Annotated in this window: 21 protein-coding genes; 6 read left to right on the top strand and 15 right to left on the bottom strand. The window is 71.8% G+C overall.

Annotated elements, in window-relative coordinates; all coding sequences use genetic code 11:
* Positions 1 to 16: 16 nt before the first annotated feature.
* Positions 17 to 1,216 carry an NAD(P)-binding protein gene (locus ACFWXQ_RS36835; RefSeq protein ID WP_383938119.1) on the top strand — a complete coding sequence of 400 codons (1,200 nt, stop codon included), beginning with the start codon at positions 17 to 19 and terminating at the stop codon, positions 1,214 to 1,216.
* A 106-nt stretch (positions 1,217 to 1,322) separates the two neighbouring features.
* The gene (locus tag ACFWXQ_RS36830; protein WP_383938116.1) at positions 1,323 to 2,342 is read left to right on the top strand and encodes a zinc-binding dehydrogenase; all 1,020 of its coding nucleotides are present in this window, start codon (positions 1,323 to 1,325) and stop codon (positions 2,340 to 2,342) included.
* Positions 2,343 to 2,357: 15 nt separating this feature from the next.
* On the opposite strand, the gene ACFWXQ_RS36825 is transcribed toward ACFWXQ_RS36830, so the two are convergent.
* Together ACFWXQ_RS36825 and ACFWXQ_RS36820 are read right to left on the bottom strand one after the other, a co-directional pair.
* A complete protein-coding gene (locus ACFWXQ_RS36825; RefSeq protein ID WP_383938114.1) occupies positions 2,358 to 2,840 on the bottom strand; it encodes a GNAT family N-acetyltransferase in 483 nt (160 codons plus the stop codon).
* A 94-nt stretch (positions 2,841 to 2,934) separates the two neighbouring features.
* Entirely contained in the window at positions 2,935 to 3,768 is an 834-nt protein-coding gene (locus ACFWXQ_RS36820; RefSeq protein ID WP_383938111.1) for an aminoglycoside phosphotransferase family protein, read from the bottom strand.
* Between the two features lie 70 nt (positions 3,769 to 3,838).
* Here ACFWXQ_RS36820 and ACFWXQ_RS36815 point away from each other — a divergent pair, with 70 nt between their 5' ends.
* Positions 3,839 to 5,305, top strand: coding sequence for an NAD(P)/FAD-dependent oxidoreductase (locus ACFWXQ_RS36815; protein WP_383938108.1), 1,467 nt, complete (start codon positions 3,839 to 3,841; stop codon positions 5,303 to 5,305).
* Positions 5,306 to 5,331: 26 nt separating this feature from the next.
* Positions 5,332 to 6,060, top strand: a complete 729-nt coding sequence (locus tag ACFWXQ_RS36810; RefSeq protein WP_383938105.1) for an alpha/beta hydrolase — start codon at positions 5,332 to 5,334, stop codon at positions 6,058 to 6,060.
* Here the strand turns inward: ACFWXQ_RS36810 and ACFWXQ_RS36805 are convergent.
* From ACFWXQ_RS36805 to eccD, 10 genes are all read right to left on the bottom strand, one after another.
* Positions 6,050 to 6,748: a type VII secretion system-associated protein gene (locus ACFWXQ_RS36805; protein ID WP_383938102.1), complete on the bottom strand. Its 699-nt coding sequence runs from the start codon at positions 6,746 to 6,748 to the stop codon at positions 6,050 to 6,052. The two genes, ACFWXQ_RS36810 and ACFWXQ_RS36805, sit on opposite strands and share 11 nt — an antisense overlap.
* 7 nt (positions 6,749 to 6,755) lie before the next feature.
* On the bottom strand, positions 6,756 to 36,716 hold the full coding sequence (locus ACFWXQ_RS36800) for a lonely Cys domain-containing protein (RefSeq protein ID WP_383938099.1): 29,961 nt from the start codon (positions 36,714 to 36,716) through the stop codon (positions 6,756 to 6,758).
* Positions 36,717 to 37,064, bottom strand: coding sequence for a hypothetical protein (locus ACFWXQ_RS36795; protein ID WP_383938097.1), 348 nt, complete (start codon positions 37,062 to 37,064; stop codon positions 36,717 to 36,719). It abuts the gene before it with no gap.
* 2 nt (positions 37,065 to 37,066) lie between these two features.
* Positions 37,067 to 37,573 carry a YbaB/EbfC family nucleoid-associated protein gene (locus ACFWXQ_RS36790; protein ID WP_383938094.1) on the bottom strand — a complete coding sequence of 169 codons (507 nt, stop codon included), beginning with the start codon at positions 37,571 to 37,573 and terminating at the stop codon, positions 37,067 to 37,069.
* Positions 37,574 to 37,661: 88 nt separating this feature from the next.
* On the bottom strand, positions 37,662 to 41,066 hold the full coding sequence (locus ACFWXQ_RS36785) for an AAWKG family protein (RefSeq protein WP_383938093.1): 3,405 nt from the start codon (positions 41,064 to 41,066) through the stop codon (positions 37,662 to 37,664).
* Between the two features lie 57 nt (positions 41,067 to 41,123).
* Positions 41,124 to 41,624 carry a type VII secretion system-associated protein gene (locus ACFWXQ_RS36780; protein WP_383938091.1) on the bottom strand — a complete coding sequence of 167 codons (501 nt, stop codon included), beginning with the start codon at positions 41,622 to 41,624 and terminating at the stop codon, positions 41,124 to 41,126.
* Between the two features lie 285 nt (positions 41,625 to 41,909).
* Positions 41,910 to 42,230 (bottom strand): WXG100 family type VII secretion target, encoded by a 321-nt coding sequence (locus tag ACFWXQ_RS36775; RefSeq protein WP_383938089.1) that lies wholly within the window; start codon positions 42,228 to 42,230, stop codon positions 41,910 to 41,912.
* A gap of 134 nt (positions 42,231 to 42,364) precedes the next feature.
* Positions 42,365 to 42,742, bottom strand: coding sequence for a hypothetical protein (locus ACFWXQ_RS36770; protein WP_383938086.1), 378 nt, complete (start codon positions 42,740 to 42,742; stop codon positions 42,365 to 42,367).
* 383 nt (positions 42,743 to 43,125) lie between these two features.
* On the bottom strand, positions 43,126 to 44,604 hold the full coding sequence (eccB, locus tag ACFWXQ_RS36765; RefSeq protein ID WP_383938083.1) for a type VII secretion protein EccB: 1,479 nt from the start codon (positions 44,602 to 44,604) through the stop codon (positions 43,126 to 43,128).
* An 18-nt stretch (positions 44,605 to 44,622) separates the two neighbouring features.
* A complete protein-coding gene (eccD, locus tag ACFWXQ_RS36760) occupies positions 44,623 to 46,020 on the bottom strand; it encodes a type VII secretion integral membrane protein EccD (RefSeq protein ID WP_383938080.1) in 1,398 nt (465 codons plus the stop codon).
* A gap of 239 nt (positions 46,021 to 46,259) precedes the next feature.
* Between eccD and eccCa the strand changes: the two genes are divergently transcribed.
* The gene (gene eccCa, locus ACFWXQ_RS36755) at positions 46,260 to 50,252 is read left to right on the top strand and encodes a type VII secretion protein EccCa (RefSeq protein ID WP_383938077.1); all 3,993 of its coding nucleotides are present in this window, start codon (positions 46,260 to 46,262) and stop codon (positions 50,250 to 50,252) included.
* Positions 50,253 to 50,437: 185 nt separating this feature from the next.
* On the opposite strand, the gene ACFWXQ_RS36750 is transcribed toward eccCa, so the two are convergent.
* The gene (locus ACFWXQ_RS36750; RefSeq protein ID WP_386270118.1) at positions 50,438 to 51,643 is read right to left on the bottom strand and encodes a S8 family serine peptidase; all 1,206 of its coding nucleotides are present in this window, start codon (positions 51,641 to 51,643) and stop codon (positions 50,438 to 50,440) included.
* Positions 51,644 to 51,768: 125 nt separating this feature from the next.
* On the opposite strand from ACFWXQ_RS36750, the gene ACFWXQ_RS36745 reads away from it, so the two are divergent.
* Positions 51,769 to 55,104 carry a right-handed parallel beta-helix repeat-containing protein gene (locus ACFWXQ_RS36745; protein WP_383938071.1) on the top strand — a complete coding sequence of 1,112 codons (3,336 nt, stop codon included), beginning with the start codon at positions 51,769 to 51,771 and terminating at the stop codon, positions 55,102 to 55,104.
* Positions 55,105 to 55,231: 127 nt separating this feature from the next.
* On the opposite strand, the gene ACFWXQ_RS36740 is transcribed toward ACFWXQ_RS36745, so the two are convergent.
* Both ACFWXQ_RS36740 and ACFWXQ_RS36735 read right to left on the bottom strand, forming a co-directional pair.
* Positions 55,232 to 56,551, bottom strand: coding sequence for a hypothetical protein (locus ACFWXQ_RS36740; RefSeq protein ID WP_383938068.1), 1,320 nt, complete (start codon positions 56,549 to 56,551; stop codon positions 55,232 to 55,234).
* A 173-nt stretch (positions 56,552 to 56,724) separates the two neighbouring features.
* On the bottom strand, positions 56,725 to 57,456 hold the full coding sequence (locus ACFWXQ_RS36735; RefSeq protein ID WP_383938065.1) for a hypothetical protein: 732 nt from the start codon (positions 57,454 to 57,456) through the stop codon (positions 56,725 to 56,727).
* Positions 57,457 to 57,671: the final 215 nt, after the last annotated feature.

Raw genomic sequence — 57,671 nt, 5'->3', positions numbered from 1 at the left:
GAGGAGACCCAAGCCCATGCACCGCACACACCGCACGCACCGCACGCACCGCATCACCGTCGTCGGCGGCGGCCTCGCCGGCCTCACCGCGGCCATCACCGCCGCGGAAACAGGCGCCAAGGTCACCGTGTACGAGGCCCACCACACCCTCGGCGGCCGAGCCCGCACCACCGAGGGCCCGTACAGGACGAACGAGGGCCCCCACGCCCTCTACAAGGGCGGCCCCCACTGGACCTGGCTCAGCCAACGCGACCTGATCGGCGAACTCGCCCCGCTCCCACCCCTGGAGGCCGCCCGACTCCGCCTCCGCCACAAGGGCACCCTCCGCCGCACCCCACCGTTCGCGATGCTCAAGCTCCTCCGCCGCACGGCCGAACGGGCCCCCGTGGACCAGGATTTCAAGACCTGGGCCACGAAAATCGCCGGCGAAGAAGGCGCGACCGCGGCGGCCCACTACTCCGCGGTCGCCCTCTTCCACCACGACCCGGGCGCACTCTCCGCCGCGTTCGTGCAGGAACGCCTGCGCCGGGCGACGAAGCTGCCCCCCGAGGCGCACTACCCGCGCGGCGGCTGGGCGAGCGTGATCGACAGGATGGCGGCCCGCGCCTGGAACCTCGGCGTACGAGTGGAAACCCTGGCCCGCGTGAACGAACTCCCCACCGAGCACGGCCCGGTCATCATCGCCACGTCCCTCGACGCGGCCCGCACCCTCCTCAGGGACAGCTCCCTGACGGGGACGAGCGGCCGCACGGCCCTGATCGACCTGGCGGTCCGTACGCGAAGGGGCGACGCGTTCGCCGTCTCCGACCTCGACGCACCGGGCTGGATCGAGCGGTTCACGGCCCAGGACCGCACGCTCGCCCCGGCGGGCGAACAGCTCCTGCAGGGCCAGATCCCGATCGCACCGCACGAGTCCCGAGGGGACGGCATCGCCCGCGCCGAGGAACTCCTCGACCTGGCCTTCCCGGCCTGGCGCGACCGCGTGACGTACCGCCGCGAGGCGCTCGCGAACGGCCGCACCGGCGCGGTGGACCTGCCCGGTACGAGCTGGCGCGACCGCCCCCGTATCGACCGGGGCGCCGACGTCTACCTGGCGGGCGACCAGGTCGCGGCGCCGGGCGTGCTGTCCGAGGTGTCGTTCAACAGCGCGCTGGAAGCGGTGTCGCTGGCGCTGGGCACGCGAACGAGGTCGAGCCTTGACCTGAAGCGCGCTTGAGGTTGAAAGCTGGTGAGACGACGCGACACCCACCCCCGACCCAGAGCCGAAAACTCCACCTTCACCCCACAACGCGAGCCCCCCGACACCCCACCCAAGGACCCCCATGCAAGCCACCCGCCTCCACACCTTCGGCCCGGCCGAGAACCTCACGTACGAGCGAACGGACGCCCCCCGCCCCGCCCCCGGCCAGGTCCGCATCCAGGTCGCCGCCGCGGGCGTACACCTCCTGGACACGGCGATCCGGGCGGGCATCAAGGGCCCGCTGCCGGAGCTGCCCGCGCTTCCCACGATCCCCGGCCGCGAGGTGGCCGGCACGGTCGAGTCCCTCGGTGAGGGAGTCGCCGCCCTCTGGCTGGGCAAGCGCGTGGTGGCACACCTGGGCTTCAACCCGGGCGGCTACGCCGAACTGGCCGTCACGGACGTGGACCGGCTCCACGAGATCCCCGCGAACCTGGACTTCGCAGGGGCAGTGGCGATGATCGGCACGGGCCGTACGACGATGGGGATCGTCCAGTTCGCCGACCTGACCCCCGTCTCCGTGGCGATCGTCCCCGCCGCGGCGGGCGGCATCGGCACGCTCCTCGTGCAGTACGCGAAGCACGCGGGTGCCACCGTGATCGGCCTGGCGGGAGGGCCCGAGAAGGTGGCACGGGTCGAGAAGAACGGCGCGGACCTGGCCGTCGACTACAAGGACCCGAACTGGCCGGACCGGGTGAGGCACTTCCTCGGCGACCGCCCGGCCACGATCGTCCTGGACGGCGTGGGCGGCGACACGGCCCGCAAGTCGGTGGCGCTGCTCAGAGCCCCCGCCACCGCAGACAAAATCACGCCCCCGTACCACCCCGACGCCAAGCACCTGGTCTTCGGCTGGTCGGGCGCGGGCCTGCACGACGGCACCCCGTACCTCGTCGAGGGAGTGTCCGAATCGGTCCTCGGCCCCGTGATGATGCGGAAGACAGGCGGCCCCAACCCCATCCGCACCCTGGAGCTCCGCGCCCTCGCCGAGGCCGCCGAGGGCCGACTCACCCCGGCCGTCCAGCGCTTCCCGCTCTCGCAGGCGGCAGCCGCACACCGGGCCCTGGAAACCCGGGACACCATCGGCAAGGTCATCCTGGAACCGTGACCCGCCCCCCGGTGCTCAGCGCCCGCCGCCCCGCCCCAACTCCGCGAGCGCCCCGTCCGTGAGCCGGTACACCGTCCACTCGTCCTGCGGCCGGGCCCCCAACGCCTCGTAGAAGTCGATGGACGGCTTGTTCCAGTTGAGGACGGACCACTCCAGCCGCTCGTAGCCCCGCTCCACACAGATCCGGGCCAGTTCCGCGAGCAGCGCCTTCCCGTGCCCACCGCCCCGCGCCTGCGGCCGTACGTACAGGTCCTCCAGGTAGATGCCGTGCACGCCGCGCCACGTCGAGAAGTTGAGGAACCAGAGCGCGAACCCGGCCGGCTCGCCGTCCGCCGACTCCGCGATGTGCGCGAACGCGGCCGGGCGCTCCCCGAAGAGCGCCTCGCGCAACTGCTCCTCGGTGGCTCCGGCCTCCTCCAACGCCTTCTCGTACTCGGCCAGTTCACGGACCATGGAGTGGATCAGGGGCACATCTGCGGGAGTCGCCGTACGAATCATGCGGGCAGGCTACGACAGCGCTGCACTCGGTCAGAGTCAATATTCCGGCGGTCAGCCGGAGCCAACGCCCAAGCCCCCCGCCCGCGCACCCGCCTCAACGCCCGAGCAACCCCCGCGCGATGGCGACCTGCCCGGCGTCCAGCCCCTCCCCCTCCTCCACCTGCCACAACGAGTTCTGCAGCACCCGCCCGAGCGTCCAGGCGCGGGCCCGCTCCCGGTCGAGACCCAGCGTCTCCGTCAGCAAATCGAAGCGGCGCGTCAGCTGCCCCTCCTCGTACCGGTTCCACAGTGCGGGCAGCAGCTCGAACCCCGGGTCTCCCGCCAGCGGTTTCGGATCGATGACGAGCCACGGTTCGCGCTCGGCCGCGAGGACGTTCTCGAAGTGCAGATCCCAGTGCAGCAGCCGGTCCCCGGGCTCGCCCGCGACCTCGCGCACGGCCGCCGCGCAGTCCTTCAGCAGCCGTCGGCCGTCCTCGTCCCCGCCGTCCCCCTCAAGGGACTTCAGGGCGGCGGGCAACCGCTCGAACATGCCCGCGACGACACCGTCCAGCCGCCGCAGCCCCTCCGGCGCCGGCACGACCGTGAGCCGGGCCAGCAGCTCCGCGAGGATCGTGGTGGCCTTCATCACGTCCGGCACGTCGTTCAACGGCCGTCCCTCGTCGAGCCGTTCGAGGAGCAGGGTGCCCGTCTCCGCGTCCTCGTCCAGCAGCCGTACGACGCCGTCGCCGCCCCAGGTCCGCAGGGCGAGGCCCTCGCCCACGGTCTCTTCGTCCACGTCCTGGAGCTTCAGCGCGGCCCGTGTGCCGTCCCCGAGCACCACCGGCAGCACGACCGAGACCCGCCCGCTCATGGGCGTCCCCTCCTGCCGCAGCCCCCACCGCTCCAGGAACTCCTCGCCCCGCTCCAGCAGCCGCGCATACCGAACCATGACCATCACCTCACGTAACCATGGAATCCGAAGGAGACACCCGCCGCCCGGAGAAGCTAACGTCCCGCGCATGAGCAGCACGGAGAACGCGGACCGCGCGACCGACGCGGCACGCGCGGCGCAGGCGCCCCGCACCGCCGACGGGCCCCGCACCGTAGTCAACGGCGGCATATCGTTCTGGTACGCGCAGGACGGACTCCCCTCGCCCCGTGAGCCCCTCCCGGGGGACGCGAGTGCCGATGTGGTGATCGTGGGCGGCGGCTACACGGGTCTGTGGACCGCGTACTACCTGAAGAAGGCCGCGCCCTTTTTGCGGATCACGGTCCTGGAGCAGCGGTTCTGCGGCTACGGGGCCTCCGGCCGCAACGGCGGCTGGCTCTACAACGGCATCGCGGGCCGCGACCGGTACGCGCGCCTGCACGGCCACGAGGCCGCCGTACGCCTCCAGGAGGCCATGAACGCCACGGTCGCCGAGGTCGTGCGGGTCACCGAGGAAGAGCACATCGACGCGGACGTCCACGGGGGCGGCGTACTCGAAGTCGCCCGCACCCCGGCCCAGCTGGCCCGCCTGAAGGCCTTCCACGAGACGGAGCTCTCGTACGGGGAGAAGGACCGCGAGCTGTACGGCGCGCGCGAGACCGCCGAGCGGATCCGGGTCGCGGACGCGGTGGGCTCGACCTGGACCCCGCACGGCGCCCGGCTGCACCCCGTGAAGCTGCTCAAGGGGCTGGCCGCGGCCGTCGAGGCGCTCGGCGTCACGATCCACGAGTCGACGCCCGTCACCGAGATCAGACCCAAGCACGCCGTCACGCCGTACGGCACGGTCCGCGCCCCCTATGTGCTGCGCTGTACGGAGGGCTTCACGGCCTCCCTGAAGGGCCAGCGGCGGACCTGGCTCCCCATGAACTCCTCGATGATCGCCACCGAGCCGCTGACCGCCGAGCAGTGGGAGTCCGTCGGCTGGGAGGGCCGCGAGACCCTCGGTGACATGGCGCACGCGTACATGTACGCCCAGCGCACGGCCGACGGCCGCATCGCGCTGGGTGGCCGCGGAGTCCCGTACCGCTTCGGTTCGCGCACGGACAACGACGGACGTACGCAGGCGTCGACGGTCCGCGCCCTGCGGGAGATCCTCGTCCGGTTCTTCCCCCAGCTCTCGTCCGTGGCCGTGGCGCACGCCTGGTCGGGCGTCCTCGGTGTCCCGCGCGACTGGTGTGCCACGGTCACCCTCGACCGCTCCACGGGCCTCGGCTGGGCCGGCGGCTATGTGGGCTCCGGTGTCGCCACCGCCAACCTCGCCGCCCGCACCCTCCGGGACCTGATTCAGAGGGATTCCGGCCAATCGGGGGCGACCGACCTCATCACCCTCCCCTGGGTCGAACACAAGGTCCGCAAGTGGGAACCGGAGCCTTTCCGCTGGCTCGGGGTACACGGCATGTACGCGACGTATCGAGCCGCCGACCGCCGCGAGCTGACCACCCATGCCGCACAGTCGTCCCGGATCGCGCGTATCGCCGACCGGGTCGCGGGCCGCTGATCCGCCCAGAGACAGGGAGTACCCCCATGAGCACCGCAGTCATGGACACCGTCCGTTACTCCTCCGACGGTCAGCTCCTCGACATCCATCGCGCCGCCGCCACGGACGCCCCGACGGTTCTGCTCTGGCACGGGCGCGGCCCGGCCGAGCGGGATGTGCTGGGCGCCCTGGCCGCGGAGGTGGCCCGCCTCGGCGCCACCGTCATAGTCCCCGACTGGCACCCGGACGCCCCCGACGGCGGACGCCCGCACCTGGCGGCTTCTCTCCGCTTCACCTGGGACTTCGTACGGGATCCGGCCGAGGTCGTCCTCGTCGGGTGGTCGCTCGGGGGCCGGGCCGCGATGGCGACGGCCCTGCGTCCCGACCCGCCGGAGGGCTGGCGTCCGGCCGCCGTGGTCGGCATCTCCGCCCGCTACAACCAGCCCGAGCCGCTGCTCGGTCTGCCCTCCCCGATGGCCGTCTGTGCCTCCGCCCCGCCGCTGCCCATCCATCTGGTGCACGGCACGGCGGACCGGGTCTGCGACTTCGCCAACGCCCACGAGTTCCAGGCCGTCCTGGCCGCCTGCGGCCGCCCGGCGCCCCTCACGGTGCTCACCACGGACCACTCGGGCGCGGTCATGGCCGAATACGCCTCCGAACTCGGCCGCTGCCGCCCCGCGCACTCCGGAAGCGCCCACCGCGAGGGCCTGCGCACGGCCCGCGTCATCGCGGAGGCGGCGGGGCTGCCGGTCCGGAAGGACCGGGTCAGCGGGTGATCTCGGCCATGGCCGATCGCCCCTCGCCACGTGCCTGGGCCACGATCTCCTCGACCAGCGCCTCGGTGTCCATGATCATGCCCGCCGGGCCTGAGGGATTGACGTAGAGCGAGTACCCGGCGGGAAGCTCCTCGAGGAGTTCGGGGACCGGGACGAGCCGGGCCTCGTAGTCTCCGACCGCCCGGGAGTACAGGGGCGAGGTGAAGACGGGGACCACCGGTTCGCCGTCCGCCGACCGCACGGCCGCCCAGCCGCCGTCGGGTGCCGTGAACACGGCGACCTCGGCGGCGGCCAGTGTCCGCAGGACGTCCACGGCGGGCCCGTAGCCCGTCACGGCGAGCTGGATGGCGGACTCGACCGGGTCGGTGGGTACGGGCCAGCCGAGGGCCTCCGGGGAGGGGCGGTACTCCTCGTTGTCCTCCCAGCCCACGATCTCGCCCGTGGGGCCCACGCGCCAGCGGCCGGGAATCGCCCACTCCGGCGGGCCACCCCCGTTCTCGCGCTCGCCCTGGCCCTCCCCTTCGCCCGACCAGGCCGGATCGGGCAAGCTCACCCACTGGTCGGCCAGGTGCCGGGCGGCCTCGACGACCTCCGGGGGTGGCTCGGGCAGGTCCGAGGGACCCGTCAGATCCGCTGGATCCGGCTGGTCCGGCCGGTCCGGGGTGTGCTCGCCGTCGCGCTCAGTCATCGCGTTCTCATGGCCTTCCGGTGTGAGGGTCTAGCAGGTCGGACTCCGGGCCTTCTCCGTCGTCGGAGGCCGGGTCCGGCGCCGAGACAACAGGAGGAGGAGCGCCCGGAGCCGAGGGGGCGGTGGAGGCGGCCGGAAGGGCCGTGGGCTCGAACTCGTCCCAGTACATCCACATCGGCCCCGACGTCCCGGTCATGACGATGACCCACCTGTCCAGGCCGGCGTCGAAGACCAGCCGGGTCGGTTCGGTGGCTTCGAAGGCGGTCCTGGCCGCGCCGTACCGGTCGGCGACGGCATGGGCGATCGCGCGCTGCGCCACACCGTCATGGGACCCGACCAGGCCGACCGGAGCCGCCAGCTCGACCTCGGCCAGCACCGGGTCGAGCCCCAGCAGAACACCGATCTCCTCGGGCGGAACCTCCTTGAAGTCGCCATGCGGCAGGTGCATGTCCGCCAGCCCGTCATGGGTGTCGACCACCAGGAGAATGGGTTCGACGTACGGTTTCGGCTTCTTCGCGCCCGCTGGGGTGGCCGGGTCGGCCGGGCCAGCCGGGGTCGCAGGGGCAGCGAGGGCGGCCGGGGTCGCGGGGGCAGCCAGGGTGGCCGGGGTCGCCAGGGCAGCCGGGGTGACCGGGATCGCAGGGGCAGCCGGGGTAGTCGGGGTGGCAGGGTCGGCCGGGGCAGCCGGAGTGGCCGGGGCAGCCAGGCCAGCCGGGCCGACCGGGGCGGCCGGAGTAGCCGGAGTAGCCGGGGCAGCCGGGTCGGCCGAGGCAGCCGGACCGACCGGGCCAGCCGGGTTCCACGGAGGGCGTCGGGGGTGGCCCGCTTCTATCGTGCCGTCGGGGGACTCCAGGTATGTGTCGGTGACGATGCCGTGGTTGCCGATCGGGTGTGGGCTCCAGTTGCGTGCCTGTGCGTGCCCGGTGGCGCGTGAGGTGACCAGCGTCTGGTCGCTCAGGGCGCCGTGGCGGACGAGGTGGTACGCGCCCAGGTCGGTCGGGTTGCGCGGGTCGAGCCCGATGACGGCCGCCCCGACCGCCAGCCAGAGCAGCGCCGACCCCCGGGCCGGATCCGGATCCACCGCCGGCCTCGGCGGGTCCAGGTGTAGGGCCGCCGCCTCCACTTCCCTCAGCTCGTCGTCCGACCAGGCCCCGAGCGCTTCGTGCGCCTGGACCGTCCCCCAGAACAGCTTGGAGTGGTCCGGGTCCGGCAGCGGCCGGAGATCCGTACCGATCAGCGTCCGCGCGGCAAGACCGTCGAGATCCTCGTCCTTGAGCAGGGCGACCGCCCGGTCCACGGACGGCAGGGGGATGTAGTCGCGCAGCGGCCTCGGCGTACCGTCCGCCTTCCACGCTCCGGCCGCCTCCGCCGCGTACAGCATCTCCCGGATGTCCTCCGGCTCGACGGGCGTCTCCGGCGGCTTGGCGGCGCCCGTGCGCTCCAGATGCGCGCGGGTGACACGGTCCAGCAGATGCAGGCTGAACGGCCCGCCGAGCCGCGACAGTTCGGGGTCGGCCGCTCGCATCTCCTCCAGGGCGGCGATCCCGCGCAGCAGCCGCCCGTACTCGCCCGAGGGATCGTCCTTGTCCGACTCGATCGGGTCACCGAGCGTCCAGCGCAGTGCGCGGACCAGCACTGAGGTGGTGGTCAGCACCGCGTCCGGGGCGGCGCCGGGGCCGGTGTGCAGTCCGGCCAGGCGCGCCCGTGCGTCGAGCTCCGCGCGGTCAGGGTGCGGCCACAGCTCGCGCCAGGCCCCCTTCACCCCTCGTACGTCGCCGTCGATCGCGTGCTGGAACCTGCCCCTCGGGTACTCCCACAAGTAGTGCAGCCGGTTGGGGGCGAAGGCCGGCTGCCCGCTTGCGTTGACGACGCCCTGCGCCATGGAGAGCATCCGGAGCGGATCGAACACGAAGAGCGAGGCGCCCGGGTGCGGGCTGATGTCACGGTCCGCGAGCCCGTCGGCCCAGCAGGACGGAAGGATCACGGCGGGTTTGCGCCCGGCCTTCAGCGCCTCCCCGCGCAGCTTGCGGAAGCTGGGCCGCCGCTCGATGAACCCGCCCACCGCCGCGCCGCGCACCTGCAGCTCCTTTCCGCCGACCCGCCGCAGCTCGGCCCGCCCGGGCTGCCCGTGCACATGGAAGTAGTACGCCGGCCGGCCGGTCCACAGCACCGGTTCCGCGTCACCGACCTGATCACCGGTGACGGGATCGAAGTGGACGTTGGTCAGCGCCTCCGGAAGGTGCTGGTGATAGCGCTCCCGCCGGGCCAGATCGCCGTCCGTCATGGAGGTGCGGCCGATCGGCCGGTGCTGGTGGACCAGGGTGACGGTGTCGATGTCCCGGTCCCGCACGGGCACGCCGTCCGCCACGGCCACGATGTCGGCCGTCCAGTACTTCGCCCGCTGATCGTCGTCGGGGCCGGCCTCGTCGAGGTCCTCCGGCAGGCTGAGGACCCAGTCGCCGATCGGGCCCTCCGGGCGGCGGTCGACCACCTCGATGACGAACTCCCGCGCGGCGGGGGCGGGGGCGGAGGCCGGGGCGGAACCGGAGTCGGGGTCCGCGTCGGGGTCTGCGGCCGAGGCGGGCAGGAGCTGGGCTCCGACGGTGTGCGCCCAGACCCCCTTGCCGGTCCTCAGCGCGACCTTCCGGGGCATGTCCAGACCCCGGGCACCGGCGCGCGGCTCCATCAGGAGGATGGGCACGTCGGCGCCGAGCGCGGCCAACTCCTCGTCCATCGCCAGCAGTTCGGCGAACTCGTCCAGGTCGACCCGCAGGTCGGTGCCGTTCGTCCACGGCACCATCACATGGTCGTGGTCCCCCTCGACCACGACCACGTACGGCTCCGGCAGCCCCGGCCGGTGCCACGGCGACGGCTCCGGGCGCCCGACGACCTTCCCGTCGCGTGTCTGGACGTACGTCCCTGTCACCACGTCCGCGACCGGCTCACGTGTCAGGTTGCGGCCCCGCGACCGGCCGTCCGGGCCGACGATCCGGCTCGCCGTACCGAGCATTCCGCTCCGCTTCAGGTGGTACGCGCGCAGCGCCGGCAGACTCCCCGCGCGCCCGGCCCGCATCGCGTCCGCCGTCAGCTCGTACAGCTCACGCAGCCTGGCCTCGTCGACGTCGTCGGCCTCGTCCAGATGCAGGATCCGCCGGGCGAGCAGTTCCGGATCGAAGTCGTCGCCCGACAGGCCGTGCAGGTGTGCGACGGGAGCGGCGTAGGGCGGCAGGCCCACCTCGACGGTCGCCTTCTGCCGCCCCTTCCGGCCCCTGGTACCGCTGTCCCGGCCTCGGCTGTCCACGACGATGCCGAAGCCACCGAGCAGGTCCTCGGCCCCGAGACGCTCCAGGGCCCTGCCGAGGTGGTCGCGGAAGACGGCCTCGACGGCCGCGGCCCGCTCAAGTCCGGTCCGCCGGGCGGTCGTCGACCTCCGCACGCCCCAACTGCCGTTGCCGAACCCGGTGATCCGAACGATGACGGCCTTCTCGGGCGTCCGGATCCCCGCCCGCGAACTCAGATACCCCGCCCACGCCACCCGACGGGCCAGATCGGCCAGTTCCTCCTCCGCCGCCTCGTGCGGCCTCTTGCCCTCCGGGTCGAAGCGGATCTCCGTCGCGGCGGACGGCAGCGGGGAGTTCGTGGGATCGGCATACGGCTCGGCCCCGGGCAGGTCAGTGGCGGTGTCGGTGCCGTCGACGCTCTGGATGCGCATGGAGTCGTCGTCATCGACGCTCCGGACGGCCATGGAGTCGTCGTCGGCAGCGCTCTGGACGGGCTGCTGACCGGTGGCGGCAGGTACCGCGCCGGAGGCCTGCCGAACCGGCGCGGGACCAACCGGTGCCGGAGTCACGACAGTTGCGGCAGCTGTGGCAGTCGCGGCACGGAGAGGCTTGGGCCGGGCCCGGACCCAGTCCATCCACTCCGGCCCCTGCTTTCCGCTCATGACGACGACGCTCTCGCCCCGCGAGTCGCCCTCCTCCAGCCGGGACGGGTACTGGGATGTGTACGTGTCCCGGGCCGCACCCGACCGGTCGGCGATGCTCGTGGACACCGCGAACCGTGCCGTGCCCTCATGGGATCCGACCAGGACGACGGGGGCGGCCTGCTCGGTCCTCTGCAACTCCGAGTCGCGCCTGAGCACGGCGGCGACCTCGTCGGACGGGGCCCGGTAGAAGGTGCCGTTCTCCAAGTGCATGTCGACACGCCCTTCGGCGCTGTCGGCCACCAGGAAGAAGGGGGCCACGGTCCTCTCCGGATCCGATGTGGCCGGTTTCCAGGGGGCGCGCCGGGGCTTGCCGCCACCCGCGACCGAGCCGTCCGGCGACACCAGGTAGCTGTCCGGGGCGATTTCGGCGGTGTGGGGCTGCGCGGTCCAGTCGCGCCCGTACACCGCGCCGTCGAACGTCTCGATCAGTGTCGTGTAGTGCAGCGCGCCCTTCCGTACGAGGTGGTACGCACCGAGATCGGCCGGATCGCGAGGGTCGAACCCTGAAGCCGCCGCGCCGGCCGCCAGCCAGAGCAGTGCCGGACCCCGTGCCAGGTCCACCGCCGGCCTCGGGGTCCCGGCGGGGTCCGGGGGGTCCAGATGAAGGGCCTTCTCCTCCAGGGCTCTGAGCTCGTCGGCCGTCAGCTCCCCCAGCGCGTCATGAGCCTCGACCGTTCCCCAGAAGAGGCGGTGGTCGGTGACCTCCGTGCCCCAGAGCGTCTCACCGAGCGCGTCCTCGACCAGCGTGTCGAGATCCTTGTCCGCGAGCAGGGCGACCGCCCGGTCCACCGAGGGCAGGGGGACGAACTCACGCAGCGGCCTCGGCGTACCGTCCGCCCGTACCGCCCCGGCCGCCTCCGCCGCGAACAGCAACGCCTTGATGTCGTCGGGCTCGACGGGGACCCCGGGCGGCTTGGCGGCGCCGGTCCGTTCGAGGTGAGCCCGGGTGAGACGGTCCAGCAGATCCAGGGTGAACGGCCCGCCGAGCCGGTCCAGTTCGGGATCGGCCCCCCGCATCCGCTCCAGCGCGCCGATCCCGCGCAGCAGCCTCCGGTACTCACCCGAGGGATCGTCCTTGTCCGTCTCGATCCGCACACCGAGCGTCCAGCGCAGCGCACGCACCAGCCGGAAGGCGCTCCCCATCGCCGACCCCGGGACGTCGTCGTCGCCGGTGTGCAGCCCGGCCCAGCGCACCCGTTCCACGAGTTCCGCGTCACGCACATCGGGCCACAGTTCCCGCCAGGCTCCCTTCAGGCCCCGGGCGCTGGCGTAGATCCCGTGCCGGGACGTACCGTCCGCGAGCGGCTCGAAGAAGTGCAACCGGTTGGGGGCGAAGGCCGGCTGGCCGCTCGCGTTGACAGCCTCCTGCGCCATCGAGAACGCGGCGAGCGGGTCGAAGACGAAGGGCGAGTCACTGCTCTTGCCCGGTCTGCTGTCGGGGTCCGGCGCGAGCGTGTCGGCCCAGCAGCTCGGGAGTACGATCGCGAGTTTCCGGCCGGTCTCCTCGGCCTCACGGCGGAGCTTGCGGAAACTCGGACGCCGCTCGATGAACCCGCCCAGCCCGGACCCGTGCGTATACAGCCGCCGTCCGTCGACGTGCTCCAGCACGGCCCGGGTCGGCAATCCGTGCACTTGGGCGAAGTACGTCGGCCGGCCGGCCCACGGCACCGGTTCCGCGTCGCCGATCTGCTCCTCGGTGACCGGGTCGGCGTGGACGCTGGTCAGCATCTCCGTCAGGTACCGGTGCTGGCTCTCCCGCTCGGCCAGGTCCCGGTCCGTCATGGAGACGCGTCCGATCGACCGGTGCCCATGGACGAGAGTGGTGTTCTTGACCTGCGTGTCGGGCAGCTCCGTGTTGTTCAGCAGGGCCACCGCGCCGGCCGATCGCCGTTCCACGCCCTCCTCGTCGAACTCGGCCGGATCGAGGTCGTCCGGCAGGCTGACGATCCAGTTGCCGAGCGGTTTCCGCGGTCGGCGGTCGGCCACCGCGATGACGGACTCCAAAGGGGTGCCCTGTGCAGGGTCCTGCGTCGGATCCTGTACGGCGGGGCCCGGGTCCGGCTGCTGTGCGACGGAGTCGGGGACGGACACAAACCCGGACTCGGCGACGGACACGTAACCCGACCCGGCATCGGAGTCGGAGTCGGCATCGGAGTCCGCGTCCGCGTCGGACAGGAGGCCGACCTTGCCGCTGTGCGCCCAGGTCCTCCTGCCCACCTTGCGAGCGATCCTCCGGGGCAGTTCCAGCCCCTGGTCACCAGCGCCCGGCACCACCAGCAGGACGGGCACATCGGTGCCGAGCGCGGCCAACTCCTCGTCCATCCCCAGCAGTTCGACGAACTCGTTCAACCCGACCCGCAGGTCGGTGCCGTCCGCCAACGGCACCATCACATGGTCGTGGCCGCCGTCGGCCACGACGACGTACGGCTCCGGCTGCCCCGGCCGGTGCCACGGTGACGGCTCCGGGTCCCCCACGGCCCGTCCGTCGAGCGTCCGGACGTACGTCGCCGTCGCGATGTCCACGACCGGCTTGCGCCTCAGGTTGCGGCCCCGCGTCCGGCCGTCCGGCCCGACGATCCGGCTCGCCGGACCCGGCACACCGGTCCGCTTCAGGTGGTACGCACCCAGCGCGGCCAGACTTCCCGCGTGCCCGGCCCGCATCGCGTCCGTCGTCAGCTCGTACAACTCGCGCAGCCTGGCCTCGTCCACCTCCGCGGACCTGTCGAGGTGGAGGATCAGCCTGGCCTGTGCCTTCGCGTCGGAGGAGCCGCTCAGCACATGCAGCCGTCGGACGGCCGGAGCGTATTTCGGCAGTCCGACGTCGACCGTCACCTGCTGCCGCGCCGCCTTCCCCCGGACGCCTCTGTCCCGGCCCCGGCTGTCCACGACGATGCCGAAACCGCCGAGCAGGTCCTCCGCCCCGAGCTCCACGAGCGCCCGGCGAAGGTGGTCGCGGAACACGGCTTCAACGCCCTGGGCACGCTCAAGTCCGGTACTCCGGGCGGTCGTCGACCTGCGCAGACCCCAACTGCCGTTGCCGTAGCCGGTGATGCGCACGGTGACGGCCCTCTCGGGCGTATGGATCCCCGCCCGCGAAGTCAGGTATCCCGCCCAGGCCACCCGACGGGCCAGCTCCGCCAACTGCTGCTCCGCATGGTCCGGCGACTTGCCCTTCCGTTCGAAGCGGATCACCGTCGAGGGAGACGGCAACGGGGAGTTCCTGGGATCGGGATAGGGCTCGGGGAAGGACTCGGAGTCGGAGTCGAGCACATCACTGGCGAGGTCGGTGCTGGTGGTGGACCCGGTGCCGTCGTCGTCGCCGTCCGTCTCGTGGCCCTGTTCCGGAGTGGACGCACGGGTGGGGTCCGGCGGGAGCGCGGCTGTCGTGTCGCCCGGGACGGGCTGTGCCGAGGAGGTGAGTATCCTCCGGGTCGGCCCACCGGCGGAGGCCTCTGTTCCGGTCGGCTCCCTGGACGGCAGCCCGAGGCCGTTCCGGAGCTGGTCGGAGAGGTACCCGGCCGAACTGTCGTCCAGCCCGTGCGTCGCCAAGTGCTCGGCGACCTGGCGTACGGCGTCCCGGAACTCGCTGCCAGCATGGCGGGAGTCCGCGAGCACGGAGTGCGGCTCCGTCGGCAGGACCAGAGCCACGGCACTCGACCACACCTCCTCCAGGTCCGTGGTCGACGGAACTCCGGACGCCAGGGAGGCGACCGCCGCGAAGTCCTCGTACGCCGTCCGCCAGACCCGGCGCGCGGCCCGTGCCGCGACGGCGTCGAGGGCCTCGCCCCAGGGGCCGGGCCTGATCATCAACAGCCTTACGTGGTCGAGTGGTTCGAGCTTGCCGTCGCGTGCCGCGATCGCGCCGGTCAGTTCGGCTTCGAGCCTCGGCCCCTCGCCCAGCCTGACGTTCGCCGCGCCCAGCACGGCGGTGCTGATCATCTCGTCCGGCCCGAGTCGCGGCGGGTCCGCACCCAGGTCCTCGACCGTCACCAGGTCGACGGCCAGCCGCCGTTGGGCGGGAGTACGGCTGATACGCGGGACCGTCGCCGGGTGGGCTTCGGTCATCCCCTCTTCAGGCGCGAGCGCGGACTCGGCATCGGCCGGGGCTTTGTCCTTGCCCTTCCCCTCGCCCAGGCCCTCGTCTGTGCCCTTGCCCTTGCCCTCGCTTCCGGCGCCGGAGCCGTCAACTCCCTTGTCCGACGCATCAACTCCCGTACCCGGGTCCGTGCCCGGGTCCCGGTCCGTGTCGGGCGGGCCGGGCTTCACCGGGAGCGCGAGCCGGAAGCGGGGGGCCTCCCCGCCGGACAGGCTGAGGACCAGGTGCGGGGGCGGGGGGCTCGCGGAGACGTCCAGTTGTGATTGGAGGACCTGGGTGTTCCCGCCGGTTCCGGAGGCCGAACCGAAGACGTGGAAGCTCCCGTCGTCCAGGACGACCGTGACCTGGATGCCGAACGTCCTGGCCGCCAGCTCCGGCAGCAGGTCGCCCGCGGAGTGGTTCCACCCGGCCTCCTCGGCCGCGTCGCCGGGACGCGTGAGCTGCGCGGTCGCCAGTAGCTTCCGTACGTCCTCGGTCAGTTCCACGGCCGGCGAGAGCACCTTCAGCGCGTCGAACTCCTTGCGCGCCGGGGTGCCCTCCCCCAGGTCGAGCCCCGCGTCGACGAGTTCCGGCCGTTCGATCTCGGACCGCTCGAAGGTGTCGGCCCCGTCCACCGTGACGAAGGGGGTCAGCCCGCTCTCGCTCGGATCGGTCAGCCGCGCCGCCAGCGCCCTGCGCAACTGCGTCACAAGACGCTTGCGTTGTGCGGCCCGCTCCGGCGACTCCTTGGTCGTATCGATGCCCTCCTCCGAGAGCAGAGCGTCCGCCAGTTCCTCGGGCACGTCGATGCCCTGCCGCGTGAGCAGGTCGTTCCGGCCGACCTCCAACAGCCCCTTCGCCAGCGCCAGGAGGAACGTGTCGCCGTCCCTGGGCACGTCGTGCAGGGTGTACTCCAGCGGGGCCGGAGATGCGCCGGAACCAGCGGCCGAACCGGCGGCCGGGGCGACGGCGGGCGCCACGGCCGGCGCGACGAGACGCGCCTGCGCCCCCTCTCCGGTCCGCTTGTAGCGGGGCGGGACCGCCTTGGCCGGCGTCCTGACCGGCGGCGGCGCGTACGTCACCGGCGGCGGCTCGGTACGGCCCGCGAGCGTCAGCCTGCCCTCCTCGGTGGCCGCCAGCCGGTGCCAGCGGGTGAGCTGGTCGGTGGCGCGGCGCACCCGGTGGTACTCGGCCGCCAGGGTGTTCGCCGTGTCGAGCAGCTTCCTCAGTTCCTCGGGCAGCCCCGCCAGGGCGGCTTCGAGCCGTTCCAGCGTGGCCTTGGCCCTCGCCAGGTCCCCCGTCGCCTTGTCGGCCTGCCGCTGGGCCCCGTCGAGCAGCCGGGCGGCCTCCGCCCGGCCGTCGGTTCCCGGGTCGGCAGTCCCGGGGTCGGGGGTCGCCGGGTCGGCGGTACCCGGGGCAGCAGTCCCCAGGTCCGCGGTCTCGTCGGCCGCACTCGCCGTCGCACTCGTCGTCGCACTCGCCGTCGTGCTCGGGCCGGCCGGCGTGACCGTCACGTCCGTCGCGGCCGTCACGTCCGTCGCGTCCGTCGCGTCCGTCGCGTCCGTCGCCGGACTCGCCGCCTGTCTCGCCGCCTCCTTCGCCGTCTCGATCCCGGTCCGGGCCGTTTCGAGTGCCTGCTCGGCGTCGGTCAACGCGGTGCGCGCGTCGGCCTGTTCGGCCACCAGGACGGGATGGGTGCGGCGCTTCTTCCAGTACGCCTGGTCCGCCGCGACCCAGTCCCCGCTGACCTGGCTGACCGCGTCCCAGGCCTTGCCGACCCGCTCGGGGAAGTTCGTGTCGGTGATCAGCATCAGCTCGCGGGCGATGTCCTCGCGGACCCACTGGATGACGTACGCCTCGGACGTCATCGCCTGCGGGCCCGACCGGGCCCTGCTGGTGAAGGCTCCGCCGCGCAGCCGGTCGGCGGCCTTGGAGTCCCGGACGCTCCGGTGCACGTCGCCGGCGCTGAGCCAGCTGGTGGGGACGGCGAACAGGAACGAACGTCCGGTCTTCGGCTTGAGGTTGCGCGAGGTCAGGTGGTCGTCACCGACCGGCATGCCGTCGCCGTCCAGGTCGTTGGGGCCGGGGACGAAGATGCCCACCTGGTTGAGGCCCGCGCCGCCGGGAGAGTCGTACAGGAAGCCCGCGCCGAGGTTCCCGGCCTGGGTGTGCTCACTGGCCGAGGACGTGTTCGCGTTCGCGGCGTACCGCCGGAGCACCTCCAGCTTCTTGCCGTCGGCGACGGTGAGCAGCAGTGCGCCCGAGAAGTCCGGCGTGGAGCGCAGGGACAGCTGTCCGGTGTCGGTGCCCAGGAAGGACTTCTCGGTCAGCCCCGCCAGCTCGTAGCCGTCGGACTCCGTGGTGCGGGGGTAGAACGACGTGACCGCCATGTTGCTGGTGCCGTCCTCCAGCGCCTGCGCGGAGCCGGTGCCCAGCCGGGTCAGACCGCTCTTCCTGGTCCTCCTGAGGAGTGCGGTCAGGGTGGCGGCGTCCGGACCGTCCTCGGCCTCCAGTGCGGCGAGCGAGAATCCGGCGTCGTACGCCCTGGTGAGGAGCAGCTCGTTCGCGGCCCGGATGTTCTCCAGACCGACGATCCCCCGGGGGTGCATGCCGTTCTCGGGGAAGGTGAACGGCCGCTCGACGCCGTCGCCGTACCGGACGAGCAGTTCCTGCCCGGCCCTGGGCAGCGGAAGAGGCGCCGGCCGGGGTGCCCTGGCCAGGGCGGGATCCGCCCGCGGGTCCGGCGGGGACAGCGGCTCGCCGGAGCCGGACGCGTCGTCGGCCGACGGCGTCGGTTCCATCAGGCTGAGCGGGATGTGCTCGTCCAGCGTGCCGACATCGTGTTCCGCGGAGATCCGCACCTTTCCCCGGAACCGGTCGAAGGCCGTGGTCTTCCCCTTCCCGGCGGTCTCCGGGGCGGCCGGGGCGCCCGTGCTGGGGCTGTCGTCCGCCTCCAGGGTGATCCGCATCCGGTACGGGGTGGTGATCTGCGCGTGCGGTTCGGTGGACGCGGCCCGGTAGATCGTGACGGTGGTGGTCGAGTGGCTCGCCGCGACCGTCTTCCGGTGGGAGCCGCCCTCGGTGTACGTGGGTCCCGCGCCCGCGACGTACGCGTTCCCGGTGTGCACCAACTGGCTGGTGAGGATGCCCACTTCGGCCCCGGAGGAGGATTCGGAGTTGTCCTGGACGGTCTCGATGGCGCGCCGGTTCTCCTCCAGCTCGGCGCTGTGGTCGAGGCCCTGGAACTGCGGCGTCCCGGGGATCAGTTCGACCCGCGCCCTGACCCACCGGTCGCCGATCCGCACGGCGTCCCAGCCGTAGCCTCCGACGGTGACCATCGTCGAGGGTCCCGCGGACGTCATCTCCCCCTTCAGGGCGCGCGTGGCGCGGGCCGTCACCAGCTGCCGGATCCTCTCCCGGCCCGCCTCGTCGAGGCCCAGCTTCCGGATCTCCTGCTCGAACGCGAGCAGCGCGTCGGTCGGGTCCAGCGCGTTCACCGCGTACGTGCCGAAGCCGGCGCCGCGCAGCCACCGCTGCGGCGACCAGGCATGGTCGGCGTAGAGGGGGACGTCTCCCAGGCCGTCGTCGAGCAGCTTCATCCGGTGCGCGCTCTTCTCCGGCAGATGCCCGAGCAGGCCGCCGGGGGTCGTCACCTCCGTCCCGGCCGCCCCCGCGAGCCGCCGCGGCACGAGTGAACTGCCCGCCGCGGCCCGTCCGGTGCGGCCCATGCCCACCCGGCTCGTCGTCAGCGCGAACCAGTGCTTCACGTCACCGGCCACCTCGACCTGGTGGGTGAACCCCTTGCGGTTCATGTCCGCGACGACGGTCCGTACGACGTTGCGGCTGCGCGCCCCGGCCAGTGAGACGGGGTTGGCGACGACTCCGTACATGCCCATGAGCCCGTGCCCGGGGTTGTGGGCCCGGGAGTAGATCAGCTGACCACCGAAGACGAAGCTGGTGGTCCTGCTGAGCTTGCCGCCCGCCTGCCGGGTACCGCCGAGGACCATCTCGGTGTCCATGGACATCGACGGGGTGAGGGCGCTCAGGCCCTCCACCGTCGTCGCGTAACGGAAGGTCCCCCACAGCTCGCCGAAGGCCCCCTTGCCGAGGATGCCGCTGCCCGCCAGTCCGAGCGGCCCGGAGCTCTGGTCGAAGCTCGCCGTCTGGTACTGGGGTGTGAAGGTGCGGATGATGGCCTCGCGGGCGGGGGCGCCCTCCTTCACCAGTTGCCAGGCGCCCGCCGACGCCTCTTCCAGGACCTGGTCGACCGCCACGGTCAGGATGGCCGAGGGCACCACGACCAGGATCACGAACGGGTGCCGTCTGAACTCCCTGAACTGGTCCGTCCCGCGTCCGGCGAGCCGTCGCTCGGACTGCCCGTCGGGCTGCCCCTCGGACTGCTCGGCGGACTGTCCCGCGGGTTGCGCGTCCTCGCCGCCGGCGGGCAGGACGAGGTCGCCTTTCGCCAGCGCGAGCGCCCGCTTGGTGGTCATGGGCACGGCGGGCGGCTCGGGGACGGTGAAGGGGTTGAACGCCCCGTCCGCGTGCGGGTCCGTGGCGGGAGTGTGCTGGACGGGGATGCCGATCAGCACCTTCCCGGTCACCGGGCCGCCGCCCTGCGGGAAGGTCCACGCTCCTCTCGTCGTGTGGCCGAAGAGCACGTTGATCGGCTCGTCCAGCACCAGCAGCCCGGGCAGCCCCAGGCCCAGACCGCGGATCAGGCCGCGGAACCTCCAGTAGCCGCCCATGGCCGCGGTGAGCTCGAAGTCGTACTGGTACAGGTGCGTGGGCATGTTGCTCACGGACATCGGCTCGTTGGTGACCGTCGAACCGAAGGCGGTCTCCGCCTCCCACTGCCATCCCTTGCGCCCGCCCAGGGTGAGCCCGAGCGTGTTCCTGGGCAGCCCCGCTTCGTCGACGCTGTTGTCACGGCCCGAGACCGTGCCCTCGAAGCCCAGGTCCGTGGCGTTCTTCGCGCTCGTCTGACCGTCCAGGCGGTCGATGCCCTGGGCGCTGAAGCGCATCCCCTCGTCGATGTCCTTGCCCATGTACCGCCGTCCGGTCAGCGCGCCGCGCACCCAGACGTGGTAGTAGGTCTGCCCGATGCTGTCCGGATCGGTGAGCGTGATCATCAGGCCGGGCTTCGACAGGGCCGCCAGGGTGACGTCGACACTCTGCTGACCCAGCCTGCCGATGATCTGCAGGGTGTTCTGCAGTGCCGTGTGGTACTTCGCGGGATCGGACCACTGCGGCGGTACGGGCAGGCCGCGTGCCGTTTCGAGCACCTGTTGCCGCTCCTGCCGCCCCATGCCCAGCAGACGGGCGCGCCAGCCCTTCGGAGGATCGGGGGGCATGAGCTGGTCGAGCGGCGCCACCAGTCCCTTGCGCCGCTTGGCGATGGCCAGCACCAGGCCGTCGGCGAACGCGTCGAGCAGTGTGCGGCCGACGCCGTCGCTGTCGTCCTCGGTGATCCGGGTGCGCAGGCCGTCGTCGAAGGTGAACTCCTTGACCCGGTGCATGCCCAGGGTCCGCGGATTGTTCTCGGCCAGATAGGCCGGGACGTTCGGCGGGGTGCCGCTCCGCAGGATCTGGGCGGTTCCGTCGTCCCATCCGGCCAGCCGCCGCGCCTCGGAGCTGGTCATCCGGTCCAGGCTCCAGGTGAGGAACTGCTTGGGCGGTCCCGTGTCACCGACCCGCCGTACCCGGACCGACTTCACCACCAGGTACAGGGCGGTCTTCGATCCCTTGACCTGTCCCGCCGACTTGATGGTTCCGGCACCGCCGAGGCCGGCCGACCAGGTCCTGGAGTGCGCGTACTGGCCGCTCGGCCCGAGCTGGAGCCGCAGGTCGAACGGCACACCGGGCAGGTCGAGGAAGTTGTACGCGGGTCCGATCGCGGCCTGCAGCAGCAGACTCCTGCCCTCCGCGCGGCTCCGCTCGCTGCGGACCGTCGACGTGTGGATGTCCCGCATCTCGGCCATGGCCGTCTCCCCGACGAGCACGGCGGTGCGGGGTATCAGCTCCTCCACCACGAAGGCGCCCAGCGGTGACTTCCTGGCGTCGTCGGCGAACAGCGGCGGGGTGGTGATCCGGCCGCTCGCCATGATGCCGCCGTGCCGCTGGAAGCTGTCGCCGGAGAAGAACGTGTCGAGCTCGTCGTAGGCGGAGCTGCCGGGCAGCGCTCCGACGCGCAGGGCCGCCCAGTCGCGGATCACCGCCACAGGGCCGAATCCCTCGGTACGGCCGAATCGGAACTGGGAGTTCCGGTCCAGGTCGATCGTTCTCGGGATCCGGCCCGGCTTCGAGATCATCAGGACGCTGTCGGGCAGGCGCACGAGCAGTCCGTTGCGGATGCCGAAGGAGAGGAACGCGATGTCGGCGGGCTTGGGCTTGTTCTTGGGCTTGTTCCTGCCCTTGGCCCTGCTCTTGGCCTTGCCCTTGCCCGTCCCGGTCTCGGTTCCGGTGCCGGTGCCCGTCTCGGTGCCTGTGTCGATGACGGCGTCGGTGACCCGTATCTCGTAGGAGACGTCGGTCAGATACGTCCGGGAGTCGTCGAGCGTCCGGGTCTCCATCTGGTTCATCCGCTGGTTCGTCAGTACGTAGCCGATCTTGTTGATGAAGCCGATCCGGGCGGCGATACGGCCGAAGCCGCTGAACACCGCGGTGCCCGCGGGGCCGATGGGCGCGGCGAGACCGTACTGGGAGTTGGCCTGCATGCTCTTGGTCAGACCGAAGGACGCGGCGCCCCGGTGCATGCTGTCGATCTTCGAGGTGTGGCCGAAGCCGTCGTCGAACGGCACCCAGTCGGGGTGGTGGCGCGCCCTGACGTACAGGACCCGGGTCTTGCCGTTCGCGTTGACGTACGGGAACGGGCGCCCCTTGCCGTCGCTCAGCGACTTCGGCTTCTCCCGGAGCGTCTGGCCGACGTCGGCCGACAGGGTGTCTCCCTCGGCGGGCCGGGTGTCCGGCCGGCTTCCCAACTCCTTCTCGATCGCCCGCAGCGCCTGGTCGATGCCGCGCAGCACGACCGTGCTCTGCCCGAAGGTGCTGGGGCCGACGAGGAGTTCCTCGACCTCGTCCTCGGTGAGGTCTGCGGGCAGCAGCGAGGGGAGGTCGTCGACGTAGGCGGGCATGCGCCTGCCGTCCGCGAACGGGGCGCGGGCACCGCTCGTCCGCGGCGGCGGGGGGAGGTCGGGGTCCAGACGGGGCGAGCGGTCGGGGTCGGCGTCGGGATCGGGGTCGGCGTCCGGCTCGGACGACTCGCCGTCGGACGAGGTCTCCGAGGCTGCGGCGTCGAGGTCCGGCAGCGGGGCGTCCAGACCCTGCACGTCACCGCCGAGGTCCGGCATCGAGTCGTCCAGACCGGACACGTCACCGCCGAAGTCCGGCATCGGCGCCTCCAGGCCCGACACCTCGCCACCGAGATCCGGCATCGAGGCGTCCAGCCCCGACACCTCACCGCCGAAGTCCGGCATCAGGGCGTCGAGGCCCTCGACCGGAGCGTCGAGCGCGGGAACCGGGGCGTGCTTCGGGGCCGGAGCGGAGGTGGATGCGGAAGCGGATGCGGAGGCGGCGGCTGCCGTGGGCGCGAGGGGGCTCGTGGACGGGGCGAGGGTGACTCCGGTGACCTCGTCGTCGGCCGCCGGGACCTCGGCGCCGGGTACGAGCAGATCGCGTGGCCTCAGAACCCCCCAGTCGTCGGCCGCCGGACGTCCCGGCACGGTGGGGATCACGGAGAAGGCAGACCGGCCCGACTGGACGTTTCGAACCATCCCCACGTCGCCCCGTGAAGCCCAAACGCCCCGACCGGTCGCCGCGCTGATGACGGCCCGCGGATCGGCGTTCGCGGCCGAACCGCCGGCCGGGCCCGCTGCCGCCGGTCCGGCGGTCGGCTCCGTCACCGCCCTGGGTATGGCGAGGACGATGTCGACGTTCAGTGCCCGGTCGGACAGCACCGGGTCGCGGGACAGGAGTTCGGCGACCTCGTCGTACGGCACCCGGCCGCTGAAGCCCCCGGGCAGGGTCATGAGCACGTGGTCCGAACCGCCCGCCGCCCGGACCATGTACGACGCCGGCCGGCCGGGACCGCTCCATGCCGCGTTCTCGGTGCCCGTCGGGTGGTAACCGCCGTCCTGCTTCGGGGTGGTGACGACGACACGGGCCGGGTCGCTCACCGTCATGTCCGGCTCGGGCCGCACCCAGTTGCGGCCGACCGGCACGCCGGTGGCGTCGAGCATGCGGGTTTCCGGGTCGAAGGCTCCCAGCAGTTCGAGGTGGAAGGCGGCCAGCTCGGTCGGGTTGTCCAGGTCCCGGCCGACGGCGGCCGCCTGGGCGGCCAGCCGGAGCAGCTCGGGACGCCGGGCCGGGTCCGGCTGGTCCAGATGGAGCACCTTGGCGGTGAGGGCGTCCAGGTCCGGGGTCCGGCTCTGCCATTCGAGGGCCTTCACCGTCGCCCAGAACAGCCGTGACCGCTCGGGCTCCCCGACGGCCGCCGCGCCGCCCTCCAGGCGCAGGATCTCGGCGGCCTCGGCGGCCAGGTCCGCGAGACCGCCCAGCCGCTCGGCGGTGGCGACGACATGCGGCAGGTCGAGGAACGTGGTGAGGGTGGTGCCGGGCTGCTGGGCCGCCGCCCCGGCGGCTCTGAGCAGCAGATCGCGGTAGGCGGGCTCGACCACCCCGGCCGCGGCCTTGAGGTCCACGCCGGCGGCACGCTCGAACAGGTCCATGGTGAACGGCCCGAAGCCGCGGAGCAGCGCGTCGTTGTCGCGCATGGTCTCCAGCGCGCCGATGCCGTTCAGCAGGTCCCGGTAGTCGCTCTCGTCCTCGACGGCCGCCCCGAAGGCCAGGCGCAGCGCGCGCACCAGCCGCAGCGCCCGGTCACGGGTCGCGTCCGGAACGGGCCCTGGGCCCTGGTGCAGGCCGGCATCACGGGCGATGTCGTCGAGCGCGTCACCGTGGGGCTCCGGCCGGTGCTCCACCCACCTGCCGCGCCGTCCGTGCACATCGGTGCGCGAGGTGTGGACCCATTTCCCCTTGCGCGTCCGCCCGATTCCGACGAAACGCGTGCCTCCGTACACCACACGCCCGGTCTCGTTCGCCACGTGCTGGGCGTCGCTGACGGTCGACAGCGGATCGGGCACGAAGGGGTCGCGCACATCCCCGCGAACGCGGACCACTCCCTTGGGCGTGGCCAGCCAGCACGCCTCCATCACCACGGCGTGTTCCCGGGGGAGTTGCGCCAGGCTCGCCCGCCGCTTGAGCAGACCACCGGTCTGCCGGCCCCCGGTGACCTCGACCCTGCCGTCCTCCAGCGGCAGATGGATCTCGTCCGGCCAGGCGTGCGCGGCGAAGAGGTAGAAGGGCTTTCCCGCGAACGGAACCGGCTTGTCGTCCCTGGTCCAGACGTCGGTTGCCGGGTTCCGGTGCCAGAGCTCCGTCGCCTCCGCCGCATGCCGCCATTGCTCCACCATCTTCGGGGCCTCGGCCTTGCTGAACACACCTCTGCCGATCGGTCCGCTGTCGGTGACGACGGTGTACGTCAGCAGCTCGCGCTCCCAGCCGGGGGCGCCCTCGGTCTCGGCGGGGTCGAGCACCTGGCCGGGGGTGCTGCGGATCCAGTCGGAGCGCACCAGCCCCGGACCGGACGGCAGGGAGACGGTGTGCGGGAGGGACGGGTCCTGGCGCGGATGCACCATCAGCGCACCCGTGACCGACCAGGTGTCCCGGCCGGTCCGGTCGGCCGCCCGGCGCGGCAGCTCCAGACCCCGGGCACCCGCACCGGGAATCAGCAGTACGACGGGGACGTCCGGCGGGAGCCCGGCCAACTCCGGATCGAGGGCCAGCAGTTCGGCGAACACATCGATCGGCACCCGGCGCGGAGCCCCGTCGAAGCCGCGCACCACGACGTGCCGGTGATCGCCGTCCGCCACCACCACGTACGGCTCCGGGCCGCCGGGTCGATGCCAGGGGGCCGTGCCCTCTGCGAGCGTCGTCAGGTTCACGTCCAGGTTCGCGGCGCCGGTCCAGTTGCGGCCCCGGACGGCACCGCCGGGAGCGGTGATGGCACGGCGGCGGGACAGCACGCCCCGAAGCCTGAGATGGAACGCGGCCAGGACGGCCGGGCTGTCGGCCGATTCCATCGCCTCGTCCATCGCCACCCGGAACAGCTCGCCGTGCCGGGCGCCGGTCACCGGACCGAACGCGTCCAGGCCGAGCACCCGGCGGGTCAGGGCATCCAGGTCGAGCGGGCCGTCCCGCAGACGGGGATCGGCCTGCCGCAGCCGGTCGAGCCGCCCGATGGCCTCTCGGAGGGCGGGGTAGAGGCGCTTCGACCCGATGTCGGAGCCGAAGACGCCCTCCAGCAACGCGTGGTGGATCTCCTCGGTGGTGGGGGCCGGCTCGGGAGGGCCGTCCATGGGCTCGTCGACGGACGCCGCGTCATCGTTGTCGTCGCCGTCCTCCCAGTCCATCATCATGTCGATCGAGTCGGGGGAACTGGGCGGAGCCGGGGAACCGACAGGGAGTTCGGCCGGGGCCGGGGCGCTGAAGGTGACCTCGTCGACGATGTCCGGCGGCGGCTGCCGGGAACCGGCGGCACCGGACGCCGACGGGGCGTCGCCGGACGCACCTGCGGCCGCCTCGGTGTCCTCTTCGGAGGCTGCCGTCACGCTCCGGCGCATCGTGTCGAGCGCCTGGGCGATGTCCTCCCAGGTCGGCGTCGGAAGAACGATGTCGTCGGTGTCGTCCGTGTCGTCGACGGCCGTGTCCGGCGCGGGGGGCCCGCCGGAGTACGTGGCCGGTGCCGGGCCCTGCGGGGCGGGGCCGGAACCGTTGGCGAACCCCGGCAGCACGTCCCGGGGGAGGGTCGCCTGCCACAGCCCGGCCGGGGGCTGCTCCGGTCCGCCCGGCCGCACGCGCTGCACCGTGCCGATCACGGTGCTCGGGCCCATCGGAAGGAGCTTCGAGAAACCGTCGTAGGACCAGCTCTTACGGCCCGTCGCCCTGGTCACAGCGGTGCGGAGGCCGTCCGTCGCCATGACCGGGCCGGTGAACGCGACGTCCGTCTCCAGGTCCTCCGTGCGGAACAGGGGGTCATGGGAGACCAGTACGGCGAACTCCTCCTCGGGCACCGTCCGCAGCACTCCGTCGCCGAAGTCCCCGACGACGTGTCCGGGCCGCGGTGAGCCGGGCAGGTTCAGGACGAGCGGCGGCCTGGTGCCGGGCGTCTGCCACGGTCCGTCGTACGGGCCGGTGCCACGGAGGTCGCCGCCCTCCGGAGTGGAGGCGTATCCCTGGACGGGGCCCGGGGCGAGGTACAGGGGCTGCGCCCCGCTCACATAGCTCCGGCCCGCCCCCGCGGAGCCGTCGGCTCTGGAGATGAGCGTCTTCGGGTCGTAGGCGCCCAGCGTCTTCAGGTGGAAGGCGGCCAGGTCGGTGAGGTCGTGGAGGTCGCGCCCCTCGGCGGCGGCCCGGGTCGCCAGCCGGATCACGGCGTCCCAGTCGTCCATGGTGGGCCGGTGCCCGTCCGGCAGGTGGAGGGCCCGCAGGGCGGCGGAGTCGAGGTCGACACCGCTGTCCAGCCACTCGGCGACCTTGACGTCCGCCCAGAACATGTCGGAACGCTCGTCCTCGTCCACCGCCGGACGGCCGGGAGGCAGGCCCAGCACCTCGGCCGTGTGCGCGGTGAACCGGTCGTGCCGGTGTGCATCGTGCAGTCGCTGCGCCGTCGCCCGCAGGTCGCCGAGCCCGGGGTGGTCGGTGACGCGGGGCACGCCCTCCGGGTCGTTCACCGCGTCGGCCGCCCACACCAGCAGGTTCCGGTAGTCCCTGTCGTCCGGCGGGCCTTCGTCGGTGGTCGCCCCGCCCGCCTCGGAACCCGTATCGGAACCCGACTCGGAGCCTTCGGGCCCTTCGGAGCCCGAGTCGTCGTCGGTGTCCTCGGCAGCGGGGTGGTCCCGTTCCGCGCGGGCCGCGCGCTCGAACAGCCCGAGATGGAAGGGACCGAAGGGGGCCAGCAGCGGATCGGCCTGCCGCATCCGCTCAAGGGCGCCGATGCCCTGCAGCAGTTCCCTGTAGCCGGCCGTGCCGTCGATGTCCTGGCCGAAGACCTGCCGCAGCGCGTACCCAAGCCGCCGGGTGGTCTCGCGCACCTCGTCGGTGGCCGGGCCGTCCCCGCTGTGCAGGCCGGCGACGCGTGCCCGGGTGTCCAGCTCCTCCCCGAGCGGCTCCGGTTCCAGGTCCACCCAGAAGTCGGGCCCGCCGCCCCGGCCGTGGATGTCTGTGACGGCGAGGAAGACGTGCCAGGTGATGCCGCCGCGGCTCCGGCGCTGGATGCAGACAACCCGCCTGCGGGCGCGGACCTTCACCCCGAGCCGGTTGGCGTGCTCCTGGCCCACCGGGCGCATCGCGGGCCGCAGCACGTCCGCGACGAACGGGAGCGGGGATCCGTAGTTCACTTCGACGGTCGAGCCCGGCGAGGCGCTCCAGCAGACGATGTCGTCGACCCAGGCCTGGGCTCCGCGGCTCTCCAGCAGGTCCTGCACGCTCGCCCGGCGCCCGAGCCACTCGGCGTGCTCCCTGCCCGACAGGAGTTCGTGGCCACCGTTCGTCAGCGCGACCTCCATGCGGCCCGGAGAGCCGTGGCCCGCGTAGTGGTAGGCCGCGCCGGCGGGACCCGAGTGCGGGAGGCGGAACTCCGACCCGTACTGACGCGTCGCCGGGTTGTACTCCACGTAGGTCGTGATGTCGCCGAGGTGGCGCAGGCCGCCCTCCCTGTCCGCCAGATGGGCGGCGGACAGCGACGCACGGCCGTAGGACTCGCCCTGTTCGTCGGCGAGGGGATGGCTGACGATCCGGCGGTCCTGCTCCGACACGCCGTCGACGGGCCGGAGCGTCGGCCGGGGGCGGCTGAGGATCCAGAACCCGTACGCGCGTGGCTCGGGGCCCGGCTCCTCGATCAGGGCGATGGTGTGCGAGGAGGACTCGTCCGGGGCCGCCACGTCCGGGACGCCACTGGCCGAGTAGACGTCCCGCCGGACACGGTGGGCCACGCGGCGCGGCAGGTCGACGTAGCCGCCGCCGGCCCGGTCGACGACCAGCAGGCTCGGAACGTGCGGCGGCGCGCCGGCCAGGACCGGGTCGAGAGCCATCAGTTCGACGAAGACCGAGGCGGGCACGGAGTGCGATGTGCCGGCGCGGTCCCGCACCTGAACATGGTCCTGGTCACCGGTGGCGATGACGACGTGCGGCGGGTGACTCCCGGTCGCGGGCCGCCAGGGGGCGGGGCCCATGGAGCGCTCACCCCTGCTGCCGTCCGGGTTCAGGCGCTGGACCCCGACCTCGGCCAGGTTCAGGCCCGAGATCTGCTGCGGCCCCCAGTTCCATCCGTACGCCGTGCCCTCCGCGGTGGTGAGCGCGAACCCGTTGTCGAAGACACCCAGGTTCCTGAGGCGGACCGCCGCCACCGTGTCCAGGCCGGCCGCCTGTCCCACGTCGGGGTCCGTCACCGCGGCGAAGAGCTCCGCATACGCACCGGGTCCCACCGCCGTGCCGGGAGCCGACCCCAGCACCTGGCGGGCCACCGCTTCCAGGTCGAATGCACCCTGGTCCGGCACCGGTTCGCCCGCCCGGAGCGCGTCGAGCCGCGAGGCGGCCCGGTACAGGACCGGGTAGTCGGACCGGGCCACCACGTCGGGGCCGAAGGCGAGCGCCAGCTGGTCGTGGACGGGGTCGGTGGCCGGTCCGGCGTCGGCCTCCATGTCCATGTCCGTGTCCATGTCCGTGTCCATGTCCATGTCCGTGGCGGACGTTCCCGGGCCCGCGTCGACCGCTTGCGCGGCGCCCGCGTACGGGGCGATCGGACCCGTGTCGGACTTCGGCAGGCCGTAGGCCGTGTCGGCCGGGCGGAGACCCTGCCTCGTCGGGTGCTCCGCGGCCGTCGGCGCCGGGAGGCCGGGCGAGTTGTCGCCCACGGACCCCGCGAAGTCGTCGGGGCCGCTGTCGCCGATGGACCGTGCGGGGTCGTCCGTGCGGCCGTAGGTCTGGGTCGTGCTGCCGGCCGGTGGCGGGGCCGAGACGCGTTCTGTGGCGTTGGCGGCCGCCTTGACCGCCTTCAGTGCTGTTTGCGGGTCGGCGGGGGGCACTTCGATCGCCCGGAGCGCGTCGTACGGGTTGCCGTCGCGGTCGGTCATCTCGCCGTGCGACTTCACCAGCAGGTCCGTCGGCACCGCGTACCGGATCTGCTTGCGGCTCGGGTCGGCCGCGAGAGCGGTGTGGTCGCGCGCGGAGGACTTCTCGACCATGACCACGACCCGGCGGGCCCCCTCCGGGACCGGTCCGAGGGCGGCCAGGGCGGACTCCGGATCCGGCGCGACCTGCTGCAACTGCCGTACGTTCAGCTCTGTCAGGCTCTCCGCGTCGGCTTCGGCCGGGGCCGCGAAGGCCAGGAACACCGGCCGGCCGACCGGCGGCAGTTCCGCCAGCCCCTCCGCCGCCAGGCCCACGTACGCGGGGATAAGCGACGACAGACCCTGGGTCAACCCGGGGGCCATGGCGTGCACTTCGTCGCGGATCCGGCCGAACAGGGCGCTGTCCGGGTCCGTTTCCTCCGCCTCCTCGACCAGCGCGTTCAAGGCCGGCTGCGACAGCATCGGCGGAACGGCCGACTCGCCTTCGGCCAGCGCCGTGTCCATCGCCCGCCGTACCAACGGCTCCAGCACCGCCGGGCGTTCGGCGGCGGGCAGGTCCTCGATCCCCGACTCCAGCAGCGAACGGTTCGAGTCGAGGCTCAGCGCGTACAGCGCACTCACATGGGCCGGGTCGAGCCGGGCCAGGGGAGAGTCCTCGCCGTCCCAGCCACGGGCCGCGGCATGCCTCGCCGCCCAGCTGTCCGCGCCGAGACGGGACCCGGCACCGGCCGGGACGGGCGGGAGGTCCTCGGCCTCCGACAGGGTCCGCACGGCCTCCGACAACCCGTCCGGCACCTGGACACCGCCGGCCGTCTGCGAGTCCGATGCCATGAACCCCGCGTACAGCTGCCGGTGCGGCGGACGCAGCAGGTTCGCGAACTCCCCGGGAGGCAGCCCCTCGCGCGGCGCGAACATGGTGTCGGCCAGCCCGTACAGATGCACCTGGCCACCGGCGAGCGCCGCGGTGAGCGCGCCCTGGTTCGCGCTCATCGCGGACGTCTCCAGATCGCTGACAAGCGCGGCGAGGGAATAACCCCGCAACAGCCCCCAGCCGAACACGGCCTTCACGAACGACGGGAAGCGGTCGCTGGGCAGTCCCAGGTCCGCGTACATCCGGTACATCGTCCGCGTACTCAGCGCCCTGCCCTGGTTCACCCTGATCCCGCGCCAGGCACGAAGCTGCCGCACCGCGGCTTCGTCGGCGGCCAGTTGGAACAGCGCCCCGGGATACCTGGTGGCCGCCGCGTGCGCGACAACGGCCATCAGCTCGTCCGGGCCTCTCGGATCGGCCGGGCCGCTCGGACCGGCCGGTGCCCCCGGTCCGCCGGCGGCGGCCAGCGCCGTCACGGCCTCCCGCAGGACGTCGTGCGCCGCCGGATCGTCCGACAGGCGCTCGCCCAGCGCCTCCTCGTAGTCCGCCGAGATCTCGTCCCACTGCTGCGGGTCGGTGCCATAGCGTGCCGCCTGGCCGGCGAAGTACGGATCGGCCGGGTTCGCCGGTACGGCCGAATCCCGCGTGTCCCGCGCCCGGAAGGGCACGACCTGCGGTTCGGCCGCCCCCCAGCCGGGGTCCAGCCGGAGATCCGGGGTGGCCGCAGTGGTGGTGACGGTCGTGTTCGCCGCGTGGGTGACGCGCTGCGCGGGCTGCTGATCGGCCGACAACTGCGCCGCCGAGACCCCGGCGGGAGATCCGGCGCCCGCCGAGCAGAGAACCAGCAGCATCGGCAGATAGGGAGGTATCTTCGCCGCCGCCGACCACTGTGCGGTCATGCTGCCGTCCTGCGAACCGCTCACGGCCTTCGGGCCGAAACGCCCCGGCACCATGACGGAGTGCCGGGTGCCGTGCGCGGACCTGACGACGAACCCGGGCGGCCCGGAGACCGACATCACCGGCAGCTGCCAGTCGTGGCGCGCGCCGGTCGTCTTCGTGCGCTCGTCGTAGACCCTGTAGCCGCTCAGGGCCGGGAGTCCGGAGTGCGCCGGAGCACTGAGGCTGGTGATGCCGATCAGGTCGCCGGACTCCGAGTACAGGTCCTTGACCAGGATCTCGTTGTTCCACGGGGTCTCCGACAACGCCCGCGGCACCTCGGTGGCGATCAGATGCGCGTACCACTGGCCGGTCCTCGCGTCCGTCGCGACACCGGACATGCCGTTCCTCGTACGGACGGGAGACGGCGACTGCACCGCATGGGTGCCCGGAGTCCGTGAGAAGAGCGATGTCTTGCGCAGCGACACCGGGTTCCTGATCTCCACCAGCATCGGGTGCCCTGCCCCCGGCCGCGCCTGCCGCACCAGTTCCCGCAGTTTCGCGAGAGCGGCGTCGCGGTTCGACATTCCCATGTCGAACGGCGGGAGTTCCATCTCCGCGCCCTCGGCCGCGAAGGGCTTCTGCTCCGCGGACAGCGGGCCGGGCGCGATCATCGGGAACCACATGGAGCCCCCGTCCGCGGGCTCGGCCTGCAGCAGGTCCAGCGCCTCCTCGGCCATCGCCGCGTGCCCGCGCACCTCGGCGAGAAGCCGCTCGTCGACACCACGGGCGAAGGCCTCGACCGCCGCCCTCACGTCCGCCGCGGTTCCGGGCCGGTCGACCACGTCGCGGATACGGGGATCGCGCAGCATCAGCAGCGGCCACGACGACCGGTCCCCGGGCCTGCCCTGCTGCCCCGCAGCGACGACGAGTGCCCGCAGCCGGTCCACGGTGAGCCCCGGCACGAAGACCCGCGCGTCAGGACCCGAGGCCAGCGTCAGCGCCATGGCGTGCCCGCGCTTCAGGAACCTCACCGCGTACGCGGCCCCCGGATTGCGCAGCAGATCACGCCAGGCCTCCCGGCGCTCCCGCCACATATCCGCCCCCGAAGCGGGGTCGGCGTGGTGGCTCAGCCCGTACCCCAGTACGTCGAGGGGGTTCACCCAGTCGCCCTGCCCGGTGATCTCCCCGGCCAGCAGCGCCTCCGTCGCCCGCGCGTACGCCTCCACATGCGGCGGCTGCTCCAGCACGGCCCGGATCGTCCGGTCGCCCGCCAGCGCCCCGCGGGCCAGCCCTTCCAACGGGGCCAGCACGCCGTGGATCCACCCGTGCACCCGGGACAGGTCGGTCAGCCAGGGATCGGGCTCCATCTGCCCGTCCCACGCCCCGGCCCGGCGGGAGACGTCCAGGAACCACTCCCACGGCAGCGCGTCCGGACGTGACAGATGCCATGCCGCCAACGCGTCCCGGAACTCACGCACCTCGTCGCCCGGGAACCGCAGCCCCTGGTGGAGCATGAGCATGAACTCGATCTGCCGGGCCTGATCGAGCTGCCCGGCCGTCAGCCGGCCGGACCCCCGGTACCCGCGCGCCTCCATCGCGGCATCCCACTCGGCGCCCCGCCCCGTCACACCGGCCGGCGGCGTCAGCCCCAACTCCCGGGCGTACCAGGCCCCGACCCGCTCCAGTGCCTCCATCAGCTCGTCGAACGGCGCCCGGTCCACAGAGCTGAGCAGGCGCTCGTACGCACTGCTGGTGTCGAACCCGTCGAGCGACCGCCGGCCGAACAACGCCATCTGGACGGATGCCGCGCGGTCTCTGTCGCCGCCGAACCGTCTCCGGGCGTCGTCGATCAGCTGCGAGAGTGCCTGGCGCGCGTACTCGTGCACCCGCGCGTCGGCCGCCATCGCAACGGCGGCCGCCCGCCCGTACTCCGCCGACCGCGCCGCGTACGCGCCCCGTATCCCGGGCGGCCCGGCGAAGAACTCCGGAAACCTCGGCTCGTGGACGGAGCGGGGCGCCGAGGCGGTGGTGGGTGCGGGTGCGGGTGCCGCGGAGTGTGCGGCGGGCGGCCGGCCCTCGCCCGGTGGCGCCGCCAGTGCCGCGACCGGAGCCGCCGTGAACGCGGTACTACCGCCGAGGCCCCGGTTCCAGAAGGCGGCGACGGCGCTGCTCTCGACCGCGACCCGACGCGATGCGGCCTGGCTCCGGCCGCTCTGCTTCCGGCCGCTCTGCTTCCGGCCGCGCGGCTCCCGGCCGCTCTGCTCGCCGGCGGTCGCGGACACGGGTGCGTACACGAGTGCGGGTGCAGGTGCGGGTACGGGCGCGGATGCGGGCGCAGGCACGGGTGCGGGCGCGGGGTCATGAGGCTTCGGTCGGTAGGTGTTCTCCGCCGGGTTCCACAGGCCGCGAAATCCCTCGTAGAGCCGGTTCTCGGCCCGGGTCCGCCCGACCGGGTTCGCGGCGCCGGTACCCGGTTCGGTGCCGTACAGCCGCTCCAGGAGCGGCAGCAGCGTCTTCTCCTGCTTCCGCGCCCAGCGGGCCCCGTTCTTCCGCCTCCGGCCGGTGTACGGGTCCCGCCCCTTGTTCGTACCGAGGTAGGCGTTGGTGGCCTGGGCGAAGTACTCGTACTCGTTCCGGGACGAGTAGTTGCGGCTGTCCTTGTCCTGGCGGTCCGGGCCGTACAGCGGGCCGTCCGGCCACTGCACCTTGGTACCCCGGGCCACCTTCTCGGCGTACGCCCGCCCGATCAGCTCCCGGTCGGAGTCGCTCAGCCCGTGCGCATGGATCATGTGCGCGAACTCGTGGACGGTGGTGGAGTACCCGTCCGCGAACCGGCCCGCCCGCGGCACGTTCGTGGTCTCGCCGAGGAGGTTCTCCTCCGTGATCGCCATCGACGTGTCATCGGTCAGTGTGACCCCCCGAACGCCGTCCCACTTCCGGCCGTTCTGCCCGGCGATCTCCTGCCCCGCCAGATGGCGGAACGGCGACAGCGAGGTCATCGCCTCGTTCCTGGGCACCACGACCGCCCTGCTGCCCGCCTTGAGCAGCTTCGCGGCCACGACCGGGTCGGCCAGCATCCGCGCCAGCGTCCGCTGCGCCTCGTGCCGCGCCGACACCGGCTGATCCACCCCGCCCGGCACCTGCACCAGCAACTCCGCGGCCACCGAGGCGAACTCCGCGGCCGGCAGGCTGGTGCGCAACGCGTCCACCAGCGCGGCGTCCTTCGCCAGCCGCTCACGCTCGTCGACGCCCAGGAACTCCGCGCCCGCCGACCGCCAGACCCGCCGCGCCGTGCCGGCCGCGACGGCGTCGAGCGCGGGCGGCCAGGAGTCGAGCCGCACCATCGACTGCCGCACCTCGTCGAGCGATCCCGGCCCGCGTCCGTCCGCCGCCAGGTCCTCCGCCGGCAGATCCTCCGCGGTCACGTGCCGTGCGATCCACTGGCGTACGGCGTCGTCGCGCCGGACGCCGGACACCGGCTCCGCGCTGCCCAGACCGCGCCGGTTCTCCGGGTCGCCGCCCGGGAGCTCTGCCATGGCCGCGGCGGTGGTCGGAGCGGTGGGAGCCTGTGTGTCGCCGGTCGGGAAGGCCGGCGCGGCTTCGGACTCCGTCCGTACGGGCCGGAACGGCAGCGGGTCGTCCGAGTCGGTCTCCGGCACCGACGAACGCTCGGCGGACTCCTCCGGGGAGAGGGGCGTACGGGAGTCGGGGGCGGCCGCGTCCGGGGGCGACGACTCGCCGGAATCGGCCTGGCCGTCCTCGGCGCGGGCGTCGGCCACGACGGCCTCACCGGAATCGGCGTGGGCCCGCTGCTGCGGACCGCCGACGGGGGTTCCCGCGGGACCACCGGCAGGGGTGCCCGCGTGACCGCCCGCAGGGCCGCCCACAGGGGTTCCCACGGCGGCCGGGAACGGCGACAGCGAGCCCTCGACGGTGCCGTCGGCCGCCGCCGGACCGGCCACGGAACCGTCCTGTGCGGAACCGACCGGCGCGGAACCGACCGGAACAGAGCCGACCGGCGCGGTGAGGTCCGGGGCCCCGAGGTCCGGTGTCTGCCGGCCCGCGGGGCCTCCGTCCGCGGTCACCGTGTCGCGGTCCCGGTCCGTGGTCACCGCTTCGGTGTCGGGCCCGGCCGCGTCCTCCTCGTACGGCGTGAGGTTCTCGTCGTCGGACGTCCGCTCTCGTACGGCCTCCTGCGCGCCGGGGCCGTTGACGCCCGCGCCCGGCCGGCCGGTGGGCGACTCGGCGGGGTCCGTGTCCGGTGGGGCCGACTGCTCGTCGTCGGTGAGGAGGTTGTCGGGGTCCTGGTACGCGGAGGAGGCGGCCGGGGTGTACGACGGTGTGGGGGCGGCGGAGCCCACGGTGGTGGGGAGGTTCGGCAGGCCGCCGACGGACGGGGCGCCGCCGGGGAGCGCCGTCTCCGGCGGGTTGAGCGTGGAGAAGACGGACTCGCTGCTCGGCGTCCCCGAAAGGGGCGGCGCGGTCTCGTCGACGGCGGGGTCCGGGACCGAGCCGGCCCCGTCGTTCTCCGCGCCGGGCCCCGAGGAGTCGTACAGGTTCGAGGAGCCGTAGGAGTACGGCGGTTTGGCCCCGCCGCTCACTCCCGTGCCGCCCGCCCCCGGGCCCATCGCTCCGCCCGGGTACGCACCGGTGCCGCCGTTGGTCTCCGCGCCCTGCGGCCCGTACGTGTCGAGGTCGTCGCCGTAGTCCGAAACGGACCAGGTGTCGCTGACATCGCGGACATCGCTGAAAACCGACGCGTCGTCTCTGACATCGCTGAAGACCGACTCGTTGTCGTCGAAGGCATCGGTGCCATGAGTGCCATTGGCGGCATAGGGCGACGGGCCCATTCCGTAGCCGCTCGCGGGGTCAAAGAGGTTGGCGTTCAGATCGGGGCCGGAGTCGGCGGTCGGCAGAGGGGCCGGCGGGTCGTAGTCGACCCCGCCGCCGTTCCCGGCCCCCTTTCCGTCCAGGCCCCCGTTCCCGCTCCCCGCACCGCCGTTGAGCTGATCGGTGTTTCCCAGGCCGAGGTCGGGATTCTTGAAGAACTGGTTGTGCAGCCACTTTCCGCCGCCCTCTGCGACATCGGAGGCGACCTCGAACATGGCACCGCTGGTTCCGGCACTCACGAACGTGGCGGGATTGATGGTGAACGTGCCCTCGTAGAAGAACTTCGTGAACGCTTCCGCGAAGGTTTCGGCCTGGCCCTCGTTGACGAAGGCGAGGGGGACCTCGAAGACCTCTTTCCATCCCCGATTGTTCTTGAAGAAGTTCTTCATCCACGGATCGGCCACCTGGGAGAAAATCCCGCTGAAGGCCCCCGCCAGCGCCCCCAGCACCGCCGACTGCCCGATGTCCGACCAGTCGAAGTCGTCCCGCCGCCGGTCGTCCTCGTCCGGCGCGGTCATCGAGACGATCTGCGCGGCGAACGTGACGAACGCCTCCTGGATGGCTTCCAGGATCGCCGAGAGCGGAGTCGGGACGGCGTGTCCCATCCGCTGCACGATCAGCAGTATGGCCAGCGCCGTACGCGACCGGGCCACGGCTATCTCGGTCAGCGACGTACCGCCGGTGAACACCGCGAGCACGGCGAGCGCGGCCAGTTCGAGTTTCATCATGATGAACTCGATGAGGATCTGGTACTTGCCCTCCGCGAGCTGCATCGAACGGTCCACGTTCCGGCGGCCGATGGCCCGCAGCTCCTTGGCGAAATCCGCGAGATGGTTCTGGCCTCCGTCGTCGACGAAGGTCTTCAGCGCGGCGACGAACTCCTTGGCGATCCCCGCCGGAAGCGCGTTTCCGGCTTCGGCGATCGCGGCCATCATCGCCTCGGAGAAGGCACCGATCTTCTCGGCCAGCCGGATATAAGGATTGCGGCTGCTGTAGCCCTTGTCCTCATCACCGCTGGCGACCTCGGCGCCCAGCCACCACCTGATGAACTCCCGCAGCTCGGGAGAGAAGTTGACCGACATCTAGCGACGCGTTTCGCTTTCCGCGCTCTGCGACTCGATGTCCTCCATCGCGAGGTTCTGGGGCCTCTGCACGTTCTGCGCCTCCTGGACGACCGCGGCGGCCAGAGACAGATATCCGTTGGCGATGTCTCCCAGCGTCTTGAGCACCTGGTCCCGCTCCTCCCGGGCCTGCGCACCGACCCGGTCGGCGAAGAGGTCGCCGTCGCCCTCCACGCCCCAGCAGCCGTCGTACTCGGAGACTGCACTCTCGAAAGCGGGCACCATCGCCCCGGCGAGACGGGCCCCTTCACCGATGCCTCCCGAACTCGCCACGATCGCGGGCATGTTGGCCGAGTAGTCGTCACCCATGGCTATGTGCTCCCCTGTCGTTTGTTCGCGGCTCCGCGACCGCCGGGCGGGGCCGCGGGCGCCCCTTCGTCCTCGTCCTCGTGGATCTCGTCGCGGAGCCGGCTCATGGCCGTCGACCCCTGCTCCACGGAGGTCTCGCTGATCAACGATCCGAAGACCGAGCCCCAGTCGACCCCCATCCGCTCCGGAGCCATCCCTCGCGCGGTCATCCTGGTGAGCGGGTCGAGCGTGTCGACGACCCTGCGTGCCATCTCGGCGCGAGCCGCGTTCGCGGCTTCCAGCACCGACGCGGAGAGCTGCGAGGCGGCCATGCTCCGGTACTTGCCGTCCAGGAACTCCAGGCTCGTCAGTTCGCCCTTGGCCCCGACGGCCACCTGGACCGATCTGTCGGCCGACCGCGCCGTGACCGACGCGGCGGCCAGCTCGCCCCGCACCTTGGCCGCGGCTTCCTCCGTCGCCTTGAGATGGGCCATCGCCTGGGCCACCCGGTCTTCGATCGGCTGACTCAACTCGGTCTCCTCACTGGTCGATTGAGCGTCACACTGGTCGATCGGGCGTCACACGGTCCTCGCGCCGTACCGTCGGCGCGTCACACGGTCAGCGCCCCAGGGCCTGGGGCGCGCCGCCCTCGTCGGTGCCCCAGACGTCCTCGTCCTCCGCCAGCCAGGTGGTCCGCTCGCGGTCGCTGCTCGCCGTCTGCTGTCCGCCCCCGCCGCCTCCGCCCATGCCTCCCATGGGGGGCATGAAGGGCGTACCGCTGGAGGTCTGCTGTGTGGCCCTCGGGACCACGCCGTGTTCCTCGCCGTCCACGGTGGGGGTGGCGCCCGCCCCTCTGGCGGAGCGGGAGACACCGGGCTCGATGACGTTGCGGACCCGCTCGCCGGAGCCCGAGGCATCACCACCGCCCCGCATCATCGGCGGCATCATCGGTGTGCCCCCGGTCCCGGCCGAACCGTCCGAGGCGGCGAGCGCCCCGTCCCCCTGGGGGCGCCCCAGCGCCGAGGACAGGTCGTCCTGGTTGTAGAGGTTGTCGCTGAACGCGGAGGAGTACGCCGAGCCGGCCGAGCCCGCACCCGACGGGTCGTACCCCGAGAGGTCGGGAGGCTGCGGGAGGTCCGCGATGCGCTGGCGGATCAGCTCGTCGATGTTCTTGTCGCCGGCACCGATCCGGTCGTACTCGGCCTGGATGTCGCCCATGCGCTGGTCGTACTCGGCCCTGGCGTCCCGCCGCGCCTGCTCCGCGTCCGTACGGGCCTGCTGGCGCTCCTCCTGGGCCGCCGCCTTCTGCTCGTCGTACTCGTCCTTGGCGTTCGCCTCGGCGGCGTCGGCCTGCTGAACGGCATCGCGCTCGGCGGCGTCGATCTCGGCGAGCCTGCGGTCGTACTCCTCACGGGCCGTCTGTTCGTCGGCCCCACCGGCTATCGCACGGTCGTAGTCCTGCCGCGCGTCGGCCCGGTCCGCGTTCGCCTGCTGCTGCGCCTGCTCCCGCTGCTCCTGGGCCTCGGCCTTCTCCTGCTCGTACTCCTGCTTCGCCTCCGCCTGCTGCCGGTCGGCTTGCTGCTCGGCCGCTTCGCGCTCCGCGCGGGCGTCGGCCTTCTGCTGCTCATAGTTGGACTGGGCATCGGCCTTGGACTGCTCGGCGTCGGCCTTGGCCTGCAGCTTCTCCTGTACGGCCTCGCGCCGGGCCTGCTCCTGGTCGCGCTCCGCCTCGGCCCTGGCCTCTGTCTGCTGCTGCTTGGCCTCGGCCCGGTCCTGCTCGTTGCGGGCGAGTGCCTCGTCCTTCTCCCGCTCGGCCTCCGCCTTCGCCGCGGCCTGCTCCTGCTTGGCCTCCGCCTTCGCGGTCTCCTGCTCCTGCTTGGCGGCGGCCTGCTCCTTCTTGGCCTCTTCCTTCTCGGCGGCCTGTTCCTTCTTGGCCTCTTCCTTCTCCGCCGCCTGCTCCGCCTTGGCAGCCGCCTGTTCCTTCTTGGCCTCTTCCTTCTCGGCGGCCTGCTCCTTCTTGGCCTCCTCCTTCTCCTTGTCCGCCTCGGCCTTGGCTGCCGCCTGCTCCTTCTTCGCCTCTTCCTTCTCGGCAGCCTGCTCCGCCTTGGCCGCGGCCTTCTCCGCGTCCGCCTCTTCCTTCTGCTTCTTCGCCTGCGAGAGCGCGAACGCCTGCTGTGCGGCGGCCTGTTCCCTGGCCTCGGCCCGGTCCTGATCGTTCTGAGCCTTGGCCTCGTCCTTCTCCCTGTTCGCCTCCTCCTTCGCGGCGGCCTGGTCAGACTTGGCCTCTGCCTTCTCCCGGTCGGCCTCCGCCTTCGCCTCGTTCTTCTCCCTGTTCGCCTCCTCCTTCGCCGCGGCCTGGTCAGACTTGGCCTCCGCCTTCTCCCGGTCGGCCTCCGCCTTGGCCTCGTCCTTGTCCTTCCGCGCTTCCTCCTTCGCGGCTGCCTGGTCAGCCTTGGCCTCCGCCTTCTCCTTGTCGGCCTCGGCCTCCGCCTCTTCCTTGTCCTTCCTCGCCTCCTCCCGGTCCTTGTCCCGCTCGGCCTTCGCTTCCTCCTTGTCCTTCCTCGCTTCCTCGCGGTCCTTGTCCCGCTCGGCCTTGGCCTCCGCCTTCTCCTTGTCCGCCGTGGCCTTGGCCTCGTCCTTCTCCTTCCGCGCGTCCGCCTTCTCCTTTTCGGCGGTCGCCTTGGCCTCGTCCTTCTCCTTCTGCGCGTCGTTCTTCTCCTTCTGGTTCTCCACCTTTGTGGAGATCTCCGAAAGAGTGCGCTTGTCCTTGTCGGTTATCTTGGTGTCAAATGCCTTTTCCGCGGCGGCGAAGGCGTTCTGAACGGCGACCATGGCATCGGAACCCGCCACGCTGAGCCAGTCCTGCGCGCACTGCTCCCACCGTTTTACGGCCTCGGCGCCTATCTTCTTCCACGTCTCCATGTCGTTGGGCGCGCCATAGGGAAGACCGTCGATCACGATGTTGTTGTCGAACTTCTCCGTCGCGACGACCACGGTTCTGTATATACGGCCGGAGCCCGAGACCCGGAAGTCGGTGCCCTCGTTGTAGTTGCCGAGGAGATTTATTCTTGCTGTTTGCAGCATGTCGTACAGCCAGCGCTGCGGGTTGCTCTCGGACTTCCACACCTCCCACGCGGACTGGAGAGCCTTCGCCTGTTCGAAGATCACAGTCTGGGCAGCGGCCAGAGCCCGCGCGGGTTCGGACCTCGTGGGCACTCCGTCGATGGTCGAGTAGGCACCTTCGCCACTCTTTCCGTCGCCGTTGACCTGGTCGGCGTATCCCTCGTAGTTCCGTGCCAGTTTGTGGACGAGCTGCTTGAAAATGGCTGCCGAGGTGCCGTCCCAGGACTTACTGCCCTCACCGATGTCTTCGGTGTCCCACATCTCCAGGGTGTGGGCACTCTCCTCGAAGAACGTGACGACCCGGTCGAACGCCTTTGCCGCCTCGGTGAAGGAGGTCAGGTCGACATAGGCGCCGTCGCCCACCGGGCGGTCGAAGCTGGTGAATCCGTGGGTGTTGTAGGGGTACGTGGTCAGTTCCCGGAGGGCCGCCACGGAGCCGTGGACGTACTGGGCCAGGAGCTTGTTGTCCCACTTGACGGCCTCTCCCTCCTTGTTCCAGCCCCCCTTGTTCTTCAGGTACTTGCTCGTCTGCTCGCCGCCCCCGATCACGTCGTCACCGCTCGGCGGCAGGACACCGGCGGTGCCCAGGAGCGTGATGTGCGCCCGGTAGCGGTCGAGCAGCGTCCCCGCGTCGGCGTCCTCCGCATTGTTGTAGTTGCGGTAGTACGGCATGACGAAGTCGGTGTTGAGAACCCTCCAGCCGCCCGTCGTGAGGAAGCCGGGCGTGTACTCCGAACCGCCCACATGATCCAGCCGGACATGCATCAGCGGGATGTCTTCGTTCCCCTTGAGAGTTTCGAACAACGTACTCCGCGGTGGAAGCTCATAGCCGGTGAGCATGTCGACTATTATTTTCCAGTTGTCATCGTTATTGTCTTGAGTTTTCTTCTCGTCGGCCATCGATGCACTCCGCGAAATCGTACGAAAAAGGGGCTACCGGTTCCGCTTCAAGCTGCCCTAATTCTCGCTGCCCTCACCACTGCCACCGCTCCCGCCGGAGTTTCCGAAATCACTGTCGACATCCTCGAAGATGTCCATGAATTCACCTGCGGCAATGCTTTCCAGGTTCTTCGCCTGGTTTTCACCCAGCAGGTCGATGGTTTCCCGCAGCGCTTCCGCGATGTCCTCGAACAGCACCTTCTGATCCTCGAATATGCGAAAGATCTCAGCCGCAGATTTCTGGATCACCGTGTTCAGCTCGGCCCCGCCGGCCCCGCCCGACGCACTCTTGTCGTCACTCCCGGGCGCCGCCGGAGCGCCGGCCATGAGGCCGATGATGAGCGGCTCCGTGACTTTGAGCGTGGTGCTCGTGGGGCCGTCGGAGATGTACGAGATGGGCTTGGTATCGGTGACCGCGTTGTGCTTGAGCATGCCGTCCAGCGCCGCCGAGAACTTCTCGACGTGCTCTTCGATGAACTTCTTCAGATACGCGCTGTCAAGGACCGTGACGTCGGCCACGTCGTTTCCTTCCGTCGGCGCCGTGGACCGGGGCGGTCCCGCGCACAGGGCTTCTGAAAGATCCGCGGTCGGGCGCCAGGACCCGCGGTCAAGCGTCGGGCGCCGTCGGCCTCGGCCGCTCGGGGCGATGCAACGGCGCCCGGCACAGCTGAGGCCGACGGCGCCCGGTCGTTCTCCTGCCGTTCCCGCCCCGTCTTCGGCCCCGTGCCGTCGTGCACGGGGAGGGCTCAGGAAGTCCGTTCAGAGTCCGTTCAGTGCGGAGCGGAGGAAGTCCGTTCCGCGCGGTCAGCTCCCGCCGATCCTGATGTCGCCCCACCTCTGCGAGCGCCTCTGCTCGTTCCTCCGGTAGCCGACGGAGATCTCCTCCAGCAGCACGGAGTGGTTGCCGAGCAGGCTCCTGATGTTTTCGACGGCACCGTTCCACTGCGCCTGGACGCCGGTGTAGACCTCCTTGTCGTCACCGATCCAGGTCTCCTGGAGCGCGCTCAGATCCCGGTTCAGCTCATCGATGACGCTGTAGATCTCCTTCGAGATGACACGCATGTCGTCCACCGCGACCTCGGCGCCGCCGTAGTCGATGTGGATGAAACCCTGGCTGAAGTCCATTGGAGTCCTCGATTCGCCGCGAGTGCGGTGGGTGTGCGATGACGGCCTGTGGGCGAGACCGTGACGGCCGAGCGGTGTTCCCCGATGGCTGTGCCGTACGACCACGCGGGCGCTGACGGGGCGCCCGCCGGCCGTCAGGCGTTCGGGTTGGTGCCGCCCTCCCCGTTCGGGCCGGTGTTGTACCCGTTGAGCTGGTCGAACACAGCCGTGGACCTCGAGTACTCCTGATCGATCGCATCGCTCGAGGAACCCTGCATCAGGCCCTGTTCCATGAGGGTGTTGTTGAGCTCGTCGACCATCCGGTCCAGGTTGAGCAGAATGGTGTCGACATGGCCGTCCCACGCCGCCAGCAGATCCTTGAATTTCCGGCCGTCCTCACCCCCGTAAGCGGAGGAGAGATTCGTCGCGTTGGTCTGTACGCCCTGCTGGGTTCGCTGGATCGAGGTGAACGCCTGCTCAAGCGCCCTGATTCCGCCGCGTGTCGCCTGTTCTTCGGACTGCTGCATGACCATGAGGGAATTTCCTTTCGGCGACAAACACCGACGTGTGGAGCCCCTACCACCCCGTGGGCAGACAAGGTGGCCCCTGCGATCACTCAACCGGTTCGCCGGGACACGGGGTGGCCAGATGCTAAGCAGGCGGCAACTTGTTTGGCAATCGCCCACCGAAACGAAATCGAGCCCGATCCCCGGCCCTTTAATGCTCGATTGAGCAAAGGCCTTGAATTCACGTTGCTCACTTGAGCGGTGACGTGAATTCAGAGGGACAGAACGGGCGTTACTCCCCGTTCTCCCGTCTCCGCCGGACACGCGGACTTAACACCAGGTGACCGCGGCGGATCCAGAAATTTCCTTTCCGGAAGATCCACCGCCCGACTGCTTCCCTCTCGGGCCCGCTAGACCTTCGGACAGCGCAGCGTCACGCGTGCCTCGCCCGAGGAGGCCGCCTCGGGAGTGAGGTCCGGGCCGCTGGGCAGCATGGCCAGCATCGGCGAGGGCATCGTGCGCTCCTCGACCCCTTCGTATCCCAGCGCCTTGAGCCCCTCCTGGGACAGCAGCCGGTACTTCACGCCCTCGTCCGTCACCAGGTACGTGGTGTCGCCCAGCGCGCTGCCGCCCGCGCCCAACACCCTGACCAGCGCGCCCTTTCCGGCTCGTACCGCGATGGCGTCGACCTTCAGACAGCCCGGCACGATCTCCGGGCCCGGTGGCTGCACGGCTTGTGGCAGGGCGCTCTCCGGCAGCACGGACGCGCCCACCCGTACGGCCCCCGCCGCGGAGTCGACGCCCGCGCACGCGACGGAGCCGGCCGCGACCTCGACCCCCTCCGGCGGCTTCGCGGGCAGCCGCGCCGAGTTGGCCGCGCCGTCCTCGGACCGCGGGGCGAGATGCTCGGTCAGCACATCGGCCCCGAGGGTCGCCACGGTCGCTGCGGATCCCCCGTACGCCTTCTCGCGGGTCCCCGGATCGCCCAGCAGGAGGGCCGCGCCGGTGGCCGTGAGCGGGACCAGCCCCTCCTTCCTGAGCAGGTGGTAGCGGGGTGCGGAGCCCGGCACGTCGACCCGGAAGAGCTGTCCGATCCTCGTGCCGCGGCCCGCGAGCGCGGGCCCGTCGTCGCCTCTGCCCGGTACGTCGGCCGGGGCCAGGTCGGGTCCCTGGGGGAAGCTGTCGAGGAACGCGGACGCGACGGGCCGGGGGGTGATGTCCCCGTATCCCAGGGCCTCGACGGCGTTCGCGCGCTCGTCCAGGCGCAGCCGGCTGCCCTGCCACAGCAGGTACGTGGTGCCGTCGGGCCCGGCGACCAGCAGTCCCTCGCCCTTCCCCAACTGCCGTCCGCCCGGCACGTCCTGAGCCTCGTCGGCGCCGAGGGCCAGCGTCGTGGTGGCCGTGACGACGCCCGTCGTCCTCGGCAGGACGCCGGAACACACCAGCCACGGCTTGCTGTCCAGGTCACCGGTGGCCGGCAGCGCCTCGGGGCCGTCCGGGATGCCGACGGGCGCCCCGTGCGGGGTGCCGGCCAGCGAGGAGGTCCCCACCGTCGTCACACCGAGGGCGCCGCCGGCCATCAACTGGGCCGACGCGTAGTTGCGTACGGGGCGCAGCCGTCCGTCGAGATACAGGTAGCGGGCGCCCGTCTGCTTGTCGACGATGAGGTCCTGCGACGTACGCCAGGAGTCGTTGCCGCCCGGTCTGATGAGCCCGAAGACGAAGGCCCCTGCGCACACCAGCACGGCGATGATCACGCCTATCGCGGCGCCGCGGTTGGTTCTGCCCAGGGGGCTCTCCGGGTCGTCGGGCTCGGCCCGCAGCATGGCCGAGGCCAGTCTCCCCATGACGAAGAGATGCGCCTGTACCTGGTCGCGTTTGCTGTGCATCGGTGCGGTTCTCCCGGGTCAGCCGTTGATGCCGCGGAGCATGCCGTAGACGCCCATGGACCAGAGGGTCAGCGGCAGCATGCTGATGGCGGCGAGCGAGTGCAGCAGCTCGGCGGCGCGTCCCCAGTACGGCACCAGACGCCGCCCGGGCACGGTCCACGAGGCGATCGTGATCACGGCCGTCAGTGCCAGCAGACCGGCCGTCAGGGCGAGCCGGTCCTGCGGGCCGAGGCCGTCCGCCGCTTCGAGCAGCAGCAGTGCCGTGCCCCAGGCCCCTGCCGTGGTCAGCGCGACCCGCTGCAGGACGTTGCCCAGGCCCCTGCTGTGCAGCAGCAACAGCAGCGACAGGGCCACCACGGTGAGCACTCCGGGCAGGTCGGGATCGGTCACCAGCGCCGTCAGACAGGGCAGACAGATCAGGCCGATGGCGAGGTAGAAGGCGGTCATCCAGCCGTCCGCCAGCGTCGCGCGGGCCTCGACGTCCGAGGCCGGATACGGATCGATGCCCTCCTGCAACTGCTGGACGTTGGTGGGCAGCGGCGGCATCCGCATGCCCGAGAGCCGGAACGACAGCGAGGGTACGAAGCCGCCGAACAGCACCACCACGACGGCGACAACGCCGGCCGACTGCTCGGGCGTCAGGCCCAGGATGATCAGGGCGGCGCCGAGGGCCCCGGCCACGGCGACGGAGGCCGTGCCGAGGAACAGCGCCGGGTACATGCCGACCGCGGCCAGCGCGAGCACCGCGGCGCCGCCGCCCGCGGCGGAGGCCGCCAACAGCCGTGCGCCCAGCACCGCGTCGCCCTCGGCCCCGCCCAACTCCCCGCCGGGCAGCAGCCATCCCGCCGTCGCGAAGTAGGGGGCCGCCATGAGGCCGAGCATCGAACCGGCGCCGGAGTCCCCGACGGCACGGGTCGCGGAGCCCGCCCCGGCGAGCAGCAGCAGTCCGGCCGCCGCGGCCACGACCGCCCGCAGCCAGCCGGGCGTTCCGGGCAGGGCAAGCAGCACGATACCCAAGCTGAGAGTGGCGACGGCCATGCCGTGCAGCAGCCGCCGGGCGGCCTCCGCGCTCCAACTGTGCGGCCGGCTCCGCATGGTGGTGGAGATCCCGTCCACCAGGTCGTCGAGGTGCACCTCGGGCAGCGCCTCGTTGCGGGGGCTCAGGAAAAGCGCCTCGCCGTCGCGCAGGCCGAGGGAGTCCAAGGTACTCTCGGGGTCGAGCGGTGGGCCGCCGAGACGTTGCAGCACCCAACCGCCGTGCTCCAGACCTGATTCCTCCAGGTCGTCACCTCCGTACCCGATGACTGTGGGCAGCAGATCGGCGACGGAGACATCGGAGGGCACAGCCAGGTCGACGGTCCTGGCCGGAGCACGCACGGTGACGCGGCACAGGCTTGCCGCATGAATTTCAGTCATGGGCTTCGGGTTCACGCTTTCTGGGCGGCAGTAAGTCGGGCGCGGTACGTGCCGGACGAGTTTGTCGGCGGCCGGTCCTTTTCGCAACTCCCTGAAGCTACAACGTATCCCGCTTTCGCATCGCCGACTTCCGCACCCCCTTACCGGAAACCGACTGCGGTTGCCGATTCCGGTAAACACCGGATTACGCCGCACTGTTGCCACGGAAGTTATTCCGACATCATCGAGGAGGCCATTCGTTGAGCGTGATCCTGTTCCGCAGGCCGGCACGCCGCAAAGGTCCGGAACTGCCGTCGGGAGACCTCAGTCTTCAGGAACCGCCGACACTTCCCGAGGTCGTGCCGGACAGTTCCGCGGTATGGACGTACTTGCCGATGGCGCTGATGTCCGTTTCGATGATGCTGATGTTCATGCGGCCCGGTATGGCCAAGGCCAGCGGTGGATTCATCTATGTCGCGCTCGGCATGATGGTGATCGCCTCGGCCGCGATGATGGTCGGCCAGGTCATGAAGCGCAACGCCGAACGCAAGCAGCGGATGAAGGGCGAACGGCGCGACTACCTGCGCTATCTGCGCCAGACGCGGCGCAAGGTGCGGGCCACCATCGTCGACCAGCAGCGCGCTCTCGCCTGGCGGCACCCCGAGCCCGACGCGCTGTCGTCCTTCGTGCGCACCACCCGGCTGTGGGAACGCCGGACGTCCGACGAGGACTTCGCGGAGGTCCGGATGGGCGTCGGCGACCAGCGCATCGCGATGAAGCTGACCCCGTTGTCGACCAAGCCCGTCGAGGACCTCGAACCGCTGTCCGCGCACGCCCTGCGCAGCTTCACCCGGGCCTATTCGACCGTACGGGACCAGCCCATCGCGATCTATCTGCGGGCCTGGTCGAAGGTGCTCCTGCGCGGCGACGAGGAGCGGATACGCGGCCTGGTGCGCGGTCTGCTCGCCCAGTTGGCGGTCTTCCACTCCCCCGACGACCTGTGGATCGCGCTGTGTGTCTCGGACGAGCGGCGGGCCGAGTGGGAGTGGGCCAAGTGGCTCCCGCACAGCCTCCACCGGCACGAGGAGGACGGCGCGGGACCGGTCCGGATGATCACCTCCGCCTTCAACGAGCTGGAGAACCTGCTCGGCGCCGAGTTCCACGAGCGGCCGGGCGCCGACCCCGACGCGGCACCGGGGCGCGAGGAGCCGTACACGGTCATCGTGATCGACGGCTGCACCGTGCCCGCGGGCCACCGCTTCGACGGGCACGGGTTCCGCAACGCGGTGGTGCTCGACCTCTCGGGAGCCCTGGCCTGGAAGCCGGGCCGCACCACCCTGCGTCTGGAGGTGGACGAGGACAGCGTCGCGCTGGTCCGCACCGACCGCGACCGCAAGGAGCAGTCGACGGTCCTCGGCAGGCCCGACCGGCTGGGCCCGGTGGGAGCCCTGGCACTCGCCCGGCTGCTCGCGCCCTACCGGATGAGCCTGGGCGGCGACGACTCCAAGCCGTTCTCCAACGACGTCGAGCTGACCGCCCTGTTGAACATCCCCGACCTGCACCGGCACGAGCCGGCCACCCTGTGGGAGCGGTACACCGGCAGCGCCCGGCTCCGGGTGCCCATCGCGGTCAGCGGTGAGGGCAGGCCCGTGGAGCTGGACATCAAGGAGTCCGCGCAGGGCGGCACGGGCCCGCACGGCATGCTCATCGGCGCCACCGGCTCCGGCAAGAGCGAACTCCTGCGCACGCTGGTTCTGAGCCTCGCGCTGACCAACTCCTCCGAGACCCTGAACTTCATCCTCGTCGACTTCAAGGGCGGCGCGACCTTCCTCGGCCTCGACGAACTGCCGCACACCTCCGCGGTCATCACCAACCTCGCCGACGAGGTGTCCCTGGTCGCCCGCATGCAGGACGCCCTGCACGGCGAACTGATCCGCCGCCAGGAGCTGTTGCGCGCCGCCGGCAACTACACCTCCGCCCTTGAGTACGAGAAGGCGCGGGCCTCCGGGGTGCCGTTGCAGCCGCTGCCCAGCCTGTTCGTCGTGGTCGACGAGTTCAGCGAACTGCTGTCCGCGCACCGCGACTTCATGGAGCTGTTCGTCATGATCGGGCGGCTCGGGCGATCGCTCGGCGTCCATCTGCTGCTCGCCTCGCAGCGCCTGGACGAGGGCCGCATGCACCAGCTGGAGAGCCACCTCTCGTACCGGATCGGTCTGCGTACGTTCTCCGCGATGGAGAGCCGCGGTGTGCTGGGTGTGCCGGACGCCTACGAACTGCCCGCCCAGCCGGGCGCCGGTTTCCTCAAGAGCGGTGTCGACGCGCTGACCCGCTTCCGTGCCGCGTACGTGTCGGGCCCGTACGAGCGGCGCCGGGCCGTCGTCCAGGCTCAGGTGGCACGGCAGGTGGTGCCGTGGACGGCGGAGTGGGTGGTGCCGCGCGCGCCCGCCGACCCGGACCTGACGGGCGAGAGCGGCGAGGAGGAACCGGAGGCGGAGGGCGCCGACGAGGAGAGCGGCGAGACACTGCTGTCGGTGGCGCTCGACCGGCTGCGCCACTCGGGCCCGCCCGCGCACCAGGTCTGGCTGCCGCCGCTGGGCATGCCGGCCACCCTGGACCAGATCCTGCCCCCGCTGACCCCCGATCCGCGGTACGGGCTCACCACGGCGGACTGGCCGCTGCGGGGCCGGCTCACCGTGCCGGTGGGCATCGTGGACCGGCCGTTCGACCAGCTCCGCGACCTGCTGACGGTGGACCTCTCGGGAGCCGGGGGCCATGTGGCCGTCGCCGGCGGCCCGCAGAGCGGCAAGAGCACGCTGCTGCGGACCCTCATCACCGCGCTCGCGCTCACCCACACCCCGCGCGAAGTGCAGTTCTACTGCCTGGACTTCGGCGGCGGCACACTCGCCGCCCTCGACGAACTGCCCCATGTGAGCGGGGTGGCGGCCCGCGTGGACACCGAGCGGGTCGGCCGGGTGATCGCCGAGGTCAACACGATCCTCAGCAAACGCGAGCGGTTCTTCCTCGAACACGGCATCGACTCCATGCCCACGTACCGCAAACGGCGTGCGGCGGGCGAGTTCGCCGACGAACCGCACGGCGACGTCTTCCTGGTCATCGACGGCTGGTCCACCGTGCGGCAGGACTTCGACCGGCACATTCCCACCTTCAACGCCCTCGCCGCCCGCGGCCTCAACTACGGCGTCCACCTGATGATCGCCACGGCCCGCTGGGTGGAACTCTCGTCCGCCGTACGCGACCAGACCGGCACCCGGCTGGAACTGCGGATGGGCGACTCGATGGACTCCCAGATCGACTCCCGCAAGGCGGCGACGATCCCCCGCAGCCCCGGCCGGGGCCTGACGCCCGACAAGCTGCACTACCTCTCGGCGCTGCCGCGCGTCGACGGGGTCGAGGACGCCGACGACCTCGCCGACGGAGTCGCCGGTCTCGTCGCCGCGATCAGCGAGAACTGGACCGGCCCGGCCGCGCCCCGCGTACGGATGCTGCCGACCAGCCTGCCCGTCGCCGAACTGCCCGCGCCCGAGGGCGACATCGGACTGCGGATCGCCCTCGGCCTGGACGAGAACGAACTCGCCCCGGTCTGGCACGACTTCACCGAGAACCCGCACATGATCGTGGTGGGCGACACCGAGTGCGGCAAGACCAACCTGCTGAAGCTGATCGCCCGGGGCATCACCGAGCGGTACACCCCCGCCGAGGCGCGCATCATGACGGTGGACTACCGGCGCGAGCTGGTGGAGAGCGTCCCCGAGGCCTACCGGCTCGGCAACGCGGTCTCCCTGGACATGCTCCGCGAACTGGTGGACGGGGCGGCCCGTGCGGTCAAGCAGCGAGTACCCGGCGAGGACATCGCCCCCTCCCGCATGCGGCTCTGCGACTGGTGGCAGGGCCCGCGGCTGTTCGTCCTGGTCGACGACTACGACATGGTCGGCAGCAACTCCATGGCACAGCCGTTCGCCCCCCTGCTCGACCACCTCGCCCTCGGCCATGAGGTAGGCCTGCACATGATCGTCGCCCGCTCCTCCGCAGGCGCCGGCCGCGGCCTCAACGAGTCCCTCCTCCGCAGACTCCAGGAGATCAACACCCCAGGCCTCCTGATGTCCTGCCCCCCAAGCGAGGGCTACCTCTTCGGCAGCGTAAAGGGCCGAGACCTGATCCCCGGCCGAGCAGTCCGAATAGCCCGCCGCAAGACCCTCCAGATCCAAACGGCACGACTGGAGGAGGACCACTGATGTCACAGATGTTGTTTGTCGGGGGCTGCGATGTCGTGCCCCCTAAGGGGCGCGGGGAACTGCGCGACAAGCCACAACGCACCCGCAGCTACGAACCCGACCCAAGCCCCGCAGGGGGGCGCGGGGAACTGCGCGACAAGCCCCCACCGACCCGCAGCTTCATCACCGTGCCTACAGCCAAGCGCTCAGCGGCCCGGCGGCAGCCAGCTCCTGGCCCGCCCCCGCGGAAGCACCGCCGCCAACGCACCAACCAACAGCACCACCCCAAGCCCCACCCCCGCAACAGCCAAAGCCCGATTCCGAGGCCCGGAATCACCCGGCCCCGGAAGACGCGCAGGAACACCCTCCAACCGCTCCCGCACCTCCCCCCCACCCGAAGCAGAAGTAAGAGACAGCGCCGCATACGGATCGAGCCGAGGCGTGTCCGACGGATACGCCGTCCCGAGCAACTGCCGAGACACCTCCGCCGCACTCAACTCGGGCCGATACCCCCGTACGAGCGCGGCCGCCCCCGCGGCCCCGGCCGCGGCCAGCGACGCACCGGACCCGATGTAGTGACCGGCCCCCTTCGGCCCGACACTGACCATGGAACTGCCGGGCGCCGACAGATCCGGCTCGTACGCGGGCGGACCGTTCTTCTGCCGGAGCCCGCTGGGCCCGAAGTCCACGACGGCCAGCACCCCCGGCGCGGCGGCGGGCCAGTACGGCCCCACCGGCATCTCGTTATTGGGCCCGAGTTCCTCCCGCGGCACGGCGTCTGGCGCGGCCGGGGCGACCACGAGTGCGTCCCGCTCCACGGCGTACGCGACGGCGGAGGCGAGCTCCGCCTTCCCCGTACGCAGGGTGTGGCCGACATAGATGACCTGCGCACCCTCGTCCGCCGCGGTGCGGATGCCGAGAGCGACGCGCTGCGCCGAGGGCACACCACGGTCGTCGGTCCCCCGCAGGGCGACGATCTCCGCCTCGGGGGCGACCCCGGCGATCCCGCTGCCCTTCTCGGGCGCGGCGCCGATGAGTCCGGCGGCGAACGTGCCGTGTCCCACACAGTCCTCGCCGGCCCCGTCGAGGGCCGTCACCCGCCCGGACAGGCTGGGCACGTCGGGCGAGACCCCGGTGTCGACCACCGCGACGGTCACCCCGGCACCCCGGGAGATCCGCTGGGCCCGGGCCAGCCCGAGCGTCCCCTGGGACCACGCGGCCCCGGTGGCGGTCTCCTGAGAGGCACCGGTGCACGGGTTGTCCTCGCCGAGGCGCAGCGGCAGCGGAGGCAGCAGCGTCGTACCCGGGTCACCCGTGCCCGGATCGTCCGCTCCCGCGGCGAGGGCGGGCGCGCAGGTGACCGGCAGGATCACGGCGGTCGCGAGCACGAGGCATGCATACCTGTATTTCATGATGTATCGCAGCATACCCCTGAAATGCGCATGACATACTCGTTTCGCACACGCAGGGCACACGCACAGGGCCGCACGCACAGGGCAGGGCCAACGACCCAGGAACACAAGGAGGTTCGAGGCGCGTGGCACGGCAAATACTCACGGTCTGCCCGGAGCGGACGGACAGCTTCCCGACGATCGGCGAGGCGCTGGCCCAGGCACGCACCGGGGCGGTGATCCGGGTCCGGCCCGGGCGCTACGCCGAGAACCTCGTCATCAGGAACCGGGTGACGATCGTCGCCGAGGGCGAGCCCGGGTCCGTGGAGCTCTGCCCGCGCTCCGGCACCGCGGTGAGCCTCATGGCCGACGCGGTCATGCTCAGCGGCCTGACCCTGCGCGGCCGCGACAAGGAGCTGGCGGTCGTGGACGTACCGGCCGGCCAGGCAGCCCTCGACGGATGCTCGGTCACCGGCTCGGGATGGACGGCCCTGCTGGTCCGCGGCAAGGGCTCGCTGGCCGCCCGCGGCTGCCGGATCAGCAACCCCGGCGGCGCCGGGATCGTCGACTCCTCCGAGTCCGAAAGCGTCGTCGAGGACTGCGAGTTCGAGAACTTCGGCACCTCCGCCGTCGTCATCGGCGAGACGGCCGGACCCCTCGTACGCGACTGCCGGATACGCGGCGCCCGGGCCAACGGAATCCTGGCCGGCGGCGAGGCCAGGGGAACCATCGACGGCTGCGACATCTCCGGCACCGACAAGCCCGCCATCGCCCTGGAGGGCCACAGCTCCACCCGGGTCGTGCGCACCACCGTCCACCACACCTCGGTGGGCCTGCTCGTGACCAGCGTGTCCCGCCCGGAGATCGAGGACACCACGTTCGAGTCCATCGCCCAGAGCGCCGTCGTCGTCTCCGGTGGGGCCGACCCGCTGCTGCGCCGCTGCGTCACCCGGCGCACCAAGCACAGCGGACTGCTCGTCCTCGACCGCTCGCGCGGAACCCTGGAGGGCTGCGAGTTCCACACCTCGGCCCAGCCCGCCGTCCGCGTCGTCGAGGGCAGTTCCCCGATGCTCCGGGACACGGTGGTGACCGACTGCGCCGACATCACGGGGGCGGTGCTGCTCGCGGACGACTCCACGGCCGAGTTCGACCGCCTGGACGTACTGGACGCGGCCGGCGTCGGCATCTCCGTCCGCTCCTCCGCGAACCCCCTGCTGCGCCGCGTCAAGGTCGTCGGGGCGGGCGGCCACGGCATCGAGTTCAGCGACGACGGCCGCGGGCGCGTGGAGCACTGCGAGATCGAGTCCGCGGGCGGCTGCGCGCTGAGCATCGACGACGACGCCGACCCCATGGTCACCGACACCGTGCTGCGCTCCGCCGCCCGCTCGGGCGTCCTCGTCGGCGAGAACGGCCGGGGCACCCTGCGGGACTGCGAGATCCACGACAGCGCCGACGCGGGCGTGAGCGTCCAGGACGGCGCCGAGGTCACCCTGGACCGGGTCCGGATCAACGGCTCCAAGACCCACGGCGTCCAGGTCGTACGCGGCGGCCGGGCCTCGCTCACCGGCTGCGAGATCACCGGCAGCACGGGCGACGGCGTACGGATCGACAGCGCGGAACCCGTCGCCGTCACCCGGTGCGTGGTGCGCGACAACCGGGGGGCCGGACTGCGCCAGAGCCGCGCCGGCGACCGGCTCTCGGTCGACTTCCTGACCAGCGCGGACAACGGCATGGCGGACAGCTGGGGCGAGAGTGCCGAGGGCGGCGCCGACAGCGGCGTACCCGGCCACTCCGCCGGGAAGGAACCCGAGCCGGAAGGCCCGCTGGCCGCGTTGGAGGCGCTCACCGGCCTGGAGAACGTCAAGCACCAGGTGAACACCCTGGTCAACCTCAACCAGCTGGCGGAACGCCGCCGCCGGCTCGGCATGCCGGTCCCCTCGATGAGCAGGCACCTGATCTTCGCCGGGCCGCCCGGCACCGGAAAGACCACGGTGGCCCGGCTGTACGGAAGCATCCTGGCGGACCTGGGCGTGCTGCGCTCCGGGCATCTGGTCGAGGTCGCCCGGGCCGACCTGGTGGCCCAGATCATCGGCGGTACGGCCATCAAGACCACCGAGGCCTTCAACAGCGCGCTGGGAGGCGTGCTGTTCATCGACGAGGCCTACACCCTCACCCCCGAGGGCTCCTCCAACGACTTCGGACGCGAAGCCGTCGACACCCTCCTCAAACTGATGGAGGACCACCGCGACGACGTGGTCGTGGTGGCGGCCGGCTACTCCGAGCAGATGGAGTCGTTCCTGTCCGCCAACCCGGGCCTCGCCTCCCGCTTCACCCGCACCATCGAGTTCGGCAACTACGCGGTGGACGAGCTGGTCACCATCACCGAGAGCATGTGCGCCCAGCACCAGTTCGAGCTCGGGCCGCTGACCCGGGAGGCGCTGGCCGTGCGCTTCGAGGGGATGACACGCGACGCCTCCTTCGGCAACGGCCGGGCGGCCCGCGGGGTCTTCGAGGAGATGGTGGACCGGCAGGCCTTCCGGCTGGCGTCCATGGAGGACCCGGCCGAGAGCGACCTGACCCTGCTGATGCCGCAGGACGTCGGGGACGAGGAGGCGGCGGCCGTCGACGGAACACCTCAGAAGGCGGACGACGCGGCCGACCCCATGGACGAACTCACGGCCATGGTCGGGCTCGCGGCCGTGAAGCGAGAGGTCTCCGACCTGGTCAACCTGCTCTCCAACGCCCGGCAGCGGGTCGCGGCGGGGCTCCCCTCGCCCCGGATCAGCAACCATCTGGTCTTCACCGGACCACCCGGCACCGGAAAGACCACGGTGGCCCGGCTGTACGCGAGACTCCTGCACTCGCTGGGCGTGCTGCCCCGCGCCACCCTGGTCGAAGTGGCCCGGGCCGACCTCGTGGGCCAGTACATCGGGCACACCGCCCAGCGCACCAAGGAGGTCTTCACCAGCGCGCTCGGCGGCGTGCTGTTCATCGACGAGGCCTACACCCTCACCCCCGAGGGATCCTCCAACGACTTCGGACGCGAAGCCGTCGACACGCTCCTCAAACTGATGGAGGACCACCGCGACGAGGTCGTGGTCATCGTCGCCGGATACACCGAGGAGATGGAGCGCTTCCTCGACTCCAACCCCGGCCTGTCCTCCCGGTTCTCCAAGTACGTGCAGTTCGAGGACTACAGCACGGACGAACTGGTCACCATCGTCTCCCGGCATGCCGCCACGTCCGGCTACGAGTGCGGCACCGACACCCTCGCGGCGCTGCGAACCCACGTGGACGCGATCCCCCGGGACCGCTCCTTCGGCAACGCCCGGCTCGCCCGCCAGCTGCTGGAGACCATGATGACCAGCCAGGCCCGGCGGCTGGGCGGACTCCCGTCGCCCAGCCTCGCCGACCTCACGACGCTGCTCCCCGAGGATCTGCCGCCCGGGAACCGTTCGGCACGGCACCAGGCTGCCCTGTGAGCGCGGTGAGCGCCGTGAGCGCCATGAGCACATTGAACGTGAGCCCATGGAAGGAGAACGCCCGCCGGAAGACAGGTCCGGCGGAAAACCCGTCCGGCGGGCGTTCCCGTGGCTCAGGCGGCCGGCCTCACACGGTGAACCGCACGGCTTCGAGCCAGCGCGCCTTGTCCAGGGTGCCGCCGAATATGTAGTTGTTCTTGGAGGCGGGGGTGTCGCACTGCACGCCCAGCCAACCCCCGTCCTTGACATGCGCGTTCTGGCAGATCTGGCTCTTGGCCGAATCGACGCTGACGCCGAACCCCGCCATGTTCGGCGCCGAGTTCGAGGCCGTTCCGATGGTCAGGTTCACGCCGTTGGCCGCGCCCTTCCAGTTCGTACCCGCCCAACCGGTCCCCTGGATGAACGGGGTGGCGGCCGTGCCGTTGGCGCTGGTCATGCCGGACACGGCGATGTTGAGGGCCTTGATCGGCCGGCCCTGCCCCTCCGTGCCCGCCGTGGCGCCGTCGCACCGCACGCTCTGCCAGCCGATGTCCTGCACATAGGCCCGGTAGCAGACATGCCGGCCGGGGTTCCGGTCGGCCAGCTGCAGGACCGAGTACGCCGCGGTGCCCGCCGGGGGCCCGGCCGCCTGGCGCTGTGTCGACCCGGAGTTGGTGTTGGTCCCCGTGCTCGACTTCTCCTTGGCCGGCTTCTTCGGATCCCCCGGCGGGACGGCGGCCTTGTAGTCGGGCATGTCCGCTCCGACGGGGGCCTGTGCCTCCCCGTTGGTCTTCGCCTTCCCCTTCGTCTTCCCCTTCGCCTCGGCCGACTTGGAGGGCTTCCCGCTCGGACCGGCCGAGGGTTCGGCCGGTGCGTACTCGCCCTGCGGAGCGCCCAGGGACTCACCGTCGAGGACGGTGTCCGAATCGGCGGCCACCGACGTCTTGTCCTTCTTCTGCCCGGAGTCGTCCGTGGCCCAGATCAGCAGCGGCACCACGAGAAGCACCGCGCCCGCGATACCGGCGGCCGCCAGCAGCGGCTTCTTCGGGTTCCCGGAGGGCGGTTCGTCCTCCCCGCGCGCGGCTCCCTCGCCGGAGGCCCGGCCCCCACCGGCCGCGGCGGCGGCAGCGACACCGGCACTGGCGCCGACACTGGCACTGGCAGCGGTGCCGGCACCGGCGGCGGCAGCGGTGTCCGGGACCGCCGACGAGGCGGCCTGGCCGCGCCCGCGCACACGCAGGCGCCCGCGTCCCTCCGTTTCCGGCTCCGCCTGCTGCCGCGAGGCCGCCCCGCTTGTCGCCGCGCCTGCCACCGCGCCCGCTTCAGAGGTCGTACCGCTCGCGGTGCCCGACCCCGTACCCGACGAGGTGTCCGGACGGGATCCCGCCGCCTCCTCGCTCTCACCCCGCGCCGCGCCTCCGGACGGCGGCGCGGCGGGCGCCAGGCTCGAACCCGGGTCCGCTCCCACGGGCCCCAGCGCGACCGCCCTGCGAACGGACGATCCGTCAGGGGAGGATCGGTTCTGACGATTTGCCATCATGCTCCTTTGGACCTGTTGGACCTGTACGTGATGTGGACCTGTACGTGATGTGGACCTGTACGTGGTGTGGACTTGTCCGTGATCGGTGATGCGGCCCCCGCCTACACGCCCTGGCCGACGGGCCCGGTGCAGCGCTCCGGCCAGCTCCGGCCCTCGCCCGCGCGGAGGCCCTTGGCGAGCGTCTCTTCGAGATGGGTGCGCGCGATGAGGTCCCGCTGGTTCAGCTCGTCCGCGCCGTCCATGTAGAGGACGGCGTTCCCGGGCAGCTCCCGGAGCAGCACCACGGGAGGACCGGCGGGGCCGGTCCGTACGCCCAGCACCCGGAAACTGGTTCCGGGCACGAAGACGATCTCCTCGGACGCCTCCGGCGATCCGGCCTGCTGATCGAGCAGCTGCCTCACCTTGCGGCCGGTGACGGACCAGATCGCGTAGCGCACCGAGGTCCCGGCGGGCGGCGCCGAGGGCCGGGCCAGCGCGCTGACCGGCCCCGGGTCCTGGAGAAGGGAGCCGACCGCGGGCTCCGCTCCTGAGGCGTCCCCGCCGCGCAGGGCGACACCGCGGTAGGAGGGCAGCCGCCGCAACGCGGACGCGAGACACCCGGCGTAGGGCAGCAGCCGCCCGTCCCCCGCGCGCAGGTCCCGCATCAGCTCGCGGTGGTGCAACGGGCCTTCCTCGGTGGTGAGATACGCGTGCGCGGCGATGAGATCGACCCTCGCCGCCTCCAGCTCCTGCCCGCGCAGCGCGGGCATCCGAGTGAGCACCCGCGAGACGGCCGCCGCGTGCCGCTCCCACGCCCCCGAGGCAAGATCCCGAAACGCCGCCCGTTCGGCCACACCACTGGCATGCCCCGGCACAACGGGAAGAGCCCCACCCCGGGCAACGGACACCAACGAGCGCCCCGGGTCCGGTTCTGGCCCCGGGTCCGGGACAGGCCTCGGGTCCGGGACGGGCCTCGGGTCCGGGACGGGCCTCGGGTCCGGGACGGGCCTCGGGTCCGGGACGGGCCTCGGGTCCGGGACGGGCCTCGGGTCCGGGACGGGCCTCGGAC

Source organism: Streptomyces sp. NPDC058697, assembly GCF_042715345.1.
In the GTDB taxonomy this organism is placed as follows: Bacteria; Actinomycetota; Actinomycetes; order Streptomycetales; family Streptomycetaceae; genus Streptomyces; species Streptomyces liliifuscus.
This window is presented reverse-complemented; position numbering and strand designations above follow the sequence as displayed.

Coding starts and splice junctions, on each gene's coding strand:
- ACFWXQ_RS36835 (WP_383938119.1), top strand. CDS start 17: ATGCACCGCACACACCGCACGCACCGCACGCACCGCATCACCGTCGTC.
- ACFWXQ_RS36830 (WP_383938116.1), top strand. CDS start 1,323: ATGCAAGCCACCCGCCTCCACACCTTCGGCCCGGCCGAGAACCTCACG.
- ACFWXQ_RS36825 (WP_383938114.1), bottom strand. CDS start 2,840: ATGATTCGTACGGCGACTCCCGCAGATGTGCCCCTGATCCACTCCATG.
- ACFWXQ_RS36820 (WP_383938111.1), bottom strand. CDS start 3,768: ATGGTTCGGTATGCGCGGCTGCTGGAGCGGGGCGAGGAGTTCCTGGAG.
- ACFWXQ_RS36815 (WP_383938108.1), top strand. CDS start 3,839: ATGAGCAGCACGGAGAACGCGGACCGCGCGACCGACGCGGCACGCGCG.
- ACFWXQ_RS36810 (WP_383938105.1), top strand. CDS start 5,332: ATGAGCACCGCAGTCATGGACACCGTCCGTTACTCCTCCGACGGTCAG.
- ACFWXQ_RS36805 (WP_383938102.1), bottom strand. CDS start 6,748: ATGACTGAGCGCGACGGCGAGCACACCCCGGACCGGCCGGACCAGCCG.
- ACFWXQ_RS36800 (WP_383938099.1), bottom strand. CDS start 36,716: ATGTCGGTCAACTTCTCTCCCGAGCTGCGGGAGTTCATCAGGTGGTGG.
- ACFWXQ_RS36795 (WP_383938097.1), bottom strand. CDS start 37,064: ATGGGTGACGACTACTCGGCCAACATGCCCGCGATCGTGGCGAGTTCG.
- ACFWXQ_RS36785 (WP_383938093.1), bottom strand. CDS start 41,066: ATGGCCGACGAGAAGAAAACTCAAGACAATAACGATGACAACTGGAAA.
- ACFWXQ_RS36775 (WP_383938089.1), bottom strand. CDS start 42,230: ATGGACTTCAGCCAGGGTTTCATCCACATCGACTACGGCGGCGCCGAG.
- ACFWXQ_RS36770 (WP_383938086.1), bottom strand. CDS start 42,742: ATGGTCATGCAGCAGTCCGAAGAACAGGCGACACGCGGCGGAATCAGG.
- eccB (WP_383938083.1), bottom strand. CDS start 44,604: ATGCACAGCAAACGCGACCAGGTACAGGCGCATCTCTTCGTCATGGGG.
- eccD (WP_383938080.1), bottom strand. CDS start 46,020: ATGACTGAAATTCATGCGGCAAGCCTGTGCCGCGTCACCGTGCGTGCT.
- ACFWXQ_RS36750 (WP_386270118.1), bottom strand. CDS start 51,643: ATGAAATACAGGTATGCATGCCTCGTGCTCGCGACCGCCGTGATCCTG.